A 57,671-nucleotide genomic window follows, 5' to 3' on the forward strand; every position below is an offset into this window, starting at 1 on the left:
CCTTTTAACACCTTGATTTTATTGTTGCAGCCTTCAGTAAAGCCGTTGGAGTAAGGATATATAAGGGCGCTCCTGATCTCCTTCGTACCAATAGGTAAAGGACTTAACCAGAGCGTTCATTTCCGGTAAATCAGCGCTTTTTACTAGGTCTATCCATGCTGAAAGTGCCCAAGAAATGTTGGCATGATCTTTGAATCGAAGCACCTTGGAAAATGCGTATGTTAGCGCGTAAGCACATCTTAGATGAGGAGAACAGCGAAGGATTCCCTCCAGCTTTATAAGCTCTTCTTCGGTTAATTTCTCATATGGTTTCGTTAAGATTGTCTTGTTAGACTTAAACCTTTGGTTGTAGCTATAGATATATTAGTTATGTTACAAATAATTCTCGTTGCTGGTGCATAGGAGGTGCGAAATGAAGAATAAATTATATGCTATCCTAGTATTTTTATTTGAAGTTACGTTGATCCTCTATATGATTTTTGGGAGGATCATTGTTTTCGGACAAATGCTTGGAATTATTACGCATCAACCAGAACTAGTTTATAACATCAATAAACTTTTGAAACTAAAGGCTACTTGGATTTCGAGCATAAGTGGTTTAGCTGGGTTTGCGGCTTATTATTGTCGCCCGCTTCTTAATAATTCTAAATAAGAGTAAAAGCGGTCTGCATTTTAAATATATTTAAATTAAAAGTCCAATATTGTCATCTTTTCCTATTGTTTTATGTGGTCTTGAGTCGTGAAAAAATCCCGATACATTTTTGATGCATCGGGATTTTTTAGGCATATAAATAATCATGTGGTGTGGTCACCCCTATAGCACTTTTTGTGGTCGAAAGGGCTATCACAAGATTGTGGTCGCCCCTTTAAGGATTGTATACATCCCTATAACATTTCTGTGGTTTTGCTTTAAACAAATTGTGGTTCTGGATTTCGAGAAAATAAGAAAAAACCTCCTGCTGTAAAATAAAGATATGCGATCTATATTCTCAGAGGAGGTAAGACAAAAATGTCTCTAGAAAAGTTTATCACAAAGGTGCTTAACGTTAAAGCCGATGGAATCCAGAAAATGACCTCTATCGAAGAAGAAAATGGCAGCCTGACGTTAAAGCTTTGGCTCAAGCCAAAGAATCCCCAGTGTCCCGTTTGTGGCGGTCCTGCAGCGATTCATGGCTATTACTCCCGTAGGTTAAACCATGCAACGTTTGCAAACCGTAGATGCACCATCATATATCAAGAACGCCGCTACAAATGTAAGATTTGCAATCTAACATTCCATGAAGATAATCCTTTTATCAATACGAGCGAAGGATTGACCTATGAAACCAAAATTAATATTCTAAAGGACTTAAAATATCCAGGAGCCACCTATACGAATGTAGCCAGGCGCTATAACATCTCTGTAACAAAGGTCTTGCGAATATTCGACAGCCATGTGAGAATACCGCGAAAACCTCTTCCTGAAATATTATCCGTAGATGAGCATTACTTTCCCTCATCGGACTATGAAGCGCTCTATTGCTGCCTTTTAATGGATTTCAAAACAGGTGTAATTATTGATGTTTTACCCGATAGACGTCAAGATTTCGTTAGTCACTACCTAACTGAGATTAAGAAAAACACCTGGAACTATACGTTACATCAAAGCGAACTAGACAATGTAAAATATGTGTCGACAGACCTCCATGAGCCCTTTAGAAATCTTGCGAAAGCTTATTTTCCAAAGGCCAAGATATGTGCTGATAGTTTTCACGTTATCAAGAACCTAACGAATTGTTTCCGAAATATCCTGATAAGATGCAGGAAACAAGCCCTCTCTGAAGAGATGGTTTATCTCATTTTTAAGTTCAGACATGTCTTTTACCATAATGCAAATCTAGACAACAAGGCAAAATACAACCGTAGATTGAAACGCTATCTTACCTATAGGCAGATTAGAGATCTGGCTTTTGCAACCTTTCCAGAGCTTGCAAAAGCCTATGAGCTAAAGGAATACTATATCAACATGAACAGCAGCTGCACAGCTAGTACAGCTGCAAAGATGTTAGAAGAGGCAATCGATGTATTCGGGAATTCAGGAATTATCGAATACGAACCATTTGCTACCTTGCTGATAAATTGGAGAGAAGAGATCATCAATTCCTTTACTTACGTAGGAGATTCCCGGATTAACAACAGCCATATTGAATCAAAGAATAGAATGTTGGAGCGATTAATGTACAATGCAAATGGGTTTCGTAATTTTGATAGGACGCGGAACCGCATACTGTATTGTCTAAACAGAAATGAAACCTACACCCTATAATTGGGAGAAAAAGAGGACTCAAAGCGATTTTCAACGCTTTAAGTCCTCTTTAAAACCACAATTTCGTTATAGCTTAACCACAGGATTATTTATAATCCTGATTTTTTTATCATGATAATATACTTAAAATATTTATTCAACTAAATGAAATGAATTCATTTTATTAATGACATTTTTATAATGGCCTAACTCTTTTTGTATAGAAATAATCATATTCATCCCATAGCTCGGGAGATGTTCTCCCTTTCGTATAACAATATTAACCGTGTTACTAAATGTATCTGTTTGAATTGGGAAAATATTAGGAAATGAAAGCGAAATGGGGCGTGCCTGCCATAATTCGTATAAGTACATTGGGGATATGATGCCGACTCCATTAGCGGCGAGACTGAGAATTAACTCTTGATTATTAGTTTCAAGGATTATCTCAGGATAAATACGATGAGATGAAAAAAAACTATCAATACTGTTTCTAATCTTGTTGTGTGTTGGAACTAAAAGAAATGGTAAATCACAAATATCCGTTAAGTAAAGCCCACGCTTTTTAAACTTGGCGAGATCATCGTGCCAAGTGGCAGGATGATAGCGTTTTAAAAGATCTGTGGAGAGTGAACAACATAAGCGTTCTGTAAATAGACTAATAACCTCAAGATCTTTGGATGGAGCGACATCAATACCCATACACAAATCAATCTTATTAGAACGAAGAAGAGACAATAGTTGATCTGTATTTCTCTCAACGATTGTTACAGATATATTTGGATTTTGATCGTGATATTTTTCCCAAATATTTTTAAAAAATATTTGGGAGCGTTGCCTAGACATGCCAATTGTTAAGTGGGCTCTACAGTTCTTTGTAATATCGGCGAAGCGTGAAGTCAATTTATCTTCGGACAGAACGATTTCCTTGGCATAAAAGTACATTGCTCGGCCTGCCTCAGTAAGTTGAAGAGAAGGTTTTCTTTCAAATAAAGTAACACCATATTGTTTTTCCATGCGCTGTATATAGGCACTTAAAGATTGCTGAGAAATAAATAATTTAGCTGCGGCTTTTGTCATATTAAGCTCATCGGCGACTGCGATAAAGTATCGAAAAGCAACTGTACTCATTATATTCTCCTACAGCACAAAGTTGTTGATAATAAAATTAACTACTGTTTTACGACGTTCTCAAATGATAGTATCATAAAATAAAAATATATTCAAATAATTTAAAAAGGAGATGGAATGTTTAAATGGTTAAAATTATGGATTCTACCCTGCGTGATGGGGCCAATGTTGTTGGTAAGGGCTTTGATGCAGAAATTACAGATATGGTCTTAAAGGGCCTTGTAGCATCCCACGTTGATTATATTGAATTTGGCAATGCAGGCGGCGCCGGTGCTTATGAAGTTGCGGGCTTTACAAAAGCGCTTAAGGATGAAGAATATTTCAAGATTGCGCAGAAATATCTGCATAAGGGAAGCATGATCGGGGTGTTTCTTAACGCGAAACGGTATCGTGAGGCCTATGTGGAGCGCGCAGCTGAGGGAGGAATGCAATTCCTTCGTATTGGCCTTGATGCCGATGAAATTACGCCTGCTCTGGATCCTCTGAAAAAAATTAAATCGTTAGGGCTCAAGGCTTTTTATGCAGCCATGAAAGCCTATCTTGTATCCCCGGAGGATCTTGCTGAAAAAGCAAAAAAACTGGAATCTCTGGGACTTGATGAATTTACGGTGATGGATTCTGCTGGATGCATGCTCCCAGAGGATGTGGCACGTCTCATAGAAACACTGAAAAAGGCGGTTTCAATTCCAATTGCTTTCCATGGACACAACAATCTGGGGCTATCCGTAGCAAATGCGATTGCAGCCTATGAACACGGTGCGGATATTCTTGATGGCGGCCTTATGGGGATGGCCCGCAGTGCAGGAAATATGCCTGCAGAAGCCTGCGTAGCCCTTATGCAGAAACGAGACGAACTTAAATATATTGACACCTTTACACTCCTAAAATTCATTCATGAAGAGCTGGAACCTGCTATGAAAGAAAAATACGATTATCATAATCCGATTTCGGCATTTGATCTTGTCCTTGGAATGACTGGTCTTCATTCTTCCACACGAAAGACATTTGAGATGGTCGCTCGCGATCTGAATGTCAATGTATTTGCGCTGATGGCTGAAGTCGCCAAAGTTGACATCAAGGCTCCTAAAGAAGCGTTGATGCGTGAAATTGCTGAAAAGCTGCAGTAAAGGAGGGCTTTGTTATGGAAGTATTGCTTGCAGGGACCTACCCTGAAGGAACTCTTGAAAAGTTTCAAAACACTTTTGCAGGCACGGATATTCATGTCAGGGCTGTTGTAACTGAAGCGGAGTTTAAAAAAGAATCCGATGTTGATGCCATTATCTTGAGAATCTTGAAGATGCCGAAAGAAGTCATCAATAGATTTTCTCCTCGCCTGAAAATGATTATGCGATGGGGCGCAGGGTATGATGCAGTAGATATTAAAGCTGCTCGAGAAAGAAACATTGATGTTTGTAATACGCCTGGTGCTAATGCATATGCAGTAAGCGAGCTTGCTGTACTTCTTATGCTTGCCGTTGGACGAAATCTATTGGCACACGAAGAAAAACTCCGGGAAGGGGTCTGGAGTCGGGAACTTTTCAATAAAACATCCCAATCCCTCAGAGGAAAGATTGTTGGAATTGTCGGAGGTGGCAATATAGGGCGCCAGGTGGCCCGTAAAGTGCAGGTCTTTGGGGCCAAAACGTTCTATTATGATGCTTTCCGTTTGAGTGAAGAAATGGAACAGCAACTTGAACTGCAATATGTTGAATATGAACAGTTATTGAAAGAATCAGATGTAATTACGTTTCATGTCCCTTTGATGGATTCTACGGCTCATATGCTGAACACTGAAAATATTTCCCTATTGAAACAGAATGCCATTGTCATTAATACGGCAAGGAGCGGCATTATAGACGACGCTGCGCTCCTTGAAGCAGTGAAAAATGGGCACGTTCTGGGTGCTGGCCTTGATTGTACGGAAGAGACCCCTATCTCGAAGGATAATCCTTTGCTGCAGTACCCCAATTTCATTGTGACACCTCATGTGGGTGGCGTTACCAATGATATAGCTGAAAGTATTATGCCCATGATTGTGGAAAATCTTAGACTCATAGCTAAACAAGAATCTCCGAAATATGTTGTGAATAATCGATAGATCTTCTTATTGGTTTAGTCTGCCAATATTTCTTCTTTATGAATGATTGCTTCTTTGAAGAAATTAATGAAGTCCTTTGCATAAGGAGGCAATTCATAGTCTTTGTGATAAGCAAGCACTAATCTATGCTGAACATAGTCTTTCCCGGAACGCAGAGGGAATAAAAAGATTGATGGAGAAGTCTTCTTGATGGTATTGAGGCGCATTTGCGTCAAGAAGATCCCCCCATAGTGATAGGGGAAAAGGGATATGAGCAATTCTGATGCTGTTGCCTCGAGAAAGATACGAGGCTGTATTTTCGCTTCACGGAAGCACTTATCAATCGTTTGACGAAGACGGGATGTCCCTTTTTGGAGCAGAAAAGGCATATTTTTGAATGGTAGCATGTCTGTTCCTTGTTTTTGCAGTTTGGCTGCTTCAGCTTTGGAAAGCGGTGTGTATTTTTCCAAAAGTTCTGTTGTCACAGCAAGGTAGATCTTGTCATCCAATAAGGGTGTAATGACTAGCGAAGGATTGGAATCGTATTTTATACCGATAAAAAGGTCGAGCTGGTTATCGAAAAGCATTTTCTCGGTCTTATCAGAACTTTGATCAATCAAGTCAATGTGGATGTTGGGCCATTTCTCATAAAACTTCGGGAGTACGTAAGGAAGAAACACGTTCGCTCTATAGGTCGGAATTCCTATCCGAAGACGGCCAATGCTTTTTTGGGATATGATGCTGAATTTATTGACGATATCTTCTTCTTCGGAAAGAATTTTAGAAGCTGTATCGTAGAGCTGTTCACCTTCGATAGTCAGCGCCATTTTAGGCTTTCGAACAAAGAGTTCAACGCCGTAGTGTGCTTCGAGTTTTTGGATATGCTGACTAAGATTCTGCTGAGTAATATAGAGTTTTTTGGCAGCATGGGTCATGTGGAGTTCTTTAGCAAGAACAACAAAATAATAGAGTGACAAAATATTGAGATTAGAATCCATGAATCCTCCTTTTAAATTGAAAATAGCCGAACCCAATGAATTTATTATCTACCAATATTATAGCCGTATAAAAGTATTTCAACAATGATTTATTGTTGAAATACGAGAAAACGGTTGTTTGAATTATTAGACGATTCAATGTATTTTATAGCTAACGAAAGCGCTTTATTGAACTGGTTATATAGAATAGGAGTGATTGATATGTCAGTTGGAAAGAGAATTTATCTAAAGAGACAGCTTCCGGACCCGGAACTTATTGAAGCATTCAAAGAGATTCCGGCTTCGAATGTAGGGGATGTAATGGGCCGCAGCTGCGCCATGAATCCGCGTATTCATCTTGTAAGCAGTCCGAAGGCTCAAATAATGGCTGGTCCTGCCCTTACCGTCAAAGCACGCGGTGGTGACAACCTTGCCCTTCATGCCGCCCTCAATATGGCACAGGAAGGTGACGTCATTGTTGTATCCAATGAACATGATATGACAAGAGCACTGCTTGGCGAAGTCATGATGGCTTTCCTCTATAAGGTAAAGAAAATTGCTGGGATCATTCTTGACGGGCCTATCCGTGATATTGACGAAATTGGTCATTGGGATTTCCCTGTTTATGCAACGGGCACAACCCCTGGCGGCCCCTATAAAGAAGGCCCTGGAGAAATCAATGTCCCTATTTCCTGCGGCGAAATCAGTGTAAACCCTGGTGATATCATCCTCGCAGATCCGGATGGCATCGTTGTTATTCCTCGAAAAGATGCCCCGACGATTCTGAAAGACGCACAGGCTTTCAAGGAAAAGGACGGCGGTAAGCTGCAGGCAACGCTGAATGGAACCATCAACCGTTCTTGGGTTGATAAACTCATCAAAGAAAAAGAATTCGAAATCATCGATGATTATTATCGTGCAGATTAAGGAGGGAAGATATCATGGGATGGAAGATTTATTTACCTCAAGATATTTTGCCTGAAGGTCGCGAATATCTTGAAAGTCATGGTCACACCCTTGTCATGGGAACTGGTACGGATGAGGAAACGCTGTGCCGGGAAATCAAGGGCATGGACGCAATGGTATGCCGCACGACAAAAATTACCCGCAAGGTTTTTGAGGCAGCAGATCAGCTAAAAGTCGTGGCTCGTCATGGCGCTGGCTTCGATTTCATTGATGTTGTTGCCGCAAAAGATCATGGTGTCATGTGCGTGTTTGCCCCTACTGCAAACAGTGATTCCGTCGCTGAAACTGCAGTCATGAATATGCTGATTATCTCTCGAAACTTCAAGGCCGTGCAGAAAGAATTCCTGAATGACTACATGAAGGCCAAAATGAAAATCGAGAAACATACCCTTCATGGTAAGACGTTTGGTATCATTGGCTGCGGAAGAATCGGGACCTTGGTGGCAGAAAAATGCAATAAGGCCTTCTCTATGAAGGTCCTCGCATGGGACCCTTTCAGACCCGTTGATTCTTATCCTGATTTCATTACGCCAATCAAAGACCTGGATGAACTGCTCGGTAAGAGTGATTTTGTATCCGTTCATAGCCCCCTTACAGCGGATACGAAGGAATTTATCAATAAAGAGAAATTCCAGTACATGAAAAGGACTGCTTATCTGATTAATACATCCCGCGGCATGGTGGTGAATGAAAAGGACCTGTACGATGCGTGCAAAGAGGGTGTTATTGCTGGGGCTGCTCTTGATGTGCTTCAAGAAGAACCTATCAGCCCGGATAATCCTATCCTCTCCTTGGATAATGTCATCGTTTCGCCTCATATTGGCGGGGCAACCAAAGAAGCTTCCATTAATGCAAGCCTTATGTGTGCACGGGGAATTGAGGAAGTGTATGAAGGGAAAAAGCCAACGTATCCTGTTCCTGGATTTTAAGCCTTAAGCCGTTTGGTACTTTAATCCAATGTCAATTTTCTGCTAATGCTCGTGTCAAGAAGACTAGTGAAAAATGATGCAAGTGGAAATTCTTTTAACTCAGTAGAAAAACTGGGGAAGTTGAGGTGCAATATGTCAATTAGAGCATTGATGAACATGATGACTGCTGTGAGTATACTCATCTTAGCTGGCTTTTTTGTTCGAGAATTCGTAAAACCGCTGCAAAAGCTTTTTTTGCCAGCTTCTTTGGTGGGCGGGTTAGTGATGTTGGGACTGGGACAGCAAGGGCTTGGTCTCATCACCGTTCCTAAAGTACTGGGAAGCGTTCCTGGCGTCCTAATTGATATCGTAATGGTATCCCTGGTCTTCGGGGTTAGTTTCAATCGGAAAATGCTCCATTCTTATCTTGATTATGTGTGTCTGCCAATGCCGGCTTATGGTATGCAGATGTGCGTAGGTACACTGTTAGGTGGACTGCTGAGCCAGTTCTGGCCAGGGTTGCCTTTAGGGTGGGGCGTTTTGGGTGTATTCTCATTCCATGGCGGTCATGGAACGGCCGCTGCAGCTGCTGCTTCTTTTGAAAAACAGGGTCTTGAAGGTCATATGGCTGTTGCAATGGTGCTTTCCACGGTGGGGCTAATTGTAGCCATGACCGTAGGGATGGCCTTGGTTAATTGTGGTGTTAGAAGAGGTTGGGGAACTTTTGTTAAGGAGCCGACTAAGCAACCGGATTATTTTTATGGCGGAGCGTTACCTGAAGAATAACGAAAATCGATTGGGAGCACAGTGACGACTTCTATTAGTATCAACCATCTTTGCCTCCAATTTGCTTGGTTGATGGGTGCTCTGTTTATTGGGCAGCAAATCTTTGGATTCTTAAATACTTTCCCTGCTTTTAAGGCCCTGCATTTGCCGAGCGTGTTGCACGGTGTCGTTGGCGGCGCTGTTATGTGGGCAATTATTGAACGCCTTCATTTGGAAAAATTTGTTGACCTGAAGACCATTAAATTGCTGTCGGGGTTCTTCTTGGAACTGGTTGTTTTCACTGCAATGGCGACGCTCAACCTAAAATTTGTATCTACCTATGCAGCTCCTTTAGCTATCTACAGTATCGTGCTGACAACGCTTACAGTTCCCCTTGTTCTGTTCTGTGCTAGAAAATTTGCCAGAGAGGAATGGTTTGAAAAAGCCTGCATGTGCTTTGGTGCTGCTACAGGGAATACCTCTACTGGATTAGCACTTGTCCGCTCCATTGATCCGAATTCCGAATCTCATGCTGGTGACAGTCATGGCATCTATTCTACAATTTCTGCATGGAAAGATATTTTTGTGGGTCTGACGCCGCTTTGGCTGATGAGTGGATTGGGCTTTACTGCTGGTGTTGGTGCCGTAGTTATGGTGGCTTTCCTAGCGATTGGATTCATCTTCTTTAATACCCATCGTAAATTAACGAGATAAGTTTCTACAAACTGGGTGCCTTGAAAATCAGGGGGATACCTATCACAAAGAAAGAGGAACCAAGCTTTCGTTGGTTCCTCTTTCTCTGTGCGCCCGGCATGGGCGCACTCTTAAAGGTGAAAGTCCCTAGACTGCCCTAGTAGTGGGAAAGTCATAGCCGAACACCAAAGGCAACATCGTGAGGTAGAACTTGAAGGAAGGTACGGGAAAATCTCCGACCTAACGAACAGAAAACACATAAGGCCAGTTTGGGATGGATAAGGTCGCAATACAGACTGAAATCCCATAACGATTTGGAATCCCAAAGGGTAGATGCGGCAGGTGAATGGAGAGAAAGAGTACGTTCTTATCCAGGGAGGCCTCACGGACATGGCCGAAGCCATGAAATTGGCGGCCGTGGCCCAAATAAGATTCATCGTGAGGAGTCAGCAGAGACCATAGTACTGGACGGGCTATAGACCGTCCAGGAAGGACCGAATCTTAGGAGATGTCAGTTAATGAAGGGTGTCAGGCAGGAAATTAAAAGCAGAAAACTTCATAGAGAAGGTTGCCCGTAAAAGGCAGCTGCCAAGCAGCAAGGATATGCGGGAACGCCTACCCATGTGAGGATTGCCGAACACAACGACATCATTGCAAACTTGCTGGCAAATTGCCAAAAAGGACCATGGAGAGCGGCGCTTATGCTGAGTTCGCTCTTTACGAACGAGGAAATAGCTCGTCATGGTTATATAACCATGACGAGCTATTGCAAGCAAGTTTGTGAAAACTAGGAAACCGCCGCGCTTCGACTGGTACGCACGGTGGTGTGAGAGGTCGGGATTTCTATTTAGAAATCCCTCCTACTCGATCAATTGTTTTGTTTATTTTGATTCATCCTCATAAGCAAGTACATATTCAACAAAGTAATGAACTCCCAATCCTAGGGCTTTTTCATCAATATCGAAGTATGGACTATGCTGGGGGTATCTTCTGTTTTCGTTTTTAAAGCCGCCTCCTAATAGAAGAAGGCATTTAGGAATGTTGTACTTAGCGAAATCTTCTCCACCCATTTGGAGCTCCCAGTCAATGATTTTATCTTTTTCAAAAACTTTGGAGCAGGCAAGACGTCCGGTTTTAACGCACTCATCATCATTGATCATGGGAGGTGGCCCAAAATGGTAGTCGACTTTAATGTTCGTTCTGGAGGATTCAGCAACGCCTTTGGCAATTCTTTCGAGAATGCCAGGATATGCATTGCGGAGGTCAGTGTTAAAAGTCCTTGCTGTACCTTGGAGATGAGCAGTTCCAGGGATAACGTTGGAAGTCGTGCCGGAATTGAATGCAGTGACGCTGATAACGGCAGGCTCAAGAGGGTTGACTTCTCGGCTGATGACGGTCTGCACTTCATTGACGAACTGGGCTCCTGCAACGATGGGATCGATGGTTTGATGCGGCAGAGCACCATGACCACCCTTCCCGTCAATGTAGATGTCAAATGTATCAGCTGCGCTCATGACAGGACCATAACGGAGGGAAGCGCATCCTACAGGAATCTTGCTCCAGATATGAAGGGCAATGAGGCGAGAGCATTCTTTGACGAGCGGATCTTCTTTCATGTAGTAGGCCCCGCTGTCATCAATTTTTTCTTCTGCCGGTTGGAAGAGAAGACGAACTGTGATGGTAAGCTCATCTTTCATCTTTGCAAGTATTTTAGCCGTTCCAAGAAGAATTGTAATATGAGTATCGTGACCGCATGCATGCATAGTGCCTTCGTTTTTGGATTTATATTCGCAGGTCCCAAGTTCGGTAATCGGCAGGGCATCAATGTCTGCACGAATTCCCAAAATCTTATCCGAAGAGTGAGGCCCCTTGATGGTAGCAATCACGCCAGATTTTGTGGATTTCACATAGGGAATCCCCAGTTTTTCCAAGTAGTTGATGATATAAGCTTGGGTTTCAAATTCATGCCAAGACTGTTCGGGATGTGCATGCAGGTGGCGCCGAATTTCTACCAATTCATTTTGAATACTTTCAATTTCTTTCTTTACATCCATTTGATATTCCTCCTAACTGGCATCAGAATGGACCATAATTGATCTTCGTTGCGATAATCAAGGCAATAATGCAGACTACAGTTAAAATAAGCAACAATGGCGTAACAAATTTCCACCATTTCTTGAGCGGAATTCCAGCGATGGTCAAGAAGATAAGCAGTGTGCCGCTTGTGAACCAGGCAGAGTTCGTTAACCCATCACCAAACTGGAAGGCAAGGATCATTGTCTGACGGGTCATGCCAACAAGGTCAGCCAGCGGAATCAAGATAGGCATTAAAGCCATTGCTTTTGCAGAACCGGACGTAATGAGTCCGTTAAAGAGGGCAATAACAACCATAACGGCAATCGGGGTCAAATATTTTGGCATTGCCATCAAAGGCTGAGAAATAGCATTGATGATAGGATCGATGATAGCCGAAGCCGTCAGGATCCACTGGATACCTCTGGCAAGACCAATAACAAGGGCAGGGGTGAGGCCATCTTTTGCGCCGGCGATAATCGTATTGACGAGTTCACCCGGAGCGATACGGTTGATTACGCCTGCTGCAATTGCGGTGAAGAGGAAGCAGGCGGAGAGGTCATTCATGGACCAACCAAAGCTGGATACGCCCGCAATAGAAGCAACGAAGGTGATGAGGAAGACTACCAGGGAAAGTTTCTGACGGCCATTCATGGGATCTTTTAAGGATTCGCTGTAGTCAATGTGGAATTTGCTGTCATCGATATCCGCCGTAATTGATTCACGTTTCCCGCTTTTTACGGCTCTCGCATATCTTAATACATAGATATACATAATGATGTTGGTGAGAACCAGCAGAATAAACCGGAAGAGAAACCCGGAGAACATCGGAAGTTCTGCGATTTCATCGGAAATGCCAACGGTGTAAACGCTGGTCGGGGAGAAGGAGAAACTGATCATGTCAATCATGGCCGAGCAGGCAAGACCAGTCATAAGGTCATACCCTAAGGCAATACATAGGGAAATGACAATCGGAATGAAGGGGACAATCTGTTCGTTCCAACCTAAGAAGCCACCGAGGCATCCGAAGATAATCATGATTGCGATGAGAATCTTTTCAGACCCAACTGTATCGGATTTTGCGAGAACGCCTGCCATGGCTTTATCAAGGGTCCCTGTCCGCTTATAGACTTCAATGCAGCCGGCAACTAGCATGACAAGGAACATCATGCCAGAACTGGAGACTAAGCCATTCGGAATTGCTTGGAATAGGGCTTGAGGTCCAAGGTAGATTTTGTCAACTGGGTGGAAGGAATTTGCAATAACAACAGTACGGCCGTTGAGTACTTGTCTTTCAAATGCACCAGGTGAAATAAAGAATGATAGAATCCAACAGGCAACAATAACACCGGCAACGATTACAAATGCATTAATCGAGCCTTTCTTTTTCTTCTTGTCCATATAAAGTCAGCTCCTTAATTTTCCAACGCCTTCGAGACATTTACCTTGTGAATCATGGTGTTCAAGATGGTAATGTCCGTTTCTTTCATCCCGACTTTTCCAAGATAACCAATGTTTTTAATGGTTTCCTCAATATCTTTTTCGATGAGTCCTTCACCTCCTTTGAAACTACGGTCCTTCATTGCCATTTTGTGGGCAAGAATTGCCGCCTGCAGACTGGATGCAATCTTCGCGGCACAGCTTGGCTTAGCACCATCGCAAACAATCCCGCTAACGTTTCCAAGCATATTGGTGGTTGTCCGAGCAATCGCTGCATTATCCCCGCCTGCCATATAAGTGATAGCGGCGCCGGATCCGCAGGATGCACTGACTGCACCGCAGAAAGCGGATAAAGGACCGATATAATGCTTGATGTAGATGGAAATGAGATTGCTTACAATAAGCGCTCTGTATCTAATTTCAGGACTAAGTTTCCATTCTTTGGCATAGACAATAACAGGCATGCTTACTGTAATTCCTTGGTTGCCTGACCCGGAGTTGATGACAACTGGTTTCGGGCATCCGCTCATGCGAGCATCGGATCCAGCAGCTGCGGCTGCAACGGCTCTTGCTTCTACGCAGTCTCCATAGATTTCCCTAATGCTGCGGCCTACTTCTGCGCCCCAAGGATGATTTAGACCTTCTTCGGAGATGGCAGAATTCATTTCAATCTGTTTGTCGAGGAGGTCTTGTACAGCACTGATGGGAACGGTATTGGCATATTCCAAAATACCGTGGAACGTCATCTTAGAGCGGTCCCCTTTGCCAGTAGCAGTAGAGTCTGTCGTCTTCTCATCAAAGAGGATTTTGTCATCTTGGGCAATCTTGATGATGTTTGTGTGAGTGCCTGATAGAACAACTTCTGAGGAATGGTGTTTTCCTCTCAAGCAAACATCGATGTATAGGCCAGGAACTCCTTTAACGAGTTCAACATCGCAGACATTGCGGGAAACAAGTTCTTTACAGGACTGGCGGTCCTTGTCTGTCACGCCTTCGATTACTTCCAATACAGAATCTGCATTCCCGCCGACAATTCCTAACGCAGCTGCGGCAGGAATCCCCTTTTGACCGCCGGAATTAGGAACCGTGACGCCTTTGACATTTTTTATTATGTTTCCGGAGCAGCGAACTTCGTAGGATTCCACATTTTCAGGCAAATAGGACTTTGCTTTTGCAGCGGCATAGGCAATCGCAATTGGTTCTGTGCAGCCCATGGCAGGAATCAATTCTTCTTCTAGGATACGGGTATAGTTCTGCATTTCTGATGGGGGCATTGACATCGTAACCATCTCCTTTATCTTGTTACCTTAATTATATCACTAATCATATTAGTGATATCTAAAACTAAATGAAATATTCGATAATTTAAATTAAAAATAATAGACATGAATATAATTAATTGAAATGACGGGTGATTTTTGGATATAAAAGAGATTGTACCTTGAAAATATGAGAAAAATACTTGGCTTTTGAGGATAATATTTTACTGAGAAAAAAATAAAATATAGAGAAAAAGTATGATAAAGAGCGTTTTTTCTCCTAGCTACTTATGTAGCTAAGCGTAAGTCACTTAGAGAATTCCTAGAGAAATTGGAATTTATGATATACCTTGCTCCTTTGGAGATGAGCAAATAAAATTCTACTATTTTGCTCATGATTCGCTTCTATTTCTTTCTCAATTTTTTATTTAAAATATCTATTACACGCGGACAAAATATCTATTCCTACTCCTTTGAAATCATCTAAAAACCGCATTGATGCTAATACAATACGCCTTGTAGTCATATCAGTACTCGTATTAAAAATGCAGTATAAAACTGTAAAAATCTTTACGCAAAATTATCATAAAATCCCTGCAATAAATTTTTTTTAAATCATAGTTGACGAATATACTTTCTTGGAGTAGGATAACGGCAATTGGTTTTGGATCCGAAATAAAAAATTTCATATAGGAAAAGCGATGAACAAAATAAGTACACGCATGGACCGGATACAGAGAGACAGGTCACCGGCTGAAAGCCTGTTTGAACGGAAAGTGCGATGGAATGCCTTTGGGAGCTGGGAGGCCGAAATGAGAGTAGGCAGCCACGCAGGACCTGCGTTACAGGTGTGAGTGATACTGCATGGGCAGTATTAACAGAGTGGAACCGCGGACCACCGTCTCTGTCATAGGGGAGGGTGGTCTTTTTATTACCTTTTTTGCCTGAGGAGGAAGAAAAATGACGACAAAAAAAGAGTTGGTCCTGGCTGCTTTTGATAACAAACCCGTGGAACGGGTTCCTGTGAGTTTTTGGTTTCATTTTCTGAAAGATGAAATCCATTCTGATGCGTTCCAGCATCCGGAACTTACGGAAACGCTCCTTGCGGGCGAAACAAAATACATTGATGAGGCAGATCCTGACTATGTGAAGATCATGACGGACGGGTTCTTCCCTTATGAAAATGAGACGGTCCTGGGTCTCAAGAGCGCTGCTGATTTTGCAAAGATCAAACCGCTCCCCGATGATTCCCCTTGGTTTACGCGCCAGATCGAATATGCCAAGAAAATCGTTGGCCGAAACGATGGTCGTGCCTATTTCTACAATGTCTTCTGTGCCGCGACGACGGTGAAGTTCATGCGCGGTGATGATGGGGAAACGTTCCTTGCAGACGCCGTGAAGGAAAATCCGGATGCAGTGAAAAAAGGCCTTGATATCATTTCCGGTGACCTTGCAAAACTGGCCCGTCGCGTCATTGAGGAAGCGGGCGTAACGGGCATCTATTTGAGCCTCCAGAATCTCCAAGGGGTATCGCGCGAAACCTATGATGCCATCCTTGCTCCGGGGGAAAAGGCCATTCTTGAAGCGGCGAACGCCGTAAGTGATTACCAGATCCTTCACATCTGCGGCTACGCGGGACACCGCAATGACTTGTCCTGGTACACGGATTATCCGGCAAAAGCTATCAACTGGGCTGCTGTTGTCGAAGGGGTGCCCCTTGAAGAGGGTAAGCGCCTTTTTGGCGGCAAGGCGGTCATCGGCGGCTTTGGCAATCTTGATAACGAAATCCTTTACACGGGTACGAAAGAAGAAATCCAAGCGGAAACGAAAAGGCTCCTTGCTGCAGCCGGGCGCACGGGCGTCATTCTCGGCGCGGACTGCACGGTGCCGCGGGATACGGATTGGAAGCATTTTGAATGGGTGCGGGAAGCCGCAAAATAAGTTTTTTTGAAAGAAAAGGGGAAATCGAAATGAAGTTGCGTCAATTTGGTAAATATCTTGCTGCAATTGGTCTCGTTGGGGCTGTGGCCCTTGCTGCGGGCTGCGGCAAAAAGGTGGATAAAGGCGCCGCTGGTGAAGGCGGGGCCAAGAAAGTCGTCAATGTAGCCTTTACGAATTACTATGTGCCCTATGATTTTGTAAATGATAAGGGCGAGCCCGATGGCTTTGAAGTCGCCGTTATGCAGGCTGTTGCGAAAAAGCTGCCCCAATACGAATGGAAATTCACCCCGACCTCTGATGATGACCTCCTCATTGGTGTTGAATCGGGGAAATATACGATTGGCACGAAGGGCATCTGGAAGACGCCAGCCCGGGAAAAGAAATATATCTTCCCGAAGAACAATATCGGAGCCAGCGTCATTGGCCTTGTCATCCGCAAGGACGAAGCGGCGACCATCAAGAGCATCGATGATCTTGCAAAGACGCAGGGAAAACTTGCTCCTATTGCCCCGCAGGACGCTCGCTATAACGTCATTGCAAGCTACAATACGGCTCATCCGGACCAAAAGATCAACCTTGTGTCTTCGGAAAACTTCCATAACTCCGATGCTTATACGTGGGTCATGGAAGGCCGCTATGATGCCTACTTGGAAGTGGAACTATCCTACCAGAACAATATTGCTAAGGAAAATGCTCCGTACCATAGGTTCGCAGATCAGCTGGTTTATCTGCGCTACAAAGGCATTCCGACCTACGCCCTTGTCAACAAGAAGGAAGTCAAACTTTGCGAAGAAGTCGATAAGGCCATTGAGGAACTTCGTAAGGATGGGACCATCGATAAGCTCGAACAAAAATACTTTGGCGAAAGCCTGCAAAAGTATCTCAATCAGAAATAAGCCCTGGGCTGAACTGACAGGAAAGGAGAATTGAAATCATGGAGACGCGTATTTTTGATCCTTCGGTCATCTTCTCAACCATACCGGCACTTCTTCCCTTTCTGTCGGTGACGCTGGGTGTGGCCTTTTCAAGCGTCATTTTAGGGAGCCTCTTGGGGCTCCTCCTTGCTTGGGCCAAACTGGGGAAGAACAAGGTGCTGCGGAGCCTTGCTCATGCCTATACGTACATCATGCGATGCACGCCGTCCATTGTATTGCTGTTCATTGTATTTTATGGACTGCCTAAGTTTACCTATGAATATCTTGATTATGACATCAACGACATCAGCCGGGCATACTTTGCCATCCTGACCTTTGTCCTCCTTTTTGGGGCCTACATTTCCGAAGTCTTTCGGGCGGCCATTTCCGCTGTCCCCAAAGGGCAGTATGAAGCGGCCGTCAGTGTGGGCCTCAGTCCTATCAAGGCAATGCGCCATGTGGTCCTCCCCCAGGCGGCACTCATTGCCCTGCCGAACTTTGGCAATGCCCTCATCAATCTCATGAAGGAAGGGGCCCTTGCTTATACCATTGGCCTTGTTGACCTTTTGGGGAAGGGCAATCTCATCATTGCGCAAAATTATGGGGCCTACGGCATCGAAATCTACCTGGCTTGCCTTTTGATTTACTGGGCCATGACGTCGCTGACGGGTTGGGGTATCCGGCGCCTCGAAGAGCATCTCAATAAGGGCGGGACCCTTGCTGTGAAAAAAGAACGGGCGCCTCAGAAGGCAGCCCTCTTTCATAAGGTCCAGAAAAAATGGGCCGAGCTGACTTTGTAGAAAGGAGAGACACGATGGAACTAGATTATACTTTTATGGAAGCAACGTTTTTTAAAATCTGGGACGGCATTGGCGTTACCTTGGGTCTTACCGCGCTTTCTTTGCTTCTTTCCCTGCCTCTTGCTTTTTACATTGCTGTCATTCGTCTCAAAAGACGCGGCGTGGCAAGCGCCCTTTTTGGCAGCTACGTCTCTTTTGTGCGGGGAACGCCCATGATCCTGCAGATCCTGCTCCTTTACAGCCTGCTGCCGAGCTTTCTGAACGTAATTGTGAAGTCCCTGGGTCTTTCCTTTAATGTCTTTGAAAACGTCAATCCTTTTTGGTATGCTCTTTTCATTTTTACGGTCAATACGACGGCCCTTCTTACGGAAGTGTTCCGGTCGGCCCTCTTAAGTATCCCTAAAGGACAGCTGGAAGCAGGACAGGCGGCGGGGCTTTCGGATTTTCAGACCTATCGCCATGTCATTATCCCTCAGGCGGGGGTGGTGGCCCTGCCGGCCATCTGCAATGTGACGGTCAATCTCATCAAGGGAACGAGCCTGGCCTTTCTCATGACCGTGAAGGACGTCCTTGCCATTGCCAAAGTGGAAGCTTCCTTTGGCTACAACTATATTGAAGCCTATGTGGACGTATTTTTGGTCTATCTCATCGTCTGCTCCCTGGTCCAATGGGGCTATAAGCTTGCCGAGGACCATCTGGGACAGTACCGGATGGCTGCGTAAAGGAGGAACTGACCGATGCTCATGTCAATTTGTCATGTGAAGAAAGAATTTAATGGCACGCCCGTTTTGCGGGACGTGAACATGGATATTGATAAAGGTGACGTCGTCGTTATTTTAGGCCCGAGTGGTTCGGGTAAGACAACTTTTTTGCGGTGCCTCAATTTCCTGGAGCGCGCCGATGGGGGAGAATTGGAGCTTGATGGCAAGACCATCGACCTTCATGACGCGTCAAACAAGGACATTGCCGATGTGCGGAGGAAGACGGCCTTTGTCTTCCAAAACTACAATCTTTTTGCCAACAAGACGGTCCTTGAAAATGTGACCTTAGGTCTAACAGCAGGCCGCGGCATCAGCAAGACGGAAGCGGAAGAGCGGGCGCGGGAAGCCCTGCAAAAGGTGGGTATGCTGGAACGGGCGGACGCCTATCCGGCCCAGCTTTCTGGCGGTCAGCAGCAGCGCGTCGGTATTGCCCGGGCCATTGCGGTGCGGCCCGATGTGATCCTTTTTGATGAACCAACGTCGGCCCTTGACCCGGAACTTGTCGGCGACGTGCTCCGCGTCATGAAGTCCCTTGCCGATGAAGGAACGACGATGATTGTCGTGACCCACGAAATGCGCTTTGCAAAAAGCGTGGCAAGTCATGTGATCTTTATGGCGGATGGCGTCATTGTCGAAGAAGGGACCGCTAAAGATATTTTTGAACAGCCAAAAGAAGAACGGACCAAGCAGTTCCTGCACCAGCTCCTGTGCGAAGCCGTGGCAGGCTGAGGGACGGACATCCATCGCGGGGCATTTGCTCCGTTTTTTTTTAGGAAGGAGAAACATCATGGACACAAATCGGATTGTTCTCATTACAGGCGGAACGAGCGGGATTGGCCTTGGGACCATCGCCTATCTTCTTAAGAAAGGCGGGTATCAGGTCATTTCCCTATCAAGAAATGAAAAAAGGGCCCAAGAAGCTCAGGAAAAACTCGGGGACCTGGGAAATGATGTTGATTTTTTACTGGGCGATGTCAGTGATGAAAGGGACCTTGCGCGCCTTTATGAGGGAGTGGAGAAAAAGTATGGCCGCCTTGATGGGCTTGTGTCCGGTGCAGGCATCATTAAACTGGGCGGCGTGGAGACCCAAACCATTGAGGACTGGGACCGGCTTTTTGCCGTGAACCTGCGTGGACCTTTTCTTTTGGTAAAGACCTTTCTGCCGCTTTTGAAGAAAGGCCGGAACGCGTCCATCGTCAATATCTCTTCTATGGCGTCCCAGCGGGTTGGTGGGTCCATTGCCTATAGCGCAAGCAAAGCGGGCCTTGATGCCCTCACAAAGTACCTTGCCCAGGAACTGGGAAAGTACCAGATCCGCGTCAATAGCATCAATCCAGGCGCTGTCTATACTAATATCTATGTCGCAAGCGGTGACTACACCCAGAAAGGATACGATCAGTGGTCGGAGAAAAAGGCACCGGGCTATCCCTTGGGGCGCATCGGCCGACCGGAAGACCTTGCCCCTGCCATTGAATTTCTCCTCTCCGAACTGTCTTTGTGGCAGACAGGAGATATCATCCTCGTTGATGGAGGAAAGAGCATTTAAATGATTATTTTCTTGTAATAAAGCTTTCTCGAGAATTTCCGCATCAAAACCAAAGGAATTTCGCAATGTCCTGCTGAATAGAGATGCCACAGGCCAGTGATAATCAAGAAAACGAACTGTTGTTTTTTCTATCTTAGAGAGAGCAGTAGTTCTTTTTTTTCTTATGCTGTCCTTTTACGATAAATAAATCAAAATAAGAGAAATGAACAATCGCAGTTAGAAAAGGAATAAAAGAGCCACCGTTTTATCTTATATCAGGAAATTTTCAATAATCTTTTGCATATCAAGGCAAGATAGAATCAGGATTATTTCATTTTTCGCATAAGAGCAATGCAAATTTGGATTTGATTGGATGGATAGCTGATTCTAGAATGAAGGTGAGGTTAAGATACATAGAAGTAGTTATCGGATAATTCTAAAATTTCTCTGGGAGAGTAAAAAACAGTAATCTGGGCCATTTGAAAAGAATAAGGGGGAGAAAATATCATGGCAGTTTATTCATTAATACTGTTTGTAGCAGCAATTATTATTGCATTTTTCAGAAAAAATAATATTGGTGTCCTTGCTATGACGCTTGGCACGATAGGTATTCGTTTCTTTGGAATTTCGGATAAGCAATTTATTGCTGGAATAAATATTGGCTTATTCACGACTCTCGTAGGAATCACACTTTTGTTTGCCATTGTTATCCAGACAGGTGTCTTAGATTTGATTGCAAAGAAGATTGTTGGCCTAGCTGGAAAGAGAATTTGGCTTCTGCCGATTTTAATTGGTCTTACGGGTTTCATCCTTGTTGGGATTGGGCCTGGAGGTGTCCCGGTTCTCGCAATTATTCCTCCGCTAGCGGTTTCCATTGCAAGACAGACTGGATATAATCCGCTCATGATGGCTCTTATCGGAATTATGGCCATGACACCAGGGCGCTTTTCACCGCTGACGCCGGAGGGAGCAATAATTATCAGTGCCCTTGAAAAGAGCGGGCTGAGTCAACTTGCCATTCTGGCGATTATCATAAATACAATTTTGACTTCCCTTGTTGTCTGTCTTGTGCTCTTTGTTCTTTTTGGTGGGCATAAGGTAAAAGCTAAGAAAGATATGGAAATTATGGCTGTAACGGAAAAATTTACTTCTAATCAGTTAAAGGCACTTGGTGCCATTGTCTTGATGCTTGTACTCATTATCTTCGGCAAGGTCAACATTGGACTTGCAGCTCTTTCTTGTGCTGCAATTCTGCTCTTTTTCCGTGTTGCTGATGATGCGTCGTGTATCAAGGCCATGCCCTGGAATACAATTCTGATGGTCCTTTTTGTGGGAGCCTTGCTACGAGTCGTGGATAAGATGGGCGGGATTTCGCTTATGCGTGATGCGCTTGCCAGTATTATGAGTCCTTCCACAGCTGCCTCCCTGACGGGCTTTTCTGCAGGCCTTTTGAGTCTTGTAAGCTCTGCCCTCAGTGTTGTCTATCCAACGATGATGCCTATTTGCGTTGATCTTGCCAATCAGATTGGTGGAACTCATCCAGTTGCTTTGATGAGTGCGGTTGCAGAAGGCGGCGCGCTTGCTGGGACAAGTCCCATGTCAACAGGCGGCGCCTTGATTCTTGCAGCTCTTGGTGGGGAACTCAAAAAAGAGTTTACGAAAGAATACCAAAATAAGGTGTTTGCGCAGTTGCTTCTTGTTTCGGGAATTAATTTGGTCGTCCTGTTGATTTGTGCATTTATTTTCTATGGACCGATTGCCCAGCTTATTTGCCCAATGTAATGAAAAGCAGTACTCGTTTTTAACAGGAGGGAAATCTAATGAAGCCTAATTGTTTAGCAGAACAAGGCGTCACCAATTTTGTCTTCCTTGGTGAGGCGGGTTGCGGGAAAAGTGAAATTTCTCTGAATGTGGCAATTATGCTGGGAAAGGCCCAAGAAAAACCTGTACACTTCTTTGATCTTGATATGACAAAACCCTTGTTTCGTTCAAGGGATGCAGCCAAGGTTCTTGAAAAGGCTGATGTGACAGTCCATTTTGTCGAGCAGTTTATGGATACTCCAGTTACGGTAGGCGGCCTTGATTGCCTACTAAAGGATGATTCCTGTTATGTTGTCATGGATGTGGGCGGAGATGCTGTCGGTGCTAGAGCGATTGGGCCCTATGCCTCAAAACTGCGAAATGATAATGTGGCTGTTTACTATGTTCTTAATCCATACTGTCCCTGGTCTACGACGCTAGAGCATATTGATGGAACCTTGACGGCAATCTTAGGGGTTACCTATCTTGATGTCAAAAAATTAGCGTTTGTTGGCAATCCTAATCTTGGGATTACGACGACAGCGTCGGATTTCCAGAATGGAATAGCTATGCTAAAGGCTCTGATGAGTGGCCTTATTCCTCTGAAAGCTTGTTTTTTGGAAAATCACTTATATAAAAAGATGACTTCAGAATCCGGTTTTGTGAATAAACTGAGTGAAAATCTGGAAGTGATTCCAATTCAATTATATCTGTCCTATGAATGGGCTCAGATATGATCAAATTAATTTATTCTAACTTATTGAAGGGGGAACTAAAATGGCGATGGTAAAAGTAATTAGTGAAAGATGCAAGAGCTGCGGCTACTGCATTAAGTTTTGCCCGAAGCATGTTCTGGAAATGGGCAAAGAGGTCAATTCTAAGGGCTATGAATTTGTACATCCCATTCATGTGGAAGCATGCATTGGATGTGCGATTTGTGGACGGATTTGTCCTGATGGTGCGATTGAAGTTTATAAATGAGGAGATGGAAGAATATGGAAAGAGTATTCATTAAGGGCTGTGAAGCGATTGCTGAAGCGGCGGTACGTGCGGGTTGCCGTTTCTTCGCTGGGTATCCGATTACACCGCAGAATGAGATTCCAGAATATTTTTCACGCAGACTTCCAGAAGTAGGTGGAGTATTTGTTCAAGGAGAATCTGAAGTGGCATCAATCAATATGGTGTATGGTGCTGCCTCTGTTGGAACAAGAGCAATGACTTCTTCTTCAAGTCCGGGAATTGCTCTCAAGAGTGAAGGCATAAGCTACTGCGCCGCAGCTCGTATTCCTATGGTTTATGTTAATGTGGCACGAGGCGGCCCTGGGGTCGGCTCTATTCAACCGGCTCAGATGGACTATTTGCAGGCGACAAAGGCTTCGGGAAATGGTGGGTTCCAAATGCGTGTGTTTGCCCCGGCTACGGTCCAGGAAGCTGTAGATATGGTTTATCAGGCATTTGATTATGCAGATAAGGATCGTAATCCAGTTTTAATCCTTGCCGATGGAGTTATTGGGACCATGATGGAACCGGTCGTTCTTCCAGAAATGAAAAGCACCGAAGAAATCAATACCATTAAGGAAGAAAAGAAAAAATGGGCTTGTGTGGGGCATGCCCTTACAGAAAAGAGATCCTGGATTGAACCGGGCCATTGGAAAACAGTTGATATGCAACGCTGTAATGAAGAAGCGGCGGCACTCTACGAATCTTGGAAAAAAGATGCAGAAGCGGAACTCTATAAAGTAGAGGATGCAGAATACATCATTGCTTCTTATGGAATTTCAGCTCGTATTTCCAAATCTGCCGCAGATATGCTCCGTAAGGAAGGAATCAATGTTGGTGTCGTCCGCCCTATAACGGTTAATCCATTCCCTTATGAAGCATTTGATAAATTTGATTACAGAAAAATCAAGGGGATTCTCGATGTGGAAATGTCAATTCCTGCACAATTTATCAAAGATGTAGAAGTGGCTGTAAAAGAACGGGTTTCGATTAAGACTTGCCTTTGCTCTGGTGGCAATATCATGAGTCGAGATGCTGTTGTCAGTGCTATCAAGGACATGTCGAGGGAGGGAAAATGACAATGGAATTGATTTATTCGAGAACGAAAACTATCCAGAAAGATAAGGTCTCTGGATTTTGCCCAGGATGTATGCATTCCACCATCATTAAGCTCATTGGAGAAGTGCTTGAAGAGATGGATGTCGTTGATAAAGCAGCTGGCGTATTAGGAATTGGGTGCTGTGGTCTTCACATGGACTACATGGCCTATGATAATACGACAGCTCCTCATGGTCGAGCCTGTGCCGTTGCAACTGGAATGAAGCGGTCAAACCCGGATACTCTTGTTTATACTTATCAAGGTGATGGGGATCTTGCCTCCATTGGGCTTGCCGAAACGATGATGGCTGCAAATCGTGGCGAGAACATTACCGTTATCTTTGTAAATAATGGGATTTATGGTATGACTGGAGGCCAGCTTGCTCCTACGACGCTTGTGGGAATGAAGGCTTCTACAGCTCCTAAAGGGCGTAACCCGAAGGAACATGGCTATCCCATGCATATGTGTGAAATCTTGAATGAATTGACTGCACCGCGTTACCTTGTGAGAACAAGCTGCAATAATCCGGGTAATGTCATGAAAACGAAGGATGCTATCAAGAAGGCATTTCAAAATCAGTTGGAAGGAAAAGGTTTTTCCATGGTGGAAATTGTGACGGGATGTCCAACCAACTGGGGAATGACCGCCTTGGAATCCTTGGATTTCATTGAAGACCATATGCTTAAAGAATTCCCGTTGGGTGTTATACGGGATAAATAAGGGGGGACCAAGATGGAAAGAAATTTATGTGTAGCTGGATTTGGCGGGCAGGGGGTCATGACGCTCGGAAAATTTTTGGCACAGGTAGCGTGCGATTCAACGGATAAAAATGTAACCTTTTTCCCCTCTTATGGGGCAGAACAAAGAGGCGGAACGGCTAATTGCTATGTTGTCATTGCTGATGGCACTGTTGGAGCGCCGGTGAGCGATACGATGGATGACCTCATCGTGATGAATGGAGCTTCCTTGAATAAATTTCTGCCACGCCTGAACCATGGAGGAACTCTCTTTATCAATAGTTCCATCGTAAGAAGTGATATTAATCGCAGTGATGTGAAAGTTGTGTCGGCACCGGTGACTGAAATGGCACTTGAAATGGGAAATGCTAAAGTCCTTAATGTAATTATGCTTGGTGTCTACGTAGGCTATACAAAAGTTATTGACCCTGCCATTGTCTGGAAAACCATTAAAAAGAAACTGGCAAAAAAAGTAAAACTTCTTCCCTTGAATCAGGCTGCATTTGAAAAGGGATTGGAATGTGGAAGAAAACAGAGATAAAGGGGATGTGAGGAAATTATGGGACAAAGACTTTTTGAAGGGGTTCGGGTTATTGATTTTACAGACTTTTTGGCAGGCCCCTATTGCGGGATGTATTTTGCTGATAATGGGGCAGAAGTACTGAAGTTTGAAAACCTTGCGACGGGTGGAAACTTCGTTCGTAATGGCGTTCCCAAAGAGCCTAAGGAAGGCGTCAGTATGTATTTCCAAAACCTCAATCGAAATAAACGGGGGATTGCCTTAAATCTTAAGACAGAAGAAGGAAAGAAACTCTTTGCGGAACTTGTTAAATCAGCGGACGTCTTAATTGAGAATAATCGCCCTGGTGTTATGGATCGCTTGGGCTTTGGATGGGAACATTGCCATGAACTCAATCCGCGTCTTATCTATGCTTCCATCTCTGGGTATGGTCAATATGGTGCAAGGGCGAAGCGCCCAGGATATGACTTGATTGCCCAAGCGCTCGGTGGATCCATGTCAATTACGGGATGGCCTGATGATCAGCCAACCCGTGCAGGGATGGCAATTGGTGATTTGCTTGCTGGTATCAACTGTGCTTTTGCTGTAGCAGGATCCCTTTTTAAACGGATTGCGACTGGAGAAGGGCAACGTATTGATGTTGCCTTGGTAGATAGTGTTGTATCTGCTATGGAAGCAAAACTCATGCAGTATATATATACGGGTGTGTGTCCTACTCGCACAGGTAATGAATATCTAACGTCGGCCCCGTATGATTCTTTCAAGGCGAAAGATAATTATTTTGTACTTGCTAGTGGAACGGATGCTCATTTTAAAAAGCTTTGTACCGTTCTGAATCGACCGGATTTGCCGGATAATCCTCTTTATGTGGATACACCAAAACGGAGAGCCAATGCAGCAGGACTTAAGAAAATCATCGAAACATGGGCAGCTGATAAAACGGTTGATGAAGTAGTCAAGCTGATTGATTCAGTAGGTGTTCCTGTTGGTCCCATTTATGATTGCAAGGATATTGCCAACGATAAGGAAATTACGGATGTGCGTCAAATGTTTGTGAAGGTCCCGCATCCCACACTGGGAAATCTTACGGTACTTGGAAACCCCATCAAGATGAGTGAATATCCATGTCAGTATGACACCTGTGCTCCGGAACTGGGAGCTGATAACAAGGATGTCTTTGAAAAACTGGGCTTTAGCGAAGAAGAATTGAAGACATATGAAGCTGCTGGAGCGCTTAACCTGTCCCCTGTTTGCAAGAAATGAGGTTATATCCGTCTGTTTTCCCTTTATTTTGGAAGCGGACGGATTATCCTGTGGAAGGAGCGATTAATTTATGGCATTGCCGAAGGTAATCGAGCTTATGGAAGTTTGCCCCCGCGATGGGTGGCAGAACTACCCCATTCATATATCTAAGGAAAACAAAATTAAATACATCAAGAAAATGATTGATTATGGTGCCAAGCGAATTGATGTAACTTCCTTTGTAAATCCTAAATATGTGCCGCAAATGGATGATAGTGCGGAAGTTGTTGCTGGTACCCTTGAGTATGCAAAAAAACATAGTTGTGTTCTTGATGGACTCACTCTCAATACTAAGGGCGTTGAAAATGCCATCAAGGCAGGCCTTACGGATGTGACATTTGTCCTTTCGGCTAGTGAAGAACACAATCTGAGGAATTCCAGACGTACGATGGAAGAATCCAAAGCGGCCTTCCTGAAACTTCTAGAAAATGCTTCGAATCTTAACGTCACGCTTGCAATGCCATGTATTTTTGGGTTTCCTTTTGGAGATGAAATTGATATGAAACGAATTCGCGGCATCATTGAAGAAGCTTTTGCCTACGGGGTTAAAAAGGTTGGCCTTGCGGATACGGCTGGAATCAGTACACCGGCACACACGCGGGCTGTTCTGAGGGAAATGAAGACCTATTTGGATCCAGACCAAGTGAGTATTCATATTCACGACACCTATGGCTATGGCATGGCAAACGTCTATGTTGCCCTCGAAGAAGGATTTACCAAATTTGATGCGGCGTTATGCGGCATGGGTGGCTGTCCTTTTGCACCAGGCGCCAAGGGTAATGTGGCGACGGAAGATTTGGTCCACATGTGCCATGAAATGGGTGTGGCAACGGGATATGATCTTGAGGCGGTCATGAATGTTGGCGTTGAAATGGCTGAAGAAATTGATGCCGTTCCTACAAGCAGTATGCTGCATGCATGCGGTTATAGAGAAAAATAATTGTCGATAGCTCCCTTATCATAGTATGATGATAACAAGGGGGAGATAACATGAAAATTGAGGGAATTGAATTTTTCCTGACGCTTGCGGAAACTCTGAATTATTCAGATGCGGCAGATCGTCTTTTTATTACTCAGTCTGCGTTGAGCCGTACTATTCAGCAGATGGAACGGGAAATGGGAGTCAAGTTATTTCTCCGCACTCATCGCAGTGTTCGGCTGACGCCAGCAGGACAATCCTTTATTGACGATGCCCGTGATTTGGTTTCTAGATATCATGCGAGTGTTGAGCATGCTCATAATGCCTATCGAGGGGAAGAAGGTCGGCTTACGTTTGGGATTCATAATGCCAGTGTGAGTCCCGTTCTCTTTGATATCTTGAATGCCTGCAGTAAGACTTTTCCAAAGATTGCTATTGATCTTGATAGTTCATCGACTTCAGATATGCTTTCTGCATTGGCTGAAAATACCGTCGATATTATTTTGAGCTCAAGTACGCTTCAAACCTCAGGAATTGAAGAAATCCCCGTTGCAGGCTATGAGGATTGCCTTGTTGTAGCAAGAAACCATCCCTTGTCTACGGAATCCATTGTATCGGTAAAAAAGCTTAGAAATGAGCCTTTTGCGGTTATGAATCGAAAATCATCTGGACGAGGCTATGATATGGTTTATGGAATTGCACGAACGGGTGGTTTTTCACCGCGGGTCGAAATTACAGCTAACAATGTCCCTCACCTAATGGCGCTTGTTGCAACGGGGAATTATGTGACCTTTTTGTCGAATAATTATCAGTATATGGCATTTGATCGCCTGGCTTTCGTCCCTCTGAAAGAACAAAGCTTATCAGATTTATATCTTGAATGGCGAACTGACAATCTTAATCCGTGTATAAAAATTATCACGGATTTTATCCGAACCCATTTTAAAATTAAATGAGATTATCTTCATTGTTCTTTAATTGATATAAAAATTTGGAATAATGGCTGCTTATGAGCAGAGGGATCAAGCTTTCGTTGGGTCCCTCTTTCTTTTTTTCTCAAAATGAGATAGCATGGTGGAAAAGTATGTGGCGAGGAGAGGTCTTTATGGAAACTAAGACACAGCTGATGACAGATCTTTATGAAATCCAAGATGTGGTACAGCGTTATACGGACATTATTTCCATCATTGCCGATGTCGATGTTGAAGTTGTAGATGAGCATTTGGTCAGAATTGCCGGGACGGGGCTTTTTGCGGATGTGGTCAACAAGGATATGTCCGGTGAGGGCTATGTCTATCGAAAGGTTCTTGCGACGGGAGAACGGTCGGTTATTTACCAACCGGGCGAAGAAATTATTTGTCGGGATTGCCCTCATTTTATGAACTGTAAGGAAGAAATCGAAATTGCCATGCCGATTTTTGGCGGGGAGCCGCGGCGGGCCATTGGTGTCATTGGGCTTGTTGGCAGCTCGCGGGAACAAAAGATGACCATTCTTTCGAAGGAGGCGTCCTTCCTTGCTTTTGTGGAGCAGATTGCTGATTTCATTTCCGTAAAGAGTCAGGAAAGAAAGGAAAGTGCACGCCGAGAAGCGCTTTTGGGAACGCTCCATACGACCCTTGAAAATATCCAGCAGGGCACGCTTGTCATTGGAACAGACCATAGCATCACCATGACCAATCGCTCGGCCCAGGAGCAGCTTGAAGATGACAATCTTGTGGGGAAAAAGGTTCTTATTGAGGCGACGGGAGACACGCTGAATCGCTATGCTGAATACCGTGTGACTGTAGGGGAACGGGCATACCATCTCATGGGATCCTATATGAAGATTCCCCAAAAGATCCGCGATTATGAAGGTGTCCTCATTTTTTATCGGAGCCGGGAAATCAAGAACCAATATTTTGAGACGGCTTTTGTACCACATGGCGATAAGGACAGCATCTTGGGGTCAAGCCCTGCAACGCTGCATCTCAAGGAAGAAATCGAACGAGTTGCGCCTTCTTCTTCGACCGTCCTCATTACGGGCGAAAGTGGAACGGGAAAGGAAATGGTAGCAACGTCCATTTGGCGGGAAGGCAGCCGGAAGGAAGGCCGTTTTATCGCTTTGAACTGCGCCGCCATTCCTGAAAATCTTATGGAATCCGAGCTTTTTGGCTATGTCAAAGGGGCCTTTACGGGAGCGGATCCGAATGGGCGCATGGGGAAATTTGAACTTGCAAATGGTGGGGTCATCTTCCTTGATGAAATTGGCGATATGCCCTTATATCTGCAGTCCAAACTGCTGCGCGTCCTGCAGGAACGGCAGATTGTGCGTATCGGGTCAAACCAACTTGTCGATATTGATGTAAGGGTCATTGCTGCGACCAATAAGGACTTGAAGAAGATGGTCGAGGAAAAGCAGTTCCGTGAAGATCTCTACTATCGGCTCAATGTCATTCCCATCCATATCGAGCCGTTGCGCAATCGCAAGGAAGATATTGAAGAACTATCCGTTCATTATATAAGAAGGTTTTCATCGCTGCTTGGCAAATCAGAACCGCGGATTACAGAAGATTTGATGGAGACACTCAAGCGATATCCTTGGCCAGGTAATGTGCGGGAACTCGAAAACGTCATGGAGTATATGGTAAATCTAGCAGTTCCGGGAGGAGATCTTGATGTAGATCTTTTACCAAAGGAAATGCGAAAGACCCCAAATCAGGACGCTCACGTGGCAGCATCCGATTTGGGGATAGAGGCCCCCATTGTGCCCCTTGTAGAACTTGAAGAAGCGGCTATCCGCAGGGCTTTACTCCGTTATGGGCGCAGCGGAGAAGGAAAGCTCAAGGCTGCCCAAGCCTTGGGACTGAGTAAGGCGACGTTGTATCGTAAAATCAAAGAATATGGGGTGTAGTCGGAGCAAAAATCGCTCCGAGCAACAGGCTGGCAAGCTGTCACGAGTCTTTGGCTTTGACTGTCTCGCGGCCAAAGCTGCAGCTTTCGAGCTAAAGGCTTGCTGTGATGCTATATAGCTGAGGATGCCTTCGGCAGCTGGCTGAGGCGGAATGCATAGAAAAAAGAGCCTTCCTTGGCTAAGGCGCTCCGCTTGGCTAAAGGAGTGCAAACACTCCTGGCAAAAAGACCGGACGGGAAAAGACAGCAGCGCCGGACCCAAACCGTCCCTTTTTCGAAGTGTGGGGCCCGAATTAAATTCGCCCTCAAACATGTTTCTCGGACTTTCGCTATTGCTCCAAAAGCGTCTTTCGAAACTCCGGGCGAATATGCCTTTCTATCGCTCGAGAGGAAACGTCGCTGCGCTCCTCATCCACCACCAAAAAGACCTGCCTGCTGCAGCGCAGCATCAAGTGGCTTTTGGGCCCCCGCCTTGGTAAGACGGATCGATGCTGCGCATCGAGTTCTAAGGGAAAAGATCGGACGAAGGACGTTCCAGCAACTGCCATCGTGCTTTCTACGTTTCAAAAGGACCCGCTTCTTACAAAACTCGAATATAAGATAAGAGCCCAAAACCGAACCTATCTCTACGTTTGGTTTTGGACCTTTCTTATGTTCTTTTGCCTTGCAATCTTTTTCCTTATATTCTTTTCTTCCAATTGCTTTTTATGAATTCGGTTCAGATGGGTTCAGATACGAGGAGTCCCCGCTTCCACCGACGACGACGGACCTGAGACGTCAGCAATCCGCTAGCGCAGCGACGCGGGAGCTGTTGCGCGAAGGTTCTCTGAAGCGGCACCACCAAAAATAAATCGGCGACGCGTGAGTTTCTTTGCGGCCAGAGGCCGGTACGTCTAGGAGGTTGAGGTCGCGGGCGACAAAGTAGATGGGCCCATATGGACTGAAGATTGCAAAAAGCTTCCGCGTTGATAAGCTGGGCGCTGGAAGTGACGACACATGGTTAGGAAAGGAAGCACCCAGACGTAAAAAATCCGCAAACGTGGGACGGTCCATCGTACGATAGGCCATGAGGCTATTATTTTCACAAAGTCTTTTTTAAGCAATGGCCTCACGTTCTTCATCAAATCAGCCCGATTTTTGGGCTGAGTAAAAATATATGCCCGACGTCTCCTTACGAGCCATCCACGATAGCCGCTTATAGGTTGTACCTTAAGATCCGTGATACGAGATAGTGTGGCTCTCGACGAAACCATTAGCCTGTTGGTAACCAATCCACGTATAACAGAATAGGCCAAAGCCGGAGACGGAGACTGTGAACCCCTAGCTCTTGCCATATGCTGCCAGGTACTATCTTTGGGTCAAGTATGAGGGAAAAGATTTTTGGAAACCGTCTTGACAAAGGTCACTTCATAACAGCGGCTAGCGAGGAGCATTTTTCGATGGTTCAAGACCGATAATCGCAAGACACCGTCGAAGCGATTCGGTTGCAGGCCCGTGTTATCGAAAAATTTATTCGGCGCCCTCCGGTCGGAACGCTTTGGCGTCGTGCCGTACGAACTCTCAAAGAATTCTAAGGCGTTTTTAAGGGGAGATACCATAAAGTAAGTTTGCGCCTTCTGGCCCTTCTTTTTTAATCTCAAAATGAGAAAAATCTCAAAATGAGAAGCTATATATTCTCATTTTGAGATTTTTTTGTTTTCGTTCCCAGGTCTTCCTATTTGGCCAATAATCCTGACCACATGCTCCCATGCAATTTTAGGCTCTTTTATTTCACTTTTTCATTTTTGGCACGATAGTTGCTATATATAAAGTGAAAAGAATTTTTGAGAGGAGTTAGCGTCATGACAAAAGACTTTCAAATGGTTCATAAGACTCACGCCGACAAGAAGTGCAGCCTGGACTTTTTAAGCCGTTCTGTTGAGGAAAATGTGCGTGCCTATCATCGCAGTTTTCCTGTCTACAAGGAGACACCCCTCGCCTGTCTCAAGGAAACGGCAAAGGCCCTTGGCGTTTCTTCCATCTATGTAAAAGACGAGTCCTATCGTTTCGGTCTCAATGCGTTCAAGGTCCTAGGCGGGAGCTATGCCATGGGTCACTATCTTGCCGATAAGCTTGGCATCGATATGAAGGAGGTCACCTATGAGAAACTGACAAGCGAAGAAACGCGCAAGGCGCTCGGGGATATTACCTTTGTCACGGCAACCGATGGCAATCATGGCCGCGGCGTTGCTTGGACGGCAAACCAGCTCCGTCAGCATTCCGTGGTCTACATGCCGGAAGGTTCAGCTGAAGAACGACTTATGAATATTCGGGCTGAAGGTGCTGAGGCATCCATTACGGATCTTAACTATGATGATGCTGTTCGTCTTGCTAATCGCAATGCAGAGGAAAAAGGTTGGGTCATGGTCCAGGATACGGCATGGGAAGGCTATGAGGATATTCCTCGTTGGATCATGCAGGGATACGGTACCATGGGTCTTGAGGCCTATGAACAGCTGCCGGAAAAACCAACTCATATCTTCCTGCAGGCTGGGGTCGGATCCCTTGCGGGTGCGATTACGGGGCTATTCTCCTCCTTATATGGAGATGAAAAGCCCATCATCGGCATTGTGGAACCGGATCAGGCCGACTGTCTTTTCCGAACGGCAAAAGCCGACGACGGTAAACTTCACCCTGTAACAGGTCATATGCGGACCATCATGGCTGGTCTTGCCTGCGGTGAACCCTGCAGCATTGGGTGGCAGGTCCTGTCGGATTATGCGGACTTCTTCATTTCCTGTCCGGATTACGCAGCCGCACAAGGCATGCGAATTTTAGGGAATCCAATGGGAAAGGATCAGAAGGTTGTTTCTGGAGAGAGCGGTGCTGCTGCCTTTGGGGCCGTTAGCGAAATCTTGCGCAATCCTGAGCTTAAGGAGCTAAAGGAAGCTCTGAACCTTAATGAAAACTCCAGAATCCTCTTCTTCAGTACGGAAGGGGATACGGATAAAGAGAATTATCGCCGCATCGTTTGGGATGGGCTGTATGCGAAATAAAAATCAACTAAACAGGTAAAAATGAGGAGGCAAATTCAAATGATTAACCAAGAAGTCAAAGATCAAGCTATTGCATTGTGTCAAAAACTTGTTCAACAGCAGAGCTATTCCGGTCATGAAGGTGGCGTTGCCAAAGTACTCGAAGAAACGTATAAGGCCAATGGGTTCGATTCTGTTCACATCGATAAGTACGGCAACATTATTGGATGCATCAAAGGAAAACGGCCGGGTAAGAAGATCCTTTTTGATGGACATATGGATACGGTTCCTGTAACGAATGAAAAGGAATGGATCCATCCTCCTTTTGCGGCTGAAATTCATGATGGCAAGATTTATGGTCGTGGTACGACAGACATGAAGGGTGCCATTGCAGCTTACACGACGGCAGCTATTGCATTTGCAAAAGATACGAATAAAGACTTTGCCGGAGAAATCTATGTTGATGGCGTTGTTCATGAAGAATGCTTTGAAGGTGTTGGTTCCCGCTCTATCAGCGCTTATGTAAAACCTGATATTGTTGTTATCGGTGAAGCTTCTCAGTGCAACCTGAAAGTAGGCCAGCGCGGACGTGCCGAAATCGTTGTGGAAACCTTCGGCAAACCCTGCCACAGCGCCAACCCTGAAAAAGGAATCAACGCTGTATATAAAATGGCTCGTGTTATTGAAGCCATTCGTACGATTGTTCCGCCAGAACATCCCGTTCTCGGGAAGGGTATCTTGGAATTGGTTGACGTGAAATCGGCTCCTTATCCTGGCGCCTCTGTTGTTCCTGAATATTGCCGCGCAACCTATGACCGTCGTTTGCTTGTCGGCGAAACCAAAGAAAGTGTATTGGCTCCGATTGTTGCCCTTATGGATAAACTGATGGCAGATGATCCGGAACTTAAGGTAAAAGTCTCCTATGCTGTAGGTAAGGAAAAATGTTACACCGGAGAAACTATCGAAGGTGAACGTTTCTTCCCTGGCTGGCTCTTTGACAAGGATGCTGAATTTGTTCAAGCAGTCAAAAAAGAACTGAATGAACGCGGTTATGATCCTGAAATCACTCAATACAATTTCTGCACTAACGGCAGCCATTATGCTGGAGAAGCTGGCATTCAGACCTTTGGCCTTGGCCCTTCCCGTGAAAATTTGGCCCATACAGTCAGTGAATATGTTGAAGTGGACAGCTTGGCCAAAGTAACGGATTGCTATTATGGCGTTCTAAAAGCTTTGATGAAATAAGCAAAATAAAGAACGGGTGCTGTCTAGGTTTTCCACTGGGCTTAGACAGCAAATTCCTTATTTTATCCGATAAATAATCTGATAAAAGGGAATAATCGTATAAAAGTGGTGATGAGGAGATGAATAATATGAGTCAAAAGCAAATTACAGCTTTAATTATTATTTTTCTGTATATGATTGCTACAATTGCAATCGGATTAATTGTATCCAAGATGAAATCTAAGAAAAAAGCTTCTCAGAGCAATGAAGATTTTTTGATGGCCGGAAAATCTCTTGGCCCATTAACTTTGGCAGGTACGCTTTTTGCTGCCAATACAGGCGGGGCCAGTACTACAGGTATCGCAACCAATGTTTTCCAATACGGTCTTTCTGCAAGCTGGTACGTTATTGCTGGAGGTATCGGTTTCATCTTAGTATCTTTTATTGCTCCTTATTTTAGACGGGCGGCTGCTTCCACGGTTCCTCAAATCATTGGGAAACGTTACGGAAAACCGTCTCATATGGTAACGGCATTTACATCGATTGCAGCACTTTTTATGGCAACTGGGGCCCAGATCATTGCAACAGCATCCATTATTAACGTCGTAACGGGGATTAGTTTTCAAACAGCCGCTGTCATTACAACCGCTGTTGTTATCCTTTATACAATGGTTGGCGGTTTTGCCTCTGTTGCAGCGGCAAATATGATGCATGTTCTATTCATCACTATTGGTATGGCAGTTGCTATGTTTATTATGGCAGAAAATCCTGCTGTGGGCGGTTTTTCGGCACTATTCGCTAAAGCAGCAGCTATGAAGACGGCAACGGGTGCTGACATGAACATGCTCAGTATGACGAAAATTGGTGTTCCAACGGTTATTGGCTACATTGTTATGTATTGTATGACTTTCCCTACGGGGCAAGAAATTGTCCAGACATTCTGCTCTGCTAAAGATGGTAAATCCGCAAAGATTGGTTCTGTTCTTACCGGCATTCTTTCCGCAGTTTATGCAATTGTTCCTGCCATGATCGGTCTTATGGCATACACTTGTATTGATGGATATGCTGTAAGTCAACAGAAAAATGCATTGGCTGATGCAACGATGCAGTTTGCACCGTCTATTATTGCTGGCATTATCCTCGCTGCTGTTGTCGCAGCTACAATGAGTTCTGCTTCCGGTAACATGATTGGTACGGCAACAATGTTCACAAATGACGTATATCGGCCCTATATCCGTGGCGGTGTTCATGATGATAAGAAGGAAATTTTGGTTTCCCGCGTTGTTATGACCATTGTTGGGCTTGTTGGTCTTGGTGTAGCTCTTACTGCCTCGAACATTATCTCTGTTATGATGAGTGCTTTTGCCCTGAGAAGTGCGGGTCCGTTTGCAGCCTTTATTGGGGGGTTATTCTGCAAGAATGTAACGAAAGATGCCGGGTTCCTGTCTATCTTAAGCGGTACGGCTGTTGCGGCCTATTGGACCTATGCTCTTAAATCTCCCTTTGGACTTAGTGCTATGGTTCCTGGCGGCATTGTGGCATTTGCAGTGCTCTTCATTGTTTCTAAGTATCAAATTAGCCGTGGTGTAGAAGCAGCGGCTCCAATCGAACTGGATAAAGAATAACTTAATTAGAATAGAAGGAGGAAATAAAATGAAGACTTTGTTGAAAAATGGTGTCGTTGTCGATGGCTCTGGCTCCAACCGTTATCAAGCGGATGTTCTGATTGATGGCGATAAAATTGTAAAAATCGGTAAGATTGATGCGGCAGACGGCGCTGAAGTCATTGACGTGACTGGTCTCGTTGTTGCCCCTGGATTCATTGATACGCACAGCCACAGTGATCTCCAGATTCTTGTTGATCCTGAAGTTCGTCCTAAGGTCATGCAGGGAATCACGACGGAAATCTTGGGGCAAGATGGAATCTCCATGGCTCCACTGCCGGAAAAATATATCAGTCCTTGGAGAAAGAACCTGGCTGGTCTTGATGGTGACTCCGATCAGGTAAATTATCATTATCGTGATACAGCAGGGTATCTTAAGATGATTGATGATGTAAAACCAGGTCCTAACGAATGCTACCTCGTTCCTCATGGCAATGTCCGTATGGAAGCAATGGGCCTTGATAACCGCCAACCTACGGATGAGGAACTACAGAAGATGAAGGACATTGTCCGTCGGGAAATGGAAAATGGTGCTATCGGGCTTTCCACGGGGCTTATCTATATGCCCTGTGCTTATGGTCAAACCAAGGAAGTTGTTGAAATGTGCAAAGTTGTCGCTGAATATGATGGCCGTTTTGTCATTCATCAGCGCAGCGAAGCAGACACCATTCTTGATTCGATGAAAGAGGTTATCCAAATTGGTAAGGAGTCTGGCGTCAAGATCCATTATTCGCACTTCAAAGTCTGCGGTCGTAAGAACTGGGACAAAATTGATGGAATGATTCAGCTTCTCGAAGAAGCTGAAAAAGAAGGTATCGACGTCTCCTTTGATCAATATCCGTATGTAGCAGGCAGCACGATGCTGGGGGTCATCCTGCCGCCTTGGGTTCATGATGGCGGGACCAATAAGGTCATTGAACGTCTCAACGATCCGGAACTTCGCAAAAAAATGGTCTATGATATCGAACACGGTATCCCTGGATGGGATAACTTTGTTGATTTTGCTGGCCTCGATCAGATCTATGTAACAAGTGTCAAGACGGATAAGAATAAGGATGCTGTTGGTTTGTCACTGACTGAATTAGGTAAGCTAAGAGGGAAAGATCCCTATGATGCAACTTTCGATCTTCTCCGTGACGAAGAAAATGCTGTAGGCATGGTTGACTTCTATGGTACAGAAGACCATGTGAAACTCTTCATGAAACGTCCGGAAATGAACGTCTGCACGGATGGACTTTTGGGCGGGAAACCGCATCCTCGTGTTTATGGTGCTTTTCCGCGTGTTCTTGGTAAATATGTTCGTGAAGATAAGGCCCTAACCCTTGAACAAGCTGTATATAAGATGACAGGTAAACCAGCAGCTACCTTCAATATCAAAAATCGTGGCCAAATTAAGGAAGGAGCCTACGCTGATATTACTGTCTTCAACCCTGATACGGTCATTGACAAAGGCACATTTACAGACCCGACTCAATACCCGGAAGGAATCGAATACGTCATGGTAAATGGTGTATTTGAAGTTGCTGGTGGAAAATATACAGGCAGGAGAAATGGTACTGTTCTCAGAAAAAAAGGAAAAGAGGTTGTAAAATAATGAAAAAGCAAATTATCTCTACGAAAAATGCCCCTTCTGCTGTAGGGCCTTACGTCCAAGGCATCAAGGCCGGCAATACGGTTTATGTATCGGGCCAGCTTGGCATTGATGTAGCGCTTGGAAAACTGCCGGATACGCTGGAAGCCCAAGCCCACGCGTCCATGAAGAATCTTGGCGCAATCCTAAAGGAAGCGGGTGCTTCCTACGGAGATATTGTAAAAACGACGATCTTTCTTCAGGATATGAATGATTTTGGGAAGGTCAATGAAATCTATAAATCCTATTTTACGGATGGATTCCCAGCCCGCTCCTGCGTGGAAATCGGGAAGCTACCGCTGGGTGGTCTCGTCGAAGTGGAATGTGTTGCCGTCATCGATGACTGAATAAGAACAACCGTCCTCTCCAGTTGGGAGAGGGCGGTTTTTCGATTCTTCCTTAAGCCAAGTATCATTAAAATCGTAGTTGCACCGATTTCCCTTAGGTATATAATAGATAGGCACACTAGGAATTTTTGAGAATGTGGGTGGTTTAGATGAGCCGAGCGCAAATCAATATGCTGGAAGGATCCCTTGTGGGACCTATTTTTCAATTTGCAATCCCTGTTGCAATGATTGGTATCCTGCAGCAGATGTTCAATACTGCAGATATTATGGTCTTGGGCCGTTTTGTTGGGACGGAGGCCCTTGCCGCGGTGGGCAACAATGCACCTGTCATTGGGGTTCTCGTTAATCTTTTCCTGGGGATTTCCCTCGGCGCCAATGTGCTGATTGCCCGGAAACTTGGCGGAGGACGGCTGAAGGAAGCTTCTGAAGCGATTCATACAACGGTCCTTATGGCCGGACTCACGGGGCTTTTTATCCTTTTTGTGGGCGAAATCTTTGCGGGGCCCCTCATGGGCTGGATGGGGGTTCCTCTTGAGGTGCGGGAGGCTTCGGAATTATATCTGCGCGTTTATCTATTGGGAATGCCAGGGATGACGCTCTATGACTTTTTATCGGCCATTTACCGCAGTCATGGCAATGTCAGGACGCCGCTTCTTTCCCTTGTAACGGCAAGTATCGTCAATATTGCAGGCAATTTGCTGGCTGTCTTTTTAGGGTTTGGCCTTGCCGGCGTTGTAACCGTGACCGCTATCGCAAACTATATCAGTTCGGGTCTTCTCCTGCGTCTTTTGCGTTATGAACATGGGGTGCTCCATTTTTATCCCGGTGCCATCCGCGTCCGCATGGAGGACATCAAGGAAATTCTCCGCGTTGGTGTGCCGGCAGGTATCCAGGGGATGGTCTTTAATTTTTCGAACCTTGTTATCCAGTCGGCCATCAACAGCGAAGGGTCTCTTGCCATGGCTGCTTCGGCAGCGGCCTATGTCCTTGAAATCAATACCTATCCTTTTATCAATGCTTTTGGGCAGGCGGTGACGACTTTTACCAGTCAGAACTTTGGTGCGGGCAATATCAAGCGTTGTTTGAACGTAGTGAAAAAAGGCCTGACGCTGAACTTTGGCTTTACCTGCTTTTTGACGGTGCTTGTCTTTTTGGCTGCGCGGCCCTTTTTGGAGGTCTTTGGCCTAGAACCTGATGCCATGGAACTTGGCATGATGCGTGTCCATATCATCATCGGCTTTTATTTTCTCTCGTCTATCTATGAAAGCCTTGCCGCGTCCATGCGTGGCTTCGGAAACTCCCTTGCACCGGCTCTTGGCATGCTGGTCAGCATCGTCGGCACACGGATGCTATGGCTTGCAACGGTCTATGAGGCGGATCCGACTTTTCGGAATATCATGTGGTGCTATCCGCTTAGCTGGTTTGCCGCCGATGTACTGATTGGGGGACTCTTTGTGAGGGAGATGGGGAAGCAGAAGCGGTTAGCAAAAATTTGATGTAGAACGTGAGCCCCTTGCTTTCAGGAAAGATTACCTGAAGCAAGGGGCTCATGGCGTATCAGAGGAGGACCCGCCTCACGGTGGGGGATCGTGTAAAAGGCTGTCAAGCTGTCTTATTCGGGCAAGGCCCGAATGGCTTTCTCGCGGCCAAGGACGCGGCTATCAAGCTAAAAGACTTGGAGGGTAAAGACCGTGAGACCGGCGCCAAGTTTGTTGTCAAAGGCACGTTTTCTGTCGTTCAAAAGCGATTTCTATGGTAAGGATTCACATAGTTCCAACCAGATCCAGCCCTGCCATGCGGTCTTTTCCCTTAGAACTCGATATAGCGCATTGATCCGCCTTTGCCAAGGAGGGGGCCGAAACCGGGAATTTTCCATAAGCATTGATTAACAAAATTTACCGGTTTTGGTGGTGGATGAGAAGCGCAGCGACGTTTCCTTGCAAGCGGTTAGCGAGGCAGATTCGCCCGAGTTTCGAAGGACGCTTTTAAAGCGTTAGCGAAAGTCCGAGAAACAGGTTCCCGGGCGAATCATTTCGGACCCGTTCCCCCATGAGGGGGCAGTTTGGGGCCGGTGGCGTTACATGTGCCAATGAGTACCTTAAAAGACCATAGCGTACGGCGCCATACCGGATCCTTCGGTTGTGGCGCTTTTTTAGTCAGCCCGAGTTTGACTGATTAACTCTTAGCTTCACCGATCTCTCGTACGACATCGATGATCGATCCGTCCCGTGCTTCAATGATTCCTACGATGCGGTCCTTGAAGGTGACGGCATCGGGGACGCCGGCAATGGCATAGGCCCTGTCGCGCAGTTCTTCTATGGTACAGAAGGGAAGGTCGACACCTTTCATGGCGTCGATGAGGTCCTGACGCTTGGGGTTGATGGCGATGCCAAAGTCCGTGATGACAACGTCCACTGTTTCGCCCGGCGTGGTAATGGTGGTGCATTCGGTCCTCACGGCAGGAATGCGGCCTTGCAGCAGCGGTACGATGACGATGGTGCATTGGGCCCCTGCCGCTGTATCTGGATGCCCGCCCTGGGCGCCTGTAACCATGCCGCTTGAGTCAACGACAACGTTGCAGTTGAAGTGGGTATCCACTTCTAAGGATGCGAGGATGACAAAGTCGAGATGATTGACGTAGGAAGCTTTGTTGAAGGGGTCTGCGTATTCACTGGTTGAGATCTCAATATGTCGGCCTGGATGATTCTTGATGCTTTCAATGGCCCCTGTATCAAAGACTTGGGCATCAACGATACGGTCAATCAGGCCTTCGTCCATCATGTCGCACATGGTCTTTGTGATGCCGCCGAGGGCAAGGCCCATATGGATGCCGTCCTTTCTCATATGTTCGGCAAGAATACCCGTCGAGGCAAGGGAAGCGCCGCCCGCACCTGTTTGGTATGAGAAGCCTTCTTTGTAGTAGGGGGTGTGGATGAGAAATTCTGTCGTATAGCGGGCCATGAGGAGCTTACGCATATCCGTTGTCGGTTTGGCTGGCCCTGTGGCAATCTTAACCGGGTCGCCAATGGCATCGACCACAACGACAGCATCCACGTCTGTCATGGAGATGGATGCCGGAATATTGGGAAAGGGGACCAGGGTGTCCGTAATGGCGACGACATAGTCTGCATACTGGGCATCGACCATGGAATAGCTCAGGACGCCGCAGTCACTTTTTCCGCCGACGGCACGGCAGTTTCCCATAGGGTCACAGGTGGGGGCGCCGATGAAGGCCATATCAATGTGTGTTTCCCCTGATTCGATGGCCCGGACACGGCCGCCGTGGCTGCGCATGATGGCGAGTTTCTTCAGTTTGCCTGTGGAAATGGCTTCGCCAATCTTGCCGCGTACACCGGAAGACTCAATGCCCGTGATCGTTCCGTCTTCAATATAGGGGACGATGGGATCATGAGCTTTTCCTAGGGAGCTGGCACAGATGGTGATGTCCTTGATGCCCATCTCATGGACAGCTTCCATGACGAGGTTCACGATATAGTCCCCTTCGCGGAAATGATGGTGGAAGCCAAAGGTCATGCCGTCATGAACCCCGCCGGCAATGAGGGCGTCCTTGATGGAGGAAAGGACCTTGCTGCGGGTTGGCACTATATGGGCGCGGGATTGATTGGCCGCGCGCCGATACACTTTTTGGTCGTTATGGAAACTGCCTTTAAAGACTTCTTTGCCGGTTCGTGCAAGGATTTCATCTGGAATTTCACGGCCGACTGCATTTTTCATAGAAAAACCTCCTTCGAGCGATGAATGGTCTTTATCTACAGCCTATTGGTTCAAGGATTGATGTGTCAAGGGGCCTTGACCTCCCCTAAAAAGGGGGACTGCTTTTTTTAATGGATTTTTGTAATCCGCGGTGTTATGGATCTGCTTTCCTTGAGAAAAAAACTTCCCGCCTCAAGGAAGCAGGAAGTTTTTGACAGGTTCTTATTTAATGAGGGCACCAAAGAGGATGGATCCGATGATCAGGACGATACCGCCGCCCAGACGGCTGGACAGCTGGGCATAGGCGATGAGGCCCATACGATGGGAAGCACCCAGTACAGCAAGGTCGCCGGAACCGCCGCGGTTTGCCATGCAAAGACCAGCGGTGATGGCAGAGTCGATGGGATAGAAGCCAACGAGCTGACCGACGATTGCGGAACCGATGATGGCGCCGACAACAATCAGGAAGGCGATGACGACGTTGCTGAGGTTGATGGCATCAATCAGCTGGTTCAGGTCCGTATCGGCACCAACGCCGACCATGATGATGAGAACGAGGCAGGAGCTCATGAAGGACTGCAGACGTTTAGCTGCTGCTTTTGTTGCGTTCGGGACAATCCCTGTCATGGCTGCAATGGTAACGATGATGATCATCCAAGCAAAGGGATGAATGGCAACACCGAAGACTTTCGGCAGGATGGCTTTACCCATGAGACGGCCGGCTGCATAGAAGCCAACGCCCATGAAGAAGGCACCGCCCATTTCCTTGATGGAAGGAATGGCATCGTTCTTTTCCGCTTCGATATCAAGGCCGGTACGGATCAGGGTGTTGCCGTCGCCGGTGAGCTGCGGATGTTTATGACCGATCTGGTTCAGGATAGCCGCCGTCAGGATGGCGAAGATGTTCGCAATGGTCAGGATCGTAATGGCGAAGGTGTAGTAGTTGGCTGCCTTGTCGCCCGTTACGGTCTCATAGATCTGGGAAAGCGGTACAGCACCGGCACCGTTGCCGCCGCCCATGATGGGAAGGACATAGTTCAGAAGGATCATATCCGGGGCAATGCCAAAGACGAGGCCGCCGGCAACCCCGAGCACGGCCGCGCCGATGAGGCCGCCAAAGATGGCAGGCAGATACCCAGCGAAGGATTTCAGCAGGAGTTTCTTTTCCAGACCAAGAATGGAACCACAGATCAGGAAGACAATGAAGAAGCTCAGGAAGTCAGCTTGATCCATGACCATGCCAACGGCTTTGGCATATTTGGCGGGAACCATCTTATTTGTAAACAGATAAGCCGAAACGAGGAAGGTCAGAACGAGACCGCCACCGATATAGGAATTCCAGAAGGGGATGCGTTCACCGATTTCGTTGCAGATAATACCGAGGGCCAGCATGAAGGCAAAACCACCAGCAAGATCAGTGCTTAGGGAACCGGTCATAACACCTGCGGCCACAATGATGATGAAGCCGAGGCAGAGGGGCCAACTAAGGCCAAAGGGGGTGAAACTTTTCTTTTTTTCGTCGCTCATGATTGGACTCCTTTCGAAACTTGAATGGCTTTTGGGATGTGAAGGGGCAGGGGACAGCTGTCCATTTGTCACGCGCTTTCGTCAGGACCCGTAAAAAATAAAATGGCGGTCCGATGACAGTGGGCCCAAGGGAAAGGCGTGGCGCCGTTTCACATTCGCAAAAAGGGGCGCGGGCGACCCCGCAGCCAAGTGAAGGTGATACTGTTCTCAAATCCTTCACAATTGAATCCTATCATAGATTAGGTGGACTTTCAAATAACAAGTTTTAAATATAAATAATAAGAAAAACCTTATGAAATGGCTGAAATCCTTGTAATCATGCGGTATATGGACGACGACGGTAAAATTCAAATTTTACTGAAATTAAAATAGTTGTTTTAAATTATGGATAATTGATTTGATTTTTGAAAAGAAACGTTACGGTAATCAAGAAAAAAGAGCGGGAAAGGCGTTATTTTGTCTTTCACCGGTTCCCATATGCTTTTGACCATTGGCAGCTTTTCACCAATCCTTCCGCTTACAGGCTTTCTTTGGGGAAAAAGCGTTTAATGGCAAAGGGCACGGCAAAGTTCAGCATGAGAACACGGATCAGCTGGTAGGTGAGGATCATGGCAACATCCTGGCTCATTTCCATGCCGGCTAGACACATTTCAGCAATACCACCGGGAGCTACGGCAAGGAAAGCGCCAATCGGAGAATAGCCGTAAGCTTTTCCGATGATGACGGCTACGACCGCGCTGGTTCCGACCATGAGCAGGGAGCCAACAAGGACATTGGGAACAAGGCGCTTGGTTCGCAGCAGTTTATCCCGGTCAAGCATGGTTCCAATATAGATGCCAATGCTCATTTGGGCAAAAGCCATGACGGCGGGGGGAACAGAAGGAATCGGACCCCAGAGTGTGGCATAAAAAGCGGTAAAGAGGATGGGCCCTAAAAGGTTCCCCGTGGGCAGATGGACCTTGCGGGCAAAAAGCTGCCCCATTACGGCAAGGGGAAAAACGATGAGCCAGCCCGGGTGAAAGAGCTTCATCCCGTCTGTGACAAGGCCTGCCAAAAGGTCCGGCGCGGCGGTCTTGGTCAGGATCCCGCCAAATAGGTTGATGGCAAGGAAAGGAACGCTCACTTCAACGACGAAAAGGCGCAGGCATTGGGAAACGACGACGACGTTTTCGTCGGCATCATGGTATTCTTCCATAAGGAGCGTCATCTGCGTCAAGCCGCCAGGCAGGCAGCCCATGACACTGCTCAGCAGATTGGCAAAGGTGTGGCGGGCCATGTAGATGGCAACACAGACGGAAACAAAAAGCGTGCTGAGAGAGGCCCCCAGGACGCCGGGCAGTTCTGCGCCCATGCGCATGATGGTGCCTGATGTGCAGTGGGCCCCAATGCCGTACCCCGCTATGCCCAGCATGGCGTTGCGAAGGGAGAGGGACCCAGAAAATGTTGGTCTATAAAAGGTTTTACAGCAAAAGGCGGCAAGAATCCCGCCCAGCATGTAGGGAATTGGGATCTCAAGCTGGCGGAGCAGGAACCCGATGAGTGCAGCAGCAATAAAAACAAGATAGTTAAGCATAAGGCATCTCCTTTTCTGCGGCATCCTGCCCCTCAGGCTGCCGAATCATTCCTTTCCCTTATTGTACCGGAAAGTCAGGGGATGGGCAAATGGGGATTGGGAGCGATGCTGACCGTGTTGGGAGCGGTGAGGGACAAAGAACGGGGAATCTTGCCTGATGCCTCAAAGAGGGGACGAAAGGAGAACTTTCTTTATTTTTGTTGTTTTACCAACAGAATCACATGACCGTTTCCCCTATACTACAAGTAACGAAAGGAGGAACCGACTATGAAAGCCGTTCATACGCCTTTTTCCATTGTAAAAGAAAATGCTTATGTCCCAGGCTGCACGGTTTCGCAGCAGCTTCTTATGGGACCTTCAGCTGCCTTTCACGCGTTTTCCCTTGCGCCCCGTACGGATATCAGCCCAGAGACCTATGCCTATCCTAAGCTCCTGACGGTACTTGATGGGGCCATGACGGTCCAAGCGGGCCGCACCGCGTTTTCCCTTTCCCAAGGGAATAGTCTCATTGTTCCTCTTGGTGTTGCTTTTGGCGTCCACACAGAAAGCGGTGCGATTTTATACCGAACTATCGACAAAGGAGGATCTCATCATGAATCTTGAGGCTGGTCAATTATTTGTATTCAAGGACCTTGTCCCGACAGAAGCGGGAAAGATTGTCAATCGTGACGTTGTTTCGTCGCCCCATATGAAACTGGCCCTCATGGGCTTTGGTGAAGGGACGGGCCTTACGGAACACGCGGCTCCCGGAAAGGCCCTTGTCATGGCCCTTGAAGGGAAAGCTGTCATCACCTATGAAGGAACGGACCATCTCATTTCTGCTGGTGAAAGCTTCGTTTTTGATAAAGGCGGCCGTCATGCGGTTACGGCACAGGGCCCTTTCAAGATGGCGCTGTTATTGGTGCTTGATTGAGAAAGCCTTTCGCCTTGCAGTGAGGAGGCGGTGCCGCTGTCATGAGCATGACCGGCATAGGCGGCCCGCTCATGACGGGAAACTCGTCCTGTGTGGGTTTCTTCAAAATGCAAAACACGGCCCAAGGAGTGCATGAATCGCGCTCCTTGGGCCGTGTTTTGCATTTTTTTATGGATTCGGTCTGGCGTGGCCGAGGGGCAGCCTTATTCCGCTTGCTCTGCGTCCCTGCCTTCTACCTGGGTCACAAGTTCCCTTAGTTTTTCGAGCCGCTTTCGTGTCACAGGGTGATCGGACCATAGGCGGCCAAAAAATCCGGGGGCGTCAGCACCGCCGCCCGATATGTCAAAGAGGGCGTTATGGAGCTCGACGCCGTAGCCGATTTCAAAGGCGTACCTGTCGGCGGCATATTCGTCCTGCCTTGCTTTGACAAGCCGGAGCAGGTGGAGCGGGAAATTCATGGTAAAGCTCAAGGCCTGGATCCACAGGTTGCAGAAAAAGACCATGAGGGAAATGAGTAGGCCCAAGATGGGGATGATGAGAAAGATGCGGAGCATAAAGACGATGGCCCGGTAGATGCCACTGACGAAGGTAATGGGAAGATTCATGCCGTAGCTTAAGAGCAGCCACTGCGTATGGTGATAATGGAGGTGACCCAATTCATGGGCGAGGACACCGCTCACCTCGTCCATGGGAAGCTGGTCAAGGAGCCCCTTAAAGACGACGATATGATGGTCGCCAAAAGCATAGGCGTTGAGCTCTGCCGTGTCTTGGATATAGAGCGTAAAGTCACTGCGCCGAAGGCCCGCTTTTTGGAGCACTGGGTCAAGGCAGGCTTCGATGTAGGCAAGATCATCGCCTTTGGCTCTGCGCGCGCCGTTTACATGGAGAAGGATGGACTGGAAAAAGGAAAAACGGCTCAAAAGGGCAGGAATGATGAGGCAGAGGGCAAGAAGCAAGGTCACATCCTGACTGGTGAGGCCACCTGTGTGCAGGGGGCGGAACCATGTGGAGGGCGTAAAAATGACAAGAGCCTGGATAATGAAATATAGATGCACGACGAGCATGACGTAGTCGATGGCAAACTGGATCAGGAAGAGGAGAAAACTGATCATGAAGGAACCCACTCCTATCGTGATGGATTTTTCCCATTATAGCATAGAAAGAGGGACCTTTTATCCTCTCGGAACCATTTTGCTTTTCTTTCGGGAATGTTCGTTTTAAAAAGACAAAATTAAGCTATGTTGTTAGTAAGTTTACAAAATGCTATCGGATAGAGAAAATATAAAATATTTTGTTGACACATTTCAATTCTGTGGTATACTTGCGTCAATACAATTTTTACAAGCAAAAGGTAATGATCAGGAATAGCATGAACGATGAAGCTAAGAGAGCTGCCGGGTGATGCGAGGCAGTGCGGATAGGGCATGCTTCTCACCTGTAAACCCCTTATCTGAAGGGCCGCGTCCCCTAGGGTAAGGCGCTATGGATGCGTTATAAGGCCAAGAGTACAATGGTAGGGTGGTACCGCGAACCAACGCCCCTGCTGGAGAAGATCCAGCAGGGGTTATTTTTATGTTGCAACTATGGATACAGTATACAGCGGCCTTGCCAGTGTGGAACAAGGAGGAAAACGATGAAAACGAGGAAGATGATGAAAGTGATGACGGCAGCCTGTCTGGCGGTCCTGATGACAGCCTTTGCGGGGTGCGGCAAAAAGGAAGCAGCCACAAGCGGTCAAGGCGGCAAGATCGAGTACAAGCTTGCCTATCATCTGCCAGCGGACCATCCCCTGGCAAAGGGTGTCGAATCCTTTATCCAGAAGGTGAAGGAAAAGACCCATGGCGAGGTGACGATTACGGCCTATCCGGCAGGGCAGCTCTATAACGACAAGAGCATGAACGATGCCATCATGACAGGCGGTGTCGATATGGGCCTTAATACGGTGGGTCGCTGGGCGACGGTGGTGCCTGCTATGGAAGTCTTTGATGTGCCCTTTGTATTTCCTAGCTACGAAAAAATCGATCAGGCCATCGATGGAGGCATGGGCAGGACCCTTGCTGATGAACTGGCGAAAAAGCATGTCAAGGTCGTCTATTGGGCGGACTACGGTTTCGTCCAGTTTGCCAATAACAAGAAGCCTATCCAAAAGCCGCAAGATTTTGAGGGCCTGAAGATCCGTGGTTACAGCGAAATTGCGTCGGAAACCATCAAGGCCCTCGGTGCATCGCCCGTGACCATGGGTTCTGCAGAAGTCTATATGGCTATGCAGCGCGGCACCATTGATGGACAAAGTTCCGGCACGAGCGCCATGCGGGACCGCAAAATCTACGAAGTGGCCAAGTATCTCACCGTGACGAACCATGCATCGCCGGAATTCATTCTCGCCATGAACGACCGCTCCTTTGCCAAGATGAGTAAGGAGCAGCAGGAGGCCTTTATGGAAGCGGCGAAGGAAGTGCAAGAAGAGACCCGAAAAAATGCGAAGGCCATGGATGAAAAGGGCCTGGCGGATCTCAAGGCCAAAGGCATGGAAATCTACGTAGTCCCTGAAGATGAACTGATTGCTTGGCGCAAGGCGACAAAGTCCGTTTGGGATACGTTCCTGAATCATACGGGTTCGATTGGCAAAACGGTCCTTGATATGGCCGTAAAAGTCTAAGGAAGGGAGGGGCGAAGTCCATGCAATCTATATTTGCTGTCTATAACAGGATCCTTGAAAAAGTGACAAATTTTACGGCCGTCCTTGCGGGCATCCTGCTCTTTGTCCCTGTTTTCTCGATTTTTTATGAAGTCGTATCTCGCGGGCTTTTCAATGAACCGACGGAATGGGCCACGGAGCTATCTACCTACTGCGTCCTCATGGCGGGATTTTTAGGCATGGGGGAAGCTATGGCCCGGGGTCGCCATATCCATGTTGATATGATGATTTCCCATTTGCCTCAAAAGACAAATGAAGTCCTGCGCATGGCCGTCTCTATCATCTGCATGATTTTTACAGTCATTTTCTGCTATACATCGGCCCAAATGGTCTATACATCCTATGACCTTGACATGGTGGCGGCAAGTACGCTGCGCATGCCCTTGTGGATTCCCCAGCTGTCCATGCCCATTGGGATCGGGGTCCTGTTCCTGCAGTTTGTCCGCCTCTTTGGCGAATCCGTTCTGGCCTACCGTAACGAGAAAGGAGGAAAGGCCGCATGATTGTCATCTTTACCTTTGCCTTACTGGTGCTTCTTGCCATTGGCGTTCCTGTGGCCTTTTCCTTGGGTGCGTCGGGTCTTTTGGGCATGGTGCTTTTTATGCCCGGTGACGGCGCCCTGGAGCAAATTCCCATCCTGGCCTATAAGGCTCTCGATGATTTTGTCCTCTGCGCCGTGCCGCTTTACATCCTCATGAGCGCCATTTTGCTCAAGGGAAAGGTCGGGGAAGACCTTTTTGACCTGGGCAATAAGTGGTTGCGGCATCTGCCCGGCGGCCTTGGCATTGCGACGATTGTCGCCTGCGGCATCTTTGCCGCGATTACAGGTTCCAGTGTGGCCTGCGCGGTCACAGTCGGAGCCATTGCCATTCCGGAAATGCTGAAACGGGGCTATGACCGGTCCGTTGTACTGGGCGCCGTGGCCGGCGGCGGAACGCTGGGTATCCTCATTCCGCCGTCCATTCCCATGATCCTTTATGGGTCCATTACGGGTGAATCCATTGGCCAGCTTTTTATGAGTGGTGTCCTTCCCGGCGTGCTCATGACGGTCTTTTTCATTTTTATCGTCGTCTACCGCTCCCGTCATTTAAAGCTTGAAAAAAAGGCGCCCCTTTCCGAACGCTTTGCTGCCCTGAAAGGGTCCATTTGGGGACTGCTCCTTCCTGTCATCGTTGTGGGCGGCATCTATACGGGGGCCTTTACGCCGACGGAAGCAGCCGCTGTCGGTACGGTCTATGCCCTTTTCATCACCTTTGTGATTTACCGAACCCTTTCCGTAAAGGACCTGCCGGGCATTCTCATGGAGACGGTGGGAACGTCGGCCATGATCTTTGCCATCATGATCGGTGCGTCCCTCTTTGGCTTTGTTCTCACCATTTTGCAGGTGCCCCAGGCCCTTACGATGATGGTTGCCGAAGTGGAAGTGAGCCGCTGGGTCTTTTTCATTCTGATCAATCTGCTCCTGCTCTTTTTGGGTTGCATCCTTGAAACCGTCTCCATTATCTTTATCACGGTGCCCATCTTATACCCCATCATCAAACAGTTGGGTTTTGATCCCATTTGGTTCAATGTCGTGATGCAGATCAACATGGAAATGGCCCTTATCACGCCGCCCGTAGGCATGAATCTTTTTGTCCTCAAAGGCGTCAGTCCCGAGAGCCGCATGGAAGACATCATCCGCGGCGTCATTCCCTATATCGGTGTCATGGCGGTAGAAATCCTCTTCCTCTGCTTTGTTCCAGAACTTGCTACGTGGCTTCCAAGTGTCGTTAAATAATAGGCGCTGCCTTTTCTTCCGTGATATAATAAGAGGGAAAGAACAAGCACTCACAGAGGGGAGAGATGGTCATGCTGTCATTTGAAAAGGAACGGAACCGCAAAGTAGCGGAAAAAGTGATCAAGGGACTCCAAAGCCGCAATATGGAAGGCTATTTTGTAGAAACAAAGGACGAAGCCCTAGGCCTTGCTTTGGACTTGATTCCCAAAGGTTCAAGCGTCAGCTGGGGCGGGACCTATTCCATTGAGGAAATCGGACTCAAGGAAGCCCTGATCCAGGGGCAGTACACGGTTTATAACCGGGATACGAAAAAGACGCCCGAAGAAAAGCGGGAGATGATGCTGAAAGCCCACAGCTGCGATACCTTTCTATCAAGTACGAATGCCATTACGGAAGATGGCGTCCTTGTGAACCTTGACGGGAATTCGAACCGCGTTTCCTGCATTGCCTACGGTCCGAAGCAAGTCCTTATGATTGTCGGTATGAACAAGGTGACAAAGGATGTGGAACATGCTGTCTATCGGGTCAGGAACGTTGCGGCCCCAATCAATGCCCAGCGCTTCCCAAATGGAAAGACTCCGTGCAAGGTGAATGGAGCCTGTGCCGACTGCAAGTCGCCTGATACCATTTGCTGCAATCTCCTTGTGACGCGCTTTTCCCAGGAAAAAGGCCGGATCAAGGTAATCTTGGTGAATGAGGCGCTTGGGTTTTAGGGCGGAGCATACATCGCTCCGATTCTCCATAAGGGTGTGCCCCCATTGTTTGCTTCCTGATCTTAACGAGGTAATGGAGGATGACGATACGTCATCTGAACCGAATTCGCAAAAAGCACTTGGAAGAAAAGACCGGAACGTCGGGCAAGAACCGCCCTCCTCATCCACCACCCACGCCCGCAAGCAAGCCTTTTTGGTGGATACCCCGTCTTGGTAAGGCGGAACGGCTTTCGCCGTTTCCAAGGCGAAAAAACGAAGGGAAAAACGCAGAGCCAAAAGACCATAACGCAAAAGATTGTAAGGCAAAAGAACACAAGGTAAGCCCAAAACCGAACGTAGAGATAGGTTCGGTTTTGGGCTCTTATCTTATATTCGGTTTTTGTAAGAAGCGGGTCTTTTTGAAACGTAGGAAGCACAATGGCAGTTGCTGGAACGTCCTTCGACCGGTCTTTTCCCTTAGAACTCGATGCGCAGCATCGATCCGCCTTTGCCAAGGCGGGGGACCGAAACGGCCAGCCTTACGTATTTAAAATTAAAGGCTGGCCGTTTTGGTGGTGGATGAGGAATGCCAGTGACGTATCCTTGCGAGCGGTTAGCGAGGCAGATTCGCCCGGAGTTTCGAAGGACGCTTTTAAAGCGATAGCGGAAGTCTGAGAAACATGTCCCTGGGCGAATTAAGTTTGGACCCGTCCCCCCGTTAGGGGGCGGTTTGAGTCCGGCGTCACATGTGCCAATGAGTGCCTTAAAAGACCATAGCGCACGGCGCCAAACCACCCTCCTCATCCACCACCCACGCCCGCAAGCAAGCCTTTTCGGTGGATACCTCGCCTTGGTAAGGCGGAACGGCTTTCGCCGTTTCCAAGGCGAAAAAACGAAGGGAAAAACGCAGAGCCAAAAGATCATAACGCAAAAGATTGTAAGGCAAAAACACGGAGGCAAAAGATTGTAAGAGAGCGGATCATCTTTTCAATATCTTGTTGTGTGGCAGCCGATCCCCTTCTTTTTCTTCGCAATTTCCCCTGAAATAATGTACAATGGTACTGACCATTGTCGTTTAAAGGAGCCAGTCATCATGACCATCCCGCCCTGTTTTTCTTTCTTGAAAAAAATTTCGCGTTTTCCCTGGCCCCTGCGCCAAGGAGCGCTCCTTTTTGCTTTTACGGCCTTTGTCATCCTACCCGGCACGGCAGAACCTAAAAAGGAGCTGCCGCCGCTCCTCAAGGTTCACGAGGCGGAAATCGCCATTGGCTTGTCGCAAAGGGAAGACCTTCCCCTGCACGATTCTTATGCACTGCAGCAGAAACTTCCTGCAAGGATTGCCGTCGTAACACAGGAAAGACCGGTACCGCCAAAGGAAGAGCCGCCGCAAAAGACGGTTACGGTCCTTACCATTTCCGCAGCAGGGGACTGCACCCTTGGAACGGATGAGTCCTTTGGCTATGAGGGGACGTTTCCCGCTTCCTATGACGCGGCCAATGGGGATGCATCGGTCTTTTTGAAGGGCGTAGCGTCAATCTTTGCCCATGATGATCTCACCCTTGTCAATATGGAGGGAGCCCTGACAGAAAGTACGGACCGGCAGGACAAGACCTTTGCTTTTAAAGGAAAGGCCGACTATGTGCGGGTTCTTACGGAAGGCAGCGTCGAAGCAGCGACCCTTGCCAATAATCACAGCTATGACTATGGGAATGAAGGCTATTGGGATACGTTCGGCACCTTAGGAAAGGCTGGCGTCATGCCCTTTGGCTACGAAGAAAGCCCCGTCATGCTCATCAAGGGCATTCCCGTTGGCCTGATTGGTATCAACGACCTTACGGGCGGCGCGGAGACACAGCTCATTGCGGAACTGGAAAAAGTGAAGCGAAAGGGCGCCCGTCTCATCATCTGCTATTTCCACTGGGGAACGGAGCTTGAGCCCTATGCCGACGAGAACCAGCGCGATCTTGCCCATCTTGCCATCGACCACGGCGCTCATTTGGTTCTGGGTGCCCATCCCCACATTGTGCAGGGAACGGAGACCTATAAAGGGCGGCGCATCATCTACAGTCTGGGAAATTTCTGCTTCGGCGGCAACAGTAATCCCCGTGACAAAGATGCCCTCATTTACCAGGAACGCTTTGCCTTTGAAGATGGGTACCTTCATGGTTCTGATGGCGGCACGCACATTGCCTGCCGCATTTCCTCGACACCTTATTATAATGACTATCGGCCTGTTCTTTATGAGGGGGCCGAAAAGGAACGGGTCCTTCAAAAGATTGCGGACCGGTCCTAACGAAAAAGAAATGAAGTGATTGTATGGCACAAAGCCGCACTAAGGATATGACCCAAGGGTCCATCCTGCCTCTTATTGTAAAATTCAGTCTGCCTCTTCTCATGGGGAACTTCTTCCAACAGACCTATAATCTTGTCGATACGGCCATTGTGGGACAAACCTTGGGGGCTAAGGCCCTTGCCGCCGTAGGCTCGTCGACAAGCATCCAGTTCCTCGTCATGGGGTTTTGCATTGGCATGAGTCTGGGCTTTTCCATCCCTGTGGGACAGCGCTTTGGCGCCAAGGATTACAGCGGCATGCACCGCTATGAATATGCAGGTGGAATCCTTGCCGCCTTATTTGCTGGCCTTGTGACCCTCTTGACGACGGTTTTCTGCAATCACATTCTCCATCTCCTGCAGGTGCCGGAAGAAATCTTTCATGATGCATGGGTCTATCTCATCATCATCTTCTGTGAGATTCCCTTTACGGTCATGTATAATTATCTTGCTGGACTCATGCGGGCCATTGGCGACTCCAAGACGCCTTTTATCTATCTTGCCGTGGCGTCGATCCTTAATATTGGACTGGACTTTCTTTTTATCGTCAATGTTGGGATGGGGGTTGCCGGAGCGGCTTTGGCCACGGTCCTTTCTCAGGCCCTTTCGGCGCTCCTTTGCCTTTATGCGGTGGCGCGCCGTTACGATGTCCTTCATATCGAAGAAGAGGCCCGTCACTACGATTTCCTTGAAGGAAGAGACCTCATGGGCATCGGTATTCCCATGGGGCTGCAGTACTCCATTACGGCCATTGGCTCCATGGTCATGCAGAGCGCCAATAATTCCCTGGGAACGCAGTTTGTATCGGCCTTTACGGCAGGAACAAAGATCAAGCTCTTTCTTCTCGCACCTTTTGATGCCTTTGCCACGGCTGTTTCCACTTTTGTGGCCCAAAACTTCGGTGCCCGCCAGACGGACCGCATCCGCAAGGGCATTTACAAGGGCACCATCGTCAGCGTCCTTTACGGTGCGATTTTTGGCCTTTTTGCTATGATTTTGTGGGGCCGGGACCTGTGCCTGCTCTTTCTTGACGCGGCAAATACCGTCGAACTGGACCTTGCCGCCCTTTACCTGCGCCGCATGGGGTACTGTCTGTGGGTGCTGGGGATCTTGAATGTGTGCCGCATGAGCATCCAAGGCCTGGGCAATGCCCGCAAGGCCATGATGAGCGGGGTCCTTGAGATGATTGCCCGCACCGTCGTGTCCGTCCTTTTTGTTGGCTCCTTTGGCTATGATGCCATTACTTGGGCTGACCAGGCGGCGTGGTTTGCAGCGACTTTCTTTGTTGTGCCTATGGTCATCTATTCCATCCGCAATGTAGAGCAGCATTTTAAGGGGGCCCTGTCATGAGTGAAAAAACCATCCTTGTGAGTGCCTGTCTTTTGGGAACGCCCTGTCGCTATGACGGGAAAAGTAAGCCCCACCGGTTGGTCCAGGCCTTTTTGAAAGCCTCTCATGCCCGCGTCATTCCCATCTGTCCAGAAGTGATGGGCGGACTGTTGACGCCGCGCCCGCCGGCAGAAATCCAGCCTGATGGCCGCGTCAGGACCCAAAGCGGTCTTGATGTGACGGACGCTTATGATCAAGGGGCTGAAAAAGTCCTGCACCTTGCGCAAAAAGAGGGCGCCGATCTTGTTATCCTCCAGGCAAAAAGTCCCAGCTGCGGCGTTTCATCCCGCTACGATGGCTCCTTTACGAAAACCCTTGTAAAGGAGCCTGGCATTACGGCGCGCCTCTTAAAGGCCCATGGCCTCCAGCTTTTGGAGCCGCAGGATCTTGAAGGAAAGAATCTTTTTTGAAAGGAGAAAATATGATGACCAACTATTGTGCTCACTGTGGCCGCATTCTTCCCGAAAACGCCGCGTTCTGCCCAGCGTGCGGAACACCTGTGATAGAGGCCGCCTCCAATCATCAGGAACCAAAGGAGCCAGAAACGTTTTTTGAGCGTTTCAAAGCCGACTATTGGGGAACAAAGGGACGGCTCTGCCGCAAGGCCTATCTCCTGCGCAGCCTTTCTGTTTTTGCTTTATCATTTCTTTTCGTAGCCCTTTATATGGCCGGGCAGTTTTATTTTGCCAAGACGCTGCAGGAAGCGAGCGGGCCTCTTTTTATTGTCCTTTTCATGATGGTAAACAGCCTCGTGATGATGGCTCTTTTCATCATGCCCCAGATGATCCTTCTCATGCTTGCCATTCGCCGTGCCCATGATTTAGGAAAATCAGGGGAGATCGTGGCGTTTATATGGGTTCCCTTTTATGGCCTTTATGTTGCCTTTATGCTTTGCGCCGAAAAGGGAACGGAAGGGGAGAACCGCTATGGACCGGATCCCCTTGCCGAAGAGGGCGTGCATTCGTGAAAAAACGGCTCTTGATCCTTTTTAGCTGCGCCCTGTTGCTGCCGAGCGCCTGCGGTTTTTCCGCACCGGGAAAAAAGGCGGAACGGCCGGCCATCATCCAAAAGTACGTGGCTCAATCACCCAAACGCAACACACTCATGAAAGCTTACAGCAAGCTTCACTATGGCCGGGAAATGACGGACATCAAACCCCGCGCCGTTGTCGTCCACTGGACGGCCAATGATTCCCAAGAGGGAACATACCAATTTTTTTACGCCGAGGAAAATCCAAGGCTTTCCTATGGCACGCTCAATGTGGGCGCCCAGTTTCTTGTGGGCCGGGATGGGGCCATTTGGCAGCTCATGCCGGAAACGGCCCTTGCCCGCCATGCCATTGGGCTCAATTGGTGCGCCATCGGCATTGAAAACGTGGGCGGCGCCAGGGGTAAAGAAGACCTTACGGAGGCCCAACTTAGGGCCAATATTGCTCTCATTTCCTATTTGAAGGATAAGTACCCGACCCTTACGACGGTCCTTGGTCATTATGAGCAGGATAAGGCGAAACAGACGGACCTTTGGCGCGAAGACGTGCCGAACTATTACCATGGAAAGATTGATCCCGGGCCTACCTTTATGAAGGGCTTGCGGGAGGCGCTTACAAAGAAAGGACTGAAATTTTTATGATGGATATGATGAAAAAAGGCGCGGCCCTTATGGGGGCGGCGCTCCTTACAGTCACCCTGTGGAGCACGCCTGTTATGGCGGCGGTAAATGTGCCGGCAAACCTTGCAGCTGTGTCAAAGACCGTCAAAGGTGCCGCACCCTACGGCGTCTATTTCTCCGACCTTAAAACGGGAAAGGGATATTACCGCAACAGCGTACAGACACCGGCAGCCAGTATGATCAAGGTCTTCATCCTTGCTGCCGCCTATGAGGATATTAGGGACGGGAAACTGAGCCTTACAGAGACGTTTACCCTAACGGATAAAAACGTTGTTGCTGGATCCGGCGTCCTTCAAGGAATGCCCAAGGGTACGACGGTCACGGTAAAAAAAGCCCTGGATGAAATGATCATCCACAGTGACAATACGGCGACAAACCTCATGATTGACCGCTTGGGCATGGACCGCGTCAACCGCTACCTTAAGGAGCACGGCTATAAGGATACGACGCTCCGCCGCAAGATGATGGATTTTGATGCCGCGAAAAAAGGCGCCGAAAACATGACCACCGTAAGGGACGTGGGGCTTCTTTTTAAGCGTCTTTATCAGGGAAAATGCGTAAGTAAGGACCTTGATGCCCAAATGCTTGCCATCTATAAGGCCCAGGTCGATACGGATATGCTTCCCGATAAGCTCCCCAAAGGCACGGTCGTAGCCCACAAGACGGGCGAGGTGCGCGACCTGCGCCACGATGGGGGCATCGTCTATACGGCAAAAGGCGACTATGTCCTC

54 protein-coding genes (1 of these 54 running past the window's edge) are annotated in these 57,671 nt (G+C 47.2%); 43 read left to right on the forward strand and 11 right to left on the reverse strand.

What is annotated here, in order from left to right; genetic code table 11:
- Together HMPREF1246_RS11125 and HMPREF1246_RS10355 are read right to left on the reverse strand one after the other, a co-directional pair.
- On the reverse strand, nucleotides 1-62 hold a 62-nt coding region (locus HMPREF1246_RS11125; RefSeq protein ID WP_369794698.1), incomplete at its 3' end, for a hypothetical protein.
- Complete coding sequence (locus HMPREF1246_RS10355; protein WP_369794699.1) at nucleotides 34-360, reverse strand: transposase; 327 nt, start codon at nucleotides 358-360, stop codon at nucleotides 34-36. The genes HMPREF1246_RS11125 and HMPREF1246_RS10355, both read right to left, overlap by 29 nt.
- A 52-nt stretch (nucleotides 361-412) precedes the next feature.
- Between HMPREF1246_RS10355 and HMPREF1246_RS09645 the strand changes: the two genes are divergently transcribed.
- On the forward strand, nucleotides 413-652 hold the full coding sequence (locus HMPREF1246_RS09645) for a hypothetical protein (protein ID WP_035224783.1): 240 nt from the start codon (nucleotides 413-415) through the stop codon (nucleotides 650-652).
- Between the two features lie 357 nt (nucleotides 653-1,009).
- Entirely contained in the window at nucleotides 1,010-2,305 is a 1,296-nt protein-coding gene (locus tag HMPREF1246_RS09650) for an ISL3 family transposase (protein ID WP_021737395.1), read from the forward strand.
- Between the two features lie 132 nt (nucleotides 2,306-2,437).
- Here the strand turns inward: HMPREF1246_RS09650 and HMPREF1246_RS09655 are convergent, their stop codons facing one another.
- A complete protein-coding gene (locus HMPREF1246_RS09655) occupies nucleotides 2,438-3,415 on the reverse strand; it encodes a LysR family transcriptional regulator (RefSeq protein WP_021737399.1) in 978 nt (325 codons plus the stop codon).
- A gap of 125 nt (nucleotides 3,416-3,540) precedes the next feature.
- On the opposite strand from HMPREF1246_RS09655, the gene HMPREF1246_RS09660 reads away from it, so the two are divergent.
- Nucleotides 3,541-4,542 (forward strand): 4-hydroxy-2-oxovalerate aldolase, encoded by a 1,002-nt coding sequence (locus HMPREF1246_RS09660; protein WP_021737439.1) that lies wholly within the window; start codon nucleotides 3,541-3,543, stop codon nucleotides 4,540-4,542.
- 14 nt (nucleotides 4,543-4,556) lie between these two features.
- The gene (locus tag HMPREF1246_RS09665; protein ID WP_021737441.1) at nucleotides 4,557-5,513 is read left to right on the forward strand and encodes a D-isomer specific 2-hydroxyacid dehydrogenase family protein; all 957 of its coding nucleotides are present in this window, start codon (nucleotides 4,557-4,559) and stop codon (nucleotides 5,511-5,513) included.
- Nucleotides 5,514-5,527: 14 nt separating this feature from the next.
- Here the strand turns inward: HMPREF1246_RS09665 and HMPREF1246_RS09670 are convergent, their stop codons facing one another.
- A complete protein-coding gene (locus HMPREF1246_RS09670) occupies nucleotides 5,528-6,490 on the reverse strand; it encodes a LysR family transcriptional regulator (RefSeq protein WP_021737386.1) in 963 nt (320 codons plus the stop codon).
- A 201-nt stretch (nucleotides 6,491-6,691) separates the two neighbouring features.
- On the opposite strand from HMPREF1246_RS09670, the gene HMPREF1246_RS09675 reads away from it, so the two are divergent.
- The 4 genes from HMPREF1246_RS09675 to HMPREF1246_RS10635 all read left to right on the forward strand — a co-directional run bounded on the left by HMPREF1246_RS09675 (nucleotide 6,692) and on the right by HMPREF1246_RS10635 (nucleotide 9,822).
- On the forward strand, nucleotides 6,692-7,396 hold the full coding sequence (locus HMPREF1246_RS09675) for an RraA family protein (RefSeq protein ID WP_021737385.1): 705 nt from the start codon (nucleotides 6,692-6,694) through the stop codon (nucleotides 7,394-7,396).
- Nucleotides 7,397-7,410: 14 nt separating this feature from the next.
- Nucleotides 7,411-8,364 carry a hydroxyacid dehydrogenase gene (locus tag HMPREF1246_RS09680; RefSeq protein WP_021737387.1) on the forward strand — a complete coding sequence of 318 codons (954 nt, stop codon included), beginning with the start codon at nucleotides 7,411-7,413 and terminating at the stop codon, nucleotides 8,362-8,364.
- 66 nt (nucleotides 8,365-8,430) lie between these two features.
- Nucleotides 8,431-9,129 (forward strand): hypothetical protein, encoded by a 699-nt coding sequence (locus HMPREF1246_RS10630; RefSeq protein ID WP_021737401.1) that lies wholly within the window; start codon nucleotides 8,431-8,433, stop codon nucleotides 9,127-9,129.
- Nucleotides 9,130-9,201: 72 nt separating this feature from the next.
- Nucleotides 9,202-9,822, forward strand: a complete 621-nt coding sequence (locus tag HMPREF1246_RS10635) for a hypothetical protein (protein WP_196800440.1) — start codon at nucleotides 9,202-9,204, stop codon at nucleotides 9,820-9,822.
- 860 nt (nucleotides 9,823-10,682) lie between these two features.
- Here the strand turns inward: HMPREF1246_RS10635 and HMPREF1246_RS09690 are convergent.
- The 3 genes from HMPREF1246_RS09690 to HMPREF1246_RS09700 are packed head-to-tail and all read right to left on the reverse strand — an operon-like array spanning nucleotide 10,683 to nucleotide 14,573.
- Nucleotides 10,683-11,855, reverse strand: a complete 1,173-nt coding sequence (locus tag HMPREF1246_RS09690) for a M20 family metallopeptidase (RefSeq protein ID WP_021737426.1) — start codon at nucleotides 11,853-11,855, stop codon at nucleotides 10,683-10,685.
- 22 nt (nucleotides 11,856-11,877) lie between these two features.
- Entirely contained in the window at nucleotides 11,878-13,275 is a 1,398-nt protein-coding gene (locus HMPREF1246_RS09695; protein WP_021737415.1) for a YfcC family protein, read from the reverse strand.
- 14 nt (nucleotides 13,276-13,289) lie between these two features.
- Nucleotides 13,290-14,573 (reverse strand): serine dehydratase subunit alpha family protein, encoded by a 1,284-nt coding sequence (locus HMPREF1246_RS09700; protein ID WP_231368285.1) that lies wholly within the window; start codon nucleotides 14,571-14,573, stop codon nucleotides 13,290-13,292.
- A 960-nt stretch (nucleotides 14,574-15,533) separates the two neighbouring features.
- On the opposite strand from HMPREF1246_RS09700, the gene HMPREF1246_RS09705 reads away from it, so the two are divergent.
- The 22 genes from HMPREF1246_RS09705 to HMPREF1246_RS09815 all read left to right on the forward strand — a co-directional run bounded on the left by HMPREF1246_RS09705 (nucleotide 15,534) and on the right by HMPREF1246_RS09815 (nucleotide 40,154).
- Nucleotides 15,534-16,514 carry a uroporphyrinogen decarboxylase family protein gene (locus HMPREF1246_RS09705; RefSeq protein WP_021737400.1) on the forward strand — a complete coding sequence of 327 codons (981 nt, stop codon included), beginning with the start codon at nucleotides 15,534-15,536 and terminating at the stop codon, nucleotides 16,512-16,514.
- Nucleotides 16,515-16,543: 29 nt separating this feature from the next.
- Entirely contained in the window at nucleotides 16,544-17,410 is an 867-nt protein-coding gene (locus tag HMPREF1246_RS09710; protein ID WP_035224806.1) for a transporter substrate-binding domain-containing protein, read from the forward strand.
- Nucleotides 17,411-17,448: 38 nt separating this feature from the next.
- Nucleotides 17,449-18,228, forward strand: a complete 780-nt coding sequence (locus HMPREF1246_RS09715) for an amino acid ABC transporter permease (protein WP_021737421.1) — start codon at nucleotides 17,449-17,451, stop codon at nucleotides 18,226-18,228.
- 14 nt (nucleotides 18,229-18,242) lie between these two features.
- Nucleotides 18,243-18,950 carry an amino acid ABC transporter permease gene (locus HMPREF1246_RS09720; RefSeq protein WP_021737402.1) on the forward strand — a complete coding sequence of 236 codons (708 nt, stop codon included), beginning with the start codon at nucleotides 18,243-18,245 and terminating at the stop codon, nucleotides 18,948-18,950.
- A gap of 15 nt (nucleotides 18,951-18,965) precedes the next feature.
- A complete protein-coding gene (locus HMPREF1246_RS09725; protein ID WP_021737411.1) occupies nucleotides 18,966-19,718 on the forward strand; it encodes an amino acid ABC transporter ATP-binding protein in 753 nt (250 codons plus the stop codon).
- Between the two features lie 58 nt (nucleotides 19,719-19,776).
- On the forward strand, nucleotides 19,777-20,535 hold the full coding sequence (locus HMPREF1246_RS09730; RefSeq protein WP_021737443.1) for an SDR family NAD(P)-dependent oxidoreductase: 759 nt from the start codon (nucleotides 19,777-19,779) through the stop codon (nucleotides 20,533-20,535).
- 486 nt (nucleotides 20,536-21,021) lie between these two features.
- Nucleotides 21,022-22,296: an SLC13 family permease gene (locus HMPREF1246_RS09735; RefSeq protein ID WP_021737435.1), complete on the forward strand. Its 1,275-nt coding sequence runs from the start codon at nucleotides 21,022-21,024 to the stop codon at nucleotides 22,294-22,296.
- A gap of 38 nt (nucleotides 22,297-22,334) precedes the next feature.
- Entirely contained in the window at nucleotides 22,335-23,051 is a 717-nt protein-coding gene (locus HMPREF1246_RS09740) for a hypothetical protein (RefSeq protein ID WP_021737396.1), read from the forward strand.
- A 40-nt stretch (nucleotides 23,052-23,091) separates the two neighbouring features.
- Entirely contained in the window at nucleotides 23,092-23,295 is a 204-nt protein-coding gene (locus HMPREF1246_RS09745; protein WP_021737394.1) for a ferredoxin family protein, read from the forward strand.
- A 14-nt stretch (nucleotides 23,296-23,309) separates the two neighbouring features.
- Nucleotides 23,310-24,392 (forward strand): 3-methyl-2-oxobutanoate dehydrogenase subunit VorB, encoded by a 1,083-nt coding sequence (vorB, locus tag HMPREF1246_RS09750; RefSeq protein ID WP_035224786.1) that lies wholly within the window; start codon nucleotides 23,310-23,312, stop codon nucleotides 24,390-24,392.
- A 2-nt stretch (nucleotides 24,393-24,394) separates the two neighbouring features.
- Complete coding sequence (locus HMPREF1246_RS09755) at nucleotides 24,395-25,132, forward strand: thiamine pyrophosphate-dependent enzyme (protein ID WP_021737408.1); 738 nt, start codon at nucleotides 24,395-24,397, stop codon at nucleotides 25,130-25,132.
- 12 nt (nucleotides 25,133-25,144) lie between these two features.
- Nucleotides 25,145-25,690 carry a 2-oxoacid:acceptor oxidoreductase family protein gene (locus HMPREF1246_RS09760; RefSeq protein ID WP_021737428.1) on the forward strand — a complete coding sequence of 182 codons (546 nt, stop codon included), beginning with the start codon at nucleotides 25,145-25,147 and terminating at the stop codon, nucleotides 25,688-25,690.
- Nucleotides 25,691-25,708: 18 nt separating this feature from the next.
- Nucleotides 25,709-26,932, forward strand: coding sequence for a CaiB/BaiF CoA-transferase family protein (locus HMPREF1246_RS09765; protein WP_021737412.1), 1,224 nt, complete (start codon nucleotides 25,709-25,711; stop codon nucleotides 26,930-26,932).
- A gap of 70 nt (nucleotides 26,933-27,002) precedes the next feature.
- Nucleotides 27,003-27,911: a hydroxymethylglutaryl-CoA lyase gene (locus HMPREF1246_RS09770; RefSeq protein ID WP_021737425.1), complete on the forward strand. Its 909-nt coding sequence runs from the start codon at nucleotides 27,003-27,005 to the stop codon at nucleotides 27,909-27,911.
- 50 nt (nucleotides 27,912-27,961) lie between these two features.
- A complete protein-coding gene (locus HMPREF1246_RS09775; RefSeq protein ID WP_021737452.1) occupies nucleotides 27,962-28,846 on the forward strand; it encodes a LysR family transcriptional regulator in 885 nt (294 codons plus the stop codon).
- 149 nt (nucleotides 28,847-28,995) lie between these two features.
- On the forward strand, nucleotides 28,996-30,780 hold the full coding sequence (locus HMPREF1246_RS09780; RefSeq protein WP_021737433.1) for a sigma-54-dependent Fis family transcriptional regulator: 1,785 nt from the start codon (nucleotides 28,996-28,998) through the stop codon (nucleotides 30,778-30,780).
- A 1,840-nt stretch (nucleotides 30,781-32,620) separates the two neighbouring features.
- Nucleotides 32,621-33,814, forward strand: coding sequence for a diaminopropionate ammonia-lyase (gene dpaL, locus HMPREF1246_RS09790; RefSeq protein ID WP_021737442.1), 1,194 nt, complete (start codon nucleotides 32,621-32,623; stop codon nucleotides 33,812-33,814).
- A gap of 39 nt (nucleotides 33,815-33,853) precedes the next feature.
- A complete protein-coding gene (locus HMPREF1246_RS09795) occupies nucleotides 33,854-35,038 on the forward strand; it encodes a YgeY family selenium metabolism-linked hydrolase (protein WP_021737445.1) in 1,185 nt (394 codons plus the stop codon).
- Nucleotides 35,039-35,166: 128 nt separating this feature from the next.
- Nucleotides 35,167-36,642 (forward strand): sodium:solute symporter family protein, encoded by a 1,476-nt coding sequence (locus tag HMPREF1246_RS09800; RefSeq protein ID WP_016459892.1) that lies wholly within the window; start codon nucleotides 35,167-35,169, stop codon nucleotides 36,640-36,642.
- 28 nt (nucleotides 36,643-36,670) lie between these two features.
- Nucleotides 36,671-38,275 (forward strand): amidohydrolase family protein, encoded by a 1,605-nt coding sequence (locus HMPREF1246_RS09805; protein ID WP_021737429.1) that lies wholly within the window; start codon nucleotides 36,671-36,673, stop codon nucleotides 38,273-38,275.
- On the forward strand, nucleotides 38,275-38,658 hold the full coding sequence (locus HMPREF1246_RS09810; protein ID WP_016459894.1) for a RidA family protein: 384 nt from the start codon (nucleotides 38,275-38,277) through the stop codon (nucleotides 38,656-38,658). Before HMPREF1246_RS09805 ends, HMPREF1246_RS09810 begins: the two co-directional genes overlap by 1 nt.
- Nucleotides 38,659-38,807: 149 nt before the next feature.
- A complete protein-coding gene (locus HMPREF1246_RS09815) occupies nucleotides 38,808-40,154 on the forward strand; it encodes an MATE family efflux transporter (protein ID WP_021737410.1) in 1,347 nt (448 codons plus the stop codon).
- A 679-nt stretch (nucleotides 40,155-40,833) separates the two neighbouring features.
- Here the strand turns inward: HMPREF1246_RS09815 and citF are convergent.
- The 3 genes from citF to HMPREF1246_RS09835 all read right to left on the reverse strand — a co-directional run bounded on the left by citF (nucleotide 40,834) and on the right by HMPREF1246_RS09835 (nucleotide 45,472).
- Complete coding sequence (gene citF / locus HMPREF1246_RS09825) at nucleotides 40,834-42,393, reverse strand: citrate lyase subunit alpha (protein WP_021737392.1); 1,560 nt, start codon at nucleotides 42,391-42,393, stop codon at nucleotides 40,834-40,836.
- Nucleotides 42,394-42,594: 201 nt separating this feature from the next.
- A complete protein-coding gene (locus HMPREF1246_RS09830; RefSeq protein WP_016459898.1) occupies nucleotides 42,595-43,899 on the reverse strand; it encodes a 2-hydroxycarboxylate transporter family protein in 1,305 nt (434 codons plus the stop codon).
- A gap of 517 nt (nucleotides 43,900-44,416) precedes the next feature.
- Entirely contained in the window at nucleotides 44,417-45,472 is a 1,056-nt protein-coding gene (locus HMPREF1246_RS09835) for an AbrB family transcriptional regulator (RefSeq protein ID WP_021737398.1), read from the reverse strand.
- A 267-nt stretch (nucleotides 45,473-45,739) separates the two neighbouring features.
- Between HMPREF1246_RS09835 and HMPREF1246_RS10925 the strand changes: the two genes are divergently transcribed.
- Nucleotides 45,740-46,075, forward strand: coding sequence for a hypothetical protein (locus HMPREF1246_RS10925; protein WP_021737397.1), 336 nt, complete (start codon nucleotides 45,740-45,742; stop codon nucleotides 46,073-46,075).
- Nucleotides 46,065-46,385, forward strand: a complete 321-nt coding sequence (locus HMPREF1246_RS10930; RefSeq protein ID WP_021737388.1) for a cupin domain-containing protein — start codon at nucleotides 46,065-46,067, stop codon at nucleotides 46,383-46,385. The genes HMPREF1246_RS10925 and HMPREF1246_RS10930 overlap by 11 nt, the downstream gene beginning before the upstream one ends.
- A 203-nt stretch (nucleotides 46,386-46,588) precedes the next feature.
- On the opposite strand, the gene HMPREF1246_RS09845 is transcribed toward HMPREF1246_RS10930, so the two are convergent.
- A complete protein-coding gene (locus HMPREF1246_RS09845) occupies nucleotides 46,589-47,497 on the reverse strand; it encodes a M48 family metalloprotease (protein WP_021737414.1) in 909 nt (302 codons plus the stop codon).
- A 521-nt stretch (nucleotides 47,498-48,018) separates the two neighbouring features.
- Between HMPREF1246_RS09845 and HMPREF1246_RS09850 the strand changes: the two genes are divergently transcribed.
- From HMPREF1246_RS09850 to HMPREF1246_RS09905, 11 genes are all read left to right on the forward strand, one after another.
- Nucleotides 48,019-49,044: a TRAP transporter substrate-binding protein gene (locus HMPREF1246_RS09850; protein ID WP_021737447.1), complete on the forward strand. Its 1,026-nt coding sequence runs from the start codon at nucleotides 48,019-48,021 to the stop codon at nucleotides 49,042-49,044.
- 20 nt (nucleotides 49,045-49,064) lie between these two features.
- Nucleotides 49,065-49,586, forward strand: coding sequence for a TRAP transporter small permease (locus tag HMPREF1246_RS09855; RefSeq protein WP_021737405.1), 522 nt, complete (start codon nucleotides 49,065-49,067; stop codon nucleotides 49,584-49,586).
- Entirely contained in the window at nucleotides 49,583-50,860 is a 1,278-nt protein-coding gene (locus HMPREF1246_RS09860; protein ID WP_009016316.1) for a TRAP transporter large permease, read from the forward strand. Before HMPREF1246_RS09855 ends, HMPREF1246_RS09860 begins: the two co-directional genes overlap by 4 nt.
- 71 nt (nucleotides 50,861-50,931) lie before the next feature.
- The gene (locus tag HMPREF1246_RS09865) at nucleotides 50,932-51,573 is read left to right on the forward strand and encodes a lactate utilization protein (RefSeq protein WP_016459903.1); all 642 of its coding nucleotides are present in this window, start codon (nucleotides 50,932-50,934) and stop codon (nucleotides 51,571-51,573) included.
- A 417-nt stretch (nucleotides 51,574-51,990) separates the two neighbouring features.
- Entirely contained in the window at nucleotides 51,991-52,227 is a 237-nt protein-coding gene (locus HMPREF1246_RS09870; RefSeq protein WP_035224790.1) for a hypothetical protein, read from the forward strand.
- Between the two features lie 445 nt (nucleotides 52,228-52,672).
- Nucleotides 52,673-53,845 (forward strand): CapA family protein, encoded by a 1,173-nt coding sequence (locus HMPREF1246_RS09880; RefSeq protein ID WP_231368287.1) that lies wholly within the window; start codon nucleotides 52,673-52,675, stop codon nucleotides 53,843-53,845.
- Nucleotides 53,846-53,868: 23 nt separating this feature from the next.
- Nucleotides 53,869-55,233 (forward strand): MATE family efflux transporter, encoded by a 1,365-nt coding sequence (locus HMPREF1246_RS09885; protein WP_021737444.1) that lies wholly within the window; start codon nucleotides 53,869-53,871, stop codon nucleotides 55,231-55,233.
- A complete protein-coding gene (locus HMPREF1246_RS09890) occupies nucleotides 55,230-55,682 on the forward strand; it encodes a DUF523 domain-containing protein (protein WP_009016312.1) in 453 nt (150 codons plus the stop codon). Before HMPREF1246_RS09885 ends, HMPREF1246_RS09890 begins: the two co-directional genes overlap by 4 nt.
- Nucleotides 55,683-55,693: 11 nt before the next feature.
- Nucleotides 55,694-56,239, forward strand: coding sequence for a zinc-ribbon domain-containing protein (locus HMPREF1246_RS09895; RefSeq protein ID WP_009016311.1), 546 nt, complete (start codon nucleotides 55,694-55,696; stop codon nucleotides 56,237-56,239).
- On the forward strand, nucleotides 56,236-56,901 hold the full coding sequence (locus tag HMPREF1246_RS09900; RefSeq protein WP_009016310.1) for an N-acetylmuramoyl-L-alanine amidase: 666 nt from the start codon (nucleotides 56,236-56,238) through the stop codon (nucleotides 56,899-56,901). The genes HMPREF1246_RS09895 and HMPREF1246_RS09900 overlap by 4 nt, the downstream gene beginning before the upstream one ends.
- A gap of 5 nt (nucleotides 56,902-56,906) precedes the next feature.
- Nucleotides 56,907-57,671: the 5' portion of a serine hydrolase gene (locus HMPREF1246_RS09905; protein WP_231368289.1), read on the forward strand. 81 nt of this gene lie beyond the right edge of the window; 765 of the gene's 846 nt are visible here — the first part of the coding sequence; it begins with the start codon at nucleotides 56,907-56,909; the stop codon falls past the right edge of the window.

This window comes from Acidaminococcus sp. BV3L6 (assembly GCF_000468835.1).
In the GTDB taxonomy this organism is placed as follows: Bacteria; Bacillota; Negativicutes; order Acidaminococcales; family Acidaminococcaceae; genus Acidaminococcus; species Acidaminococcus intestini.

Excerpts from the sequence above, each read along its gene's own strand:
- HMPREF1246_RS09645 (WP_035224783.1), top strand. The coding sequence starts at position 413 with ATGAAGAATAAATTATATGCTATCCTAGTATTTTTATTTGAAGTTACG.
- HMPREF1246_RS09650 (WP_021737395.1), top strand. The coding sequence starts at position 1,010 with ATGTCTCTAGAAAAGTTTATCACAAAGGTGCTTAACGTTAAAGCCGAT.
- HMPREF1246_RS09655 (WP_021737399.1), bottom strand. The coding sequence starts at position 3,415 with ATGAGTACAGTTGCTTTTCGATACTTTATCGCAGTCGCCGATGAGCTT.
- HMPREF1246_RS09660 (WP_021737439.1), top strand. The coding sequence starts at position 3,541 with ATGGTTAAAATTATGGATTCTACCCTGCGTGATGGGGCCAATGTTGTT.
- HMPREF1246_RS09665 (WP_021737441.1), top strand. The coding sequence starts at position 4,557 with ATGGAAGTATTGCTTGCAGGGACCTACCCTGAAGGAACTCTTGAAAAG.
- HMPREF1246_RS09670 (WP_021737386.1), bottom strand. The coding sequence starts at position 6,490 with ATGGATTCTAATCTCAATATTTTGTCACTCTATTATTTTGTTGTTCTT.
- HMPREF1246_RS09675 (WP_021737385.1), top strand. The coding sequence starts at position 6,692 with ATGTCAGTTGGAAAGAGAATTTATCTAAAGAGACAGCTTCCGGACCCG.
- HMPREF1246_RS09680 (WP_021737387.1), top strand. The coding sequence starts at position 7,411 with ATGGGATGGAAGATTTATTTACCTCAAGATATTTTGCCTGAAGGTCGC.
- HMPREF1246_RS10635 (WP_196800440.1), top strand. The coding sequence starts at position 9,202 with ATGGGTGCTCTGTTTATTGGGCAGCAAATCTTTGGATTCTTAAATACT.
- HMPREF1246_RS09690 (WP_021737426.1), bottom strand. The coding sequence starts at position 11,855 with ATGGATGTAAAGAAAGAAATTGAAAGTATTCAAAATGAATTGGTAGAA.
- HMPREF1246_RS09695 (WP_021737415.1), bottom strand. The coding sequence starts at position 13,275 with ATGGACAAGAAGAAAAAGAAAGGCTCGATTAATGCATTTGTAATCGTT.
- HMPREF1246_RS09700 (WP_231368285.1), bottom strand. The coding sequence starts at position 14,573 with ATGCAGAACTATACCCGTATCCTAGAAGAAGAATTGATTCCTGCCATG.
- HMPREF1246_RS09705 (WP_021737400.1), top strand. The coding sequence starts at position 15,534 with ATGACGACAAAAAAAGAGTTGGTCCTGGCTGCTTTTGATAACAAACCC.
- HMPREF1246_RS09710 (WP_035224806.1), top strand. The coding sequence starts at position 16,544 with ATGAAGTTGCGTCAATTTGGTAAATATCTTGCTGCAATTGGTCTCGTT.
- HMPREF1246_RS09715 (WP_021737421.1), top strand. The coding sequence starts at position 17,449 with ATGGAGACGCGTATTTTTGATCCTTCGGTCATCTTCTCAACCATACCG.
- HMPREF1246_RS09720 (WP_021737402.1), top strand. The coding sequence starts at position 18,243 with ATGGAACTAGATTATACTTTTATGGAAGCAACGTTTTTTAAAATCTGG.
- HMPREF1246_RS09725 (WP_021737411.1), top strand. The coding sequence starts at position 18,966 with ATGCTCATGTCAATTTGTCATGTGAAGAAAGAATTTAATGGCACGCCC.
- HMPREF1246_RS09730 (WP_021737443.1), top strand. The coding sequence starts at position 19,777 with ATGGACACAAATCGGATTGTTCTCATTACAGGCGGAACGAGCGGGATT.
- HMPREF1246_RS09735 (WP_021737435.1), top strand. The coding sequence starts at position 21,022 with ATGGCAGTTTATTCATTAATACTGTTTGTAGCAGCAATTATTATTGCA.
- HMPREF1246_RS09740 (WP_021737396.1), top strand. The coding sequence starts at position 22,335 with ATGAAGCCTAATTGTTTAGCAGAACAAGGCGTCACCAATTTTGTCTTC.
- HMPREF1246_RS09745 (WP_021737394.1), top strand. The coding sequence starts at position 23,092 with ATGGCGATGGTAAAAGTAATTAGTGAAAGATGCAAGAGCTGCGGCTAC.
- vorB (WP_035224786.1), top strand. The coding sequence starts at position 23,310 with ATGGAAAGAGTATTCATTAAGGGCTGTGAAGCGATTGCTGAAGCGGCG.
- HMPREF1246_RS09755 (WP_021737408.1), top strand. The coding sequence starts at position 24,395 with ATGGAATTGATTTATTCGAGAACGAAAACTATCCAGAAAGATAAGGTC.
- HMPREF1246_RS09760 (WP_021737428.1), top strand. The coding sequence starts at position 25,145 with ATGGAAAGAAATTTATGTGTAGCTGGATTTGGCGGGCAGGGGGTCATG.
- HMPREF1246_RS09765 (WP_021737412.1), top strand. The coding sequence starts at position 25,709 with ATGGGACAAAGACTTTTTGAAGGGGTTCGGGTTATTGATTTTACAGAC.
- HMPREF1246_RS09770 (WP_021737425.1), top strand. The coding sequence starts at position 27,003 with ATGGCATTGCCGAAGGTAATCGAGCTTATGGAAGTTTGCCCCCGCGAT.
- HMPREF1246_RS09775 (WP_021737452.1), top strand. The coding sequence starts at position 27,962 with ATGAAAATTGAGGGAATTGAATTTTTCCTGACGCTTGCGGAAACTCTG.
- HMPREF1246_RS09780 (WP_021737433.1), top strand. The coding sequence starts at position 28,996 with ATGGAAACTAAGACACAGCTGATGACAGATCTTTATGAAATCCAAGAT.
- dpaL (WP_021737442.1), top strand. The coding sequence starts at position 32,621 with ATGACAAAAGACTTTCAAATGGTTCATAAGACTCACGCCGACAAGAAG.
- HMPREF1246_RS09795 (WP_021737445.1), top strand. The coding sequence starts at position 33,854 with ATGATTAACCAAGAAGTCAAAGATCAAGCTATTGCATTGTGTCAAAAA.
- HMPREF1246_RS09800 (WP_016459892.1), top strand. The coding sequence starts at position 35,167 with ATGAGTCAAAAGCAAATTACAGCTTTAATTATTATTTTTCTGTATATG.
- HMPREF1246_RS09805 (WP_021737429.1), top strand. The coding sequence starts at position 36,671 with ATGAAGACTTTGTTGAAAAATGGTGTCGTTGTCGATGGCTCTGGCTCC.
- HMPREF1246_RS09810 (WP_016459894.1), top strand. The coding sequence starts at position 38,275 with ATGAAAAAGCAAATTATCTCTACGAAAAATGCCCCTTCTGCTGTAGGG.
- HMPREF1246_RS09815 (WP_021737410.1), top strand. The coding sequence starts at position 38,808 with ATGAGCCGAGCGCAAATCAATATGCTGGAAGGATCCCTTGTGGGACCT.
- citF (WP_021737392.1), bottom strand. The coding sequence starts at position 42,393 with ATGAAAAATGCAGTCGGCCGTGAAATTCCAGATGAAATCCTTGCACGA.
- HMPREF1246_RS09830 (WP_016459898.1), bottom strand. The coding sequence starts at position 43,899 with ATGAGCGACGAAAAAAAGAAAAGTTTCACCCCCTTTGGCCTTAGTTGG.
- HMPREF1246_RS09835 (WP_021737398.1), bottom strand. The coding sequence starts at position 45,472 with ATGCTTAACTATCTTGTTTTTATTGCTGCTGCACTCATCGGGTTCCTG.
- HMPREF1246_RS10925 (WP_021737397.1), top strand. The coding sequence starts at position 45,740 with ATGAAAGCCGTTCATACGCCTTTTTCCATTGTAAAAGAAAATGCTTAT.
- HMPREF1246_RS10930 (WP_021737388.1), top strand. The coding sequence starts at position 46,065 with ATGAATCTTGAGGCTGGTCAATTATTTGTATTCAAGGACCTTGTCCCG.
- HMPREF1246_RS09845 (WP_021737414.1), bottom strand. The coding sequence starts at position 47,497 with ATGATCAGTTTTCTCCTCTTCCTGATCCAGTTTGCCATCGACTACGTC.
- HMPREF1246_RS09850 (WP_021737447.1), top strand. The coding sequence starts at position 48,019 with ATGAAAACGAGGAAGATGATGAAAGTGATGACGGCAGCCTGTCTGGCG.
- HMPREF1246_RS09855 (WP_021737405.1), top strand. The coding sequence starts at position 49,065 with ATGCAATCTATATTTGCTGTCTATAACAGGATCCTTGAAAAAGTGACA.
- HMPREF1246_RS09860 (WP_009016316.1), top strand. The coding sequence starts at position 49,583 with ATGATTGTCATCTTTACCTTTGCCTTACTGGTGCTTCTTGCCATTGGC.
- HMPREF1246_RS09865 (WP_016459903.1), top strand. The coding sequence starts at position 50,932 with ATGCTGTCATTTGAAAAGGAACGGAACCGCAAAGTAGCGGAAAAAGTG.
- HMPREF1246_RS09870 (WP_035224790.1), top strand. The coding sequence starts at position 51,991 with ATGGCAGTTGCTGGAACGTCCTTCGACCGGTCTTTTCCCTTAGAACTC.
- HMPREF1246_RS09885 (WP_021737444.1), top strand. The coding sequence starts at position 53,869 with ATGGCACAAAGCCGCACTAAGGATATGACCCAAGGGTCCATCCTGCCT.
- HMPREF1246_RS09890 (WP_009016312.1), top strand. The coding sequence starts at position 55,230 with ATGAGTGAAAAAACCATCCTTGTGAGTGCCTGTCTTTTGGGAACGCCC.
- HMPREF1246_RS09895 (WP_009016311.1), top strand. The coding sequence starts at position 55,694 with ATGATGACCAACTATTGTGCTCACTGTGGCCGCATTCTTCCCGAAAAC.